Source organism: Flavobacterium sandaracinum (assembly GCF_004349135.1).
Classification (GTDB): Bacteria; Bacteroidota; Bacteroidia; order Flavobacteriales; family Flavobacteriaceae; genus Flavobacterium; species Flavobacterium sandaracinum.
Map to the genome: position 1 here is coordinate 1 of NZ_SMFN01000017.1, position 57,671 is coordinate 57,671.

The following is a 57,671-nucleotide window of genomic DNA, read 5'->3' on the forward strand; positions in this document are numbered from 1 at the left end:
CTGACAAACCCCTATACCAGTAGAAATATCACTCAAAGTATAGCATTTATTGAGCTGTCCGAAAGTTAAAGCTACGAACTGGTCATAAGTCTTGTATTTGCTACATCCTTTGTCACTTTGATGTTTTTTAATACACGATTCCAAAATCCAGCGAGGAACTAAATCTAATATTTGCCCAAGTAAAGGTTTATTGTTATTTTTGTTTCGTCTGAAGAGTCCCATAAAATTATTTTATTTTTCGCAAAACAAAAATAAGGGATTCTCAGACAATTTTAATTTCCGACTTTCGGATAGCAGTGTTTTCTCATTTAAAAAACTACTTTTTTAGTACTTTGTTATTTACTACGGACAAACAAACATAAAAAAGAATTAATAAAGGAATTCCCAAGTATTGAAAGAAAACTAACAACAAAAGGGACACCAGTAAAAAGGCAAATTGAAGTGCATTTTCTTTGAAACTAAATTTCTTGATTTTCAAAGAAAACAAAGGGATTTCAGCATTCAACATGTAAGCACTTAATAGGGAAAGCACCAACAAAAACCATGGATTCGTCAATAGCTCCACTATAATTATGGAGTCGGTATATTTTAAAACTAAAGGCAGACTTAAAATAAACAGCGCATTAGCCGGCGTAGGCAAGCCAATAAAAGAATCAGTTTGACGGGTATCAATATTAAAATTAGCGAGACGGTAGCAAGAGCCCAGCGCAATTATAAATCCCAAATAAGGAAAAAACTGCAAATGACCCGCCGCTGCAGTCGATGCGTGGCTAATCATCATTTGGAACATCACTAAACCTGGAACTACTCCACTGGTTACCATATCAGCTAAAGAATCCAATTGCAATCCTAACGGACTGGAAACGTGGAATAATCGAGCAAAAAAACCATCAAAAAAGTCCAAAAATATACCCAGACAAACGAAATAAAAAGCCATCTCAAAGTCTTCGTTAAAAGCAAACACCAAGGCGATACAGCCACAAAAAAGATTAAGCAAAGTAATTATATTCGGGATATGCTTTTTAATATTCATCATAAAGTAGTTTAGGGAACCAAAGTTGGCAAATTTAATATAATAAGTAGCGCGAAAGAACGTTTTTTAGTGGAGATTTTAACCAAAACGCACGACACAACCCTTTACAGGGAATAAAAAAACAAAAAAAGCCCTTTTCAAAAAAGATAAAAAGTAAGTGAAGCCCCTTGATTTTACAGAGCAAGCCCACCTTATTTTAAATCCTAGTCGTCAGGAAAGTTGGGTTTTAAAAAGTTTTATACCTGCTTTACGTCATCGCAATTCTTTTTTTTGAAATGAAAAGACTCACGGAGTAAAGGACAATAAATCCAGTCATTAAGAGGAGTATGCGCTTATAAAAAGTGTTTTCAACCCCTTTATTTGATGATTGTTAATCCATTGTCGATTTATTTGGTAAAAGGAATAAATAACCTCAGTAAAAAATTATATTTTTGATGAAAATTAAACAGCCTTTCCACTTGTAAAATGATACCCTTGAAAAAAAGTTTACTCTTAGCGCTACTTTTGGTCAGTGCGGTAACGTACAGTCAAGCCGTCAGGAAATACTCGAATGAGTTTATGAACATTGGCGTTGATGCCGCTGCATTGGGTATGTCCAATACCGTTGTGGCCGCTACCAATGATGTCAATTCTGGCTATTGGAATCCCGCTGGCCTCATCCAACTGGAAGACCATCAGGTCGCTGTGATGCACGCTAATTATTTTGCTAACATTGCCCAATATGATTATTTGGCTTATGCCAGCCCAATTGATGATCGCAGTGCATGGGGAATTTCGTTAATTCGGTTTGGGGTAGATGACATTTTAAATACCACCGAATTAATAGACAGTCAAGGCAATATCGATTACAATCGCATTAGTCTTTTTTCGACCGCTGATTATGGCTTTACTTTTTCTTATGCGCGAAAACTCCCTGTTCCTGGATTTCAATATGGCGTCAATGCCAAAGTGATTCGGCGGATTATTGGAAACTTCGCTAATTCTTGGGGCTTTGGTTTTGATTTTGGACTGCAATTCGAAAAAAACAATTGGCAATTTGGTTTGATGCTTCGCGATATCACCACAACGTACAATGTGTGGAATATAGATGAAGACGAATATGGGAAAATTGCGAATGCCATTCCCGGAGAAAATCAGGAATTACCAGAAAGTACGGAGATTACGGCTCCAAAAGCGCAATTAGGAATCGCTAAGAAATTCATCATTCGGTACGATTATAGCATTTTGGCTGCAGCCAATATGAACATGCGTTTTACTAGAACTAATGATGTTATTGCTAGTGATTTTGTTAGTATTGATCCAGCTTTGGGATTCGAATTTGGTTACACTGATTTGGTTTTCGTTCGAGCGGGCGTTGGAAATTTCCAAAACATACAGCAATTAGACAGCACTCAAAAGGTAGGTTTCCAACCCAATATTGGTTTGGGTTTTAAATACAAAGGCATCCAAATAGATTATGCTTTGACCGATTTGGGCAATCAAAGTGCGGCTTTGTATTCTAATATCTTTTCCGTAAAAGTTGATTTGGGAATGTTTAGAAACTAATTTACAAGCACCTTTGGAAGTAAAAACCGCTGCTGAATCTTCTCCTATTTACAGTACCTTGATTTGAACCCTTTGCGATACCATCGGCTTCCTGTATAACTTGAAAACTTTGTCTGTGTATTTTCTTTCTTTGAGTATCTTTGCATAAAAAACACACCGGTAGAATAGTGGTCATTTTATTTCATACGGATAACCACCAACTTTTACCCTTTTAACTGCCAACGAATGAACGCTTCTTTATTAAAAAAAATTATACTAGTAGTACTCCTTTTTTTCAGTATCAATTATAGTTTCGGACAAAACACCCAATTGTCAAAAAACGCAAAAGTCAGTGTCATTACCTGTGGAACCGGCAACGAATCGTACTCTCTTTTTGGACATACTGCAATTCGAGTTCAGGATACGACCAGTTCCGTTGATGTAGTTTATAATTATGGTGCTTTTGACTTCAACACCCCTAATTTTGTGATGAAATTCATAAAAGGAGACTTGCAGTATTTTGCCGTAGCGGATTCCTATCCTGATTTCATCAATCAGTATCAATATGAACAAAGATCCGTTTATGAACAGGAACTCAACATTGCGACGCCATTAAAACAAAAACTATTTGACAATTTAAACACCTCTTTAGCTTCGGGAGAGAGTCACTACACCTACAAATTTATTGACAAAAACTGTACTTCGATGGTCGTTGCCATCATCAATAAAACACTTGGAACTGCAGCTATTGTAAAAAATGCAGATACTGACCTTACCTATAGAACCATATTGTATCCCTATTTTTACGGACATTTTTATGAAAAATTAGGAACCAGTATCATCTTTGGCACAAAAGTAGATCAATTGGGAACGCAGCTCTTCTTGCCTTTTGAACTGCTAAAAAGTCTAAAAAAAGCTTCTTTTGAGAACCAACCGTTAGCCCAAGAAAGTAAAACGATTATCGAATTTAAAAATGAAGCTCCCTTTTCTTGGTGGAACAATCCCTACACGTACATCTTACTGCTTTTGTTCATTATTTTCCTAAATAAGAAAAGCGTCGCCTTGTTCTACCTCAGCTTTATAGCAGTAATAGGGCTTTTCTTCACTTTTGTAGGGTTCTATTCGTCCCATCTCGAATTGGGATACAACTACAATATCTTATTGTTTAACCCTACTCTATTGGGTCTTCTTTATTTTTATTGGACAAAAAATAAAAAAGGAATCTATCAATTAGCTTTATTTAATTTGCTCTCGTTAGTAGTCTATTTCTTTTTGATCATTAATAAGGCCCATCTGATTTTGGTTTTACCCTTGGTCGTTACAAGCGGTATACTTTTAGTCAGACTGGCGATTCAAAATAAAAAACGCATTCCCATTGTAATTTAAGAACACCTTCTTATAATTTGCTTTTTGCTTAATTGTGGTTGTTTTTTTAAACACTAATGGGTTCCTTTTTAAGTTGAACCAAGGGTCTGCAAGTGGATAGATTGAGAGGATAGACTACAATTTTAAGAAGTTGGATTCTGATCCATCAGTACAATTTGTATCTGATTCACCGATTAGCACTGATTTTGTAAGCTATAAACTGGAGGCATTTTTTATAGCAAGTAAAGCGAGAGCTACGAAAAGTACTTAGTTATAAACGCTATGGAAGACTGGTCCATACTGTTTTGCTATTTTCTCCGAAAGACATCTGCTAGAAATTGTTTCAGATTGTATACTACACCCGATCCATTTAATTTACACCTTAAATCAAGATAACCCTGAGGCAAAAAGAAGTACTTTATGGTGCTGCAATTCTTATTGTCCCCTATAAAATAAAACCGTGGTTATGGTTTTAAAAGCAATATTTAAATCCAAATAAATACTACGGTGCTTGATATAATACAGGTCGTATTGTAGCTTAATCAGACTATCGTTGATTGTTTCTCCATACGAGTAATTGACTTGTGCCCAACCAGTAAGTCCTGGTTTAATAATGTGTCGCGTTTCATAAAAAGGCATTATTTCAGCAATTTCTTTTACAAAAAAGGGGCGTTCTGGACGCGGTCCTATGACTGCCATATCGCCTTTTAATATATTAATGAATTGAGGAAACTCATCTATTCGGGTTTTACGTAAAAACCGTCCAAAAACAGTCACTCTGGAATCATTAGTAACGGTAAAAACAGCTCCGTTCCTTTCGGCATTTTTCACCATCGTACGAAATTTCAAGATTTCAAAAACAACTCCATCTTTACCAACGCGTTGCTGTGTATAAAATAAACGCCCTCTATTTCCTATGGCATTGCCCACCAAAATAAGCGGAAACAGGAACAGGCCTATCACCAGACCTGCCAGTGAAACGGTAATCTCAAAAAGCCGTGCAGTAAGCAAGTACAATTTATTTTGATTGCTTCTGCTAAAAGGAAAAAAACGATAAAAATCCCGAGACATATACTGTACGGGGATGCGCTGGGTCATACTCTCATAGACTTGTGTATATTCCCGAATGATATTTCCCGACTCTAGCAAATGCAATAATTGTTGGTATAAATCAGGTGTAATTCCCTCTGTTTTCTGTGAGGCAATCACAATTTCAGAAATCCCATTTTCTTTTACAAAAGAAAACAAATCCTCTCGTTTGATGTGTTGTACATAATGATATTCTTCGATATCTTCTTCACTGTCATCGGTATTGACAAAGCCAATTATCTTGTAATGGGGATCGATATTTTCCAATCCTAAAATTAACTCCTGCACTTGTTCCTGATCACAAATTAATATGGCTTTTTGAAAAAATCGATGCGATGCCAAAAAGGTAACATACAGCATGCGCCACGTAAATAAAGCCAAAAAGATAACGATAAAAAACAATAGGATTTGAAGACGGTTGGAAGGCAATTGTGGCGAAAAAAACGGTGTTAACAAATACACTAAAACGGTTGTAGAAACAGTAATAAGGGTACTTTTTAATACTTGAAATTGGTTGCTGGCCACTTGAAGATTGTACATTTCGAAAATAGTACCAAATATATTAATGTAGATCGCCAAAACGATAGTCCAGTAATAATTAGTGGCAGAAATCGCAAAATAGTCAAACGCAAATACATTTCCGGTTACATATAAAGCCGTCAAAACGAACAGAACATCAAAAAGTCGAAGAATCATCTTTCGCTCTGATATTTCAAAATGCATTTTGTCAACTGAAAACATGGCAGGTCTTTACTAATAAGGGTGCAATTTAATGTTTTTGTCCCGAAGAAAATTTAAGATATGTTAAATTTTTTAACAAATTTTGCATTTTAGTGCTGTAATTTCATTCTGTTCGCGAATGACCAATGAAATACCTTTCAAACAAGCTATTTATTTTACAGTAGGCTTGTATTTACTGCTGAATTTGAAGATTACGGCTTGACTGTAAAAACAATATTAGGTGTCTTTTTTTTGGCCCCAGCCCTAAAGGGAGAAAAAAGAGAGACTACTTTCTTTGTTACACGGTTTGTAGGATTGGAAAATAGCCTTGAGTATCTTTTTTTTTGCCCCGGCCCTAAAGGGAGAAAAAAGAGAGACTACTTTCTTTGTAACACGGTTTGAGGATTGGAAAATAGCAACTTTCTTTTTTTTTGCCCCAGCCCTAAAGGGAGAAAAAAGAAGGAATACTTTCTTTGTAACACGGTTTGTAGATTGGAAAATAGCTTTGGGTGTCTTTTTTTTTGGCCCCGGCCCTAAAGGGAGAAAAAAGAGAGACTACTTTCTTTGTAACACGGGTTGAGGATTGGAAAATAGCAACTTTCTTTCTTTTTTTTTGCCCCAGCCCTAAAGGGAGAAAAAAGAAGGAATACTTTCTTTGTTACACGGGTTGAGGATTGGAAAATAGCAACTTTCTTTCTTTTTTTTTGCCCCAGCCCTAAAGGGAGAAAAAAGAGAGACTACTTTCTTTGTAACACGGTTTGAGGATTGGAAAATAGCAACTTTCTTTCTTTTTTTTGGCCCCAGACCTAAAGGGAGAAAAAAGAACAAATTCTTTCTTTGTTACACGGGTTGAGGATTGGAAAATAGCCTTGAGTATCTTTTTTTTGGCCCCAGCCCTAAAGGGAGAAAAAAGAGAGACTACTTTCTTTGTAACAGGTTTTGAGGATTGGAAAATGGCAACTTTCTTTTTTTGGCCTCAGCCCTAAAGGGAGAAAAAAGAAAGGAGCAGAATTTCATTTCGAGACGAACTTAATATGTGATTGCGTTTCAATTGTGGATCATATGAAACTTAAATACTAGTCTGCTTTTAATTCATGGCCTTTTTTCTAACTGGAAATCCCAACTGCACATTTAGTAATGATAGCGAGTAAACGAAAGCGGGAGCTGCGGTACGCATGGCAGCGTGATTGATCGTTAAAAACCAAAAGGCCACAAAACACAAGAGAAACATGTTGAATTTATTTTCTAAATACAGCACCAAGGGCGTAAAAAACAAAATCAGTAACGCTACTATTCCTAATGAGCCGTGTTCCGCAAGCATGCGGGTAATTTCATCATGAGACAATACTTTGATTCCCGTTTCATCCTCTCGAACTTCGGCACCTTTGCCGACTCCAACACCAAAAATAGGATTCTTCAAGAAGGTGTTAATCTCATTTTGGGCTACATCTTCCCGTCCGGTAAATTGGCTTTGTTTGACTCTTCCAGCAGCATCTTGATTTGAGTATCTTTTATTGATCAGACCTCCGGTTTGAAATGAAGTGTAGGTCCAAGTAGCCATCAAAGCAAATACGACGAGTGTAATAATGTAATTCAATTTTACCCTTCCTCCAAAATTAGATTTGAAATACAAAAACACGACCAACAATACAATCATTAAAAATCCAGTAATCATACCCCCTCTGGAAAAAGTCAACATCCCGCGATAGGTGATATTTAAGGCAATGATGAGATTGATTATAATTTGGAATTTTGATTTTGAGTCTAAGATTACTCTGGAAAAAAAGATAAACATCCCTAAACCTAAAATGGTTGCCACCTGATTGGGACCATAGCCCCCAGAGGTCTGGAAATTAGATTCTGTACCCGTAATCACCTCCTGCACATTTGGCGTATAGAAAGTTAAATACACCATACAGGTAATAATTGGTAATCCCATACTGAGCAAAATCCTATTTATCTCTTCTAAGGCAATTTTGCGCCGAAACGTGTACAGCGAAGCTAATCCGAGACAAACGGGGCCTGATATATTAAACGCGATTGCTTTCCGAATGTCCGTATCAAAATTCAACACAAAGACGCTGATCACCACACTAGGAACGAGCAACAATAAAAAGATCCAATAGGGCACTGCTCCTTTAGAGAAACCGCTGTAATACATCCCTATTAAAATAAAGACCATCACCCCATATTTAGAAATCTCATATAAAGGATTTCCTCCCGTCATTCTCAAAAAAACTTCACTTCCTACGACATAAGCAGCTGCAATCAGTGCTTCATTATTTCTATTTTGTTTTTTGATGATGTAATAAACTCCAAAAATAAAAATGGAGTATCCATAAATTTTTGCTGTAAAAGGCAGTAAAAAGCCCAATGCACCAATAAACAAATGGAAAAGAATTAAATAGAGATAGGATTGATCCTCTTTTTTCATTTACAACAATTTTGCAACCAATTTATATACTGTTTCACGACAGCCTCTTTTGAATTATTTTTAACAACCGCCTCGTGGAGCGCCACACCAAAATTACTCCGTAGCCTCTCGTTTTGGATCAATTTCACTATGGAGTCATAAAACAATTGAGACTGTTGTGCCCCAACAAGAAATCCATTTATTTCGTTTTCAACCAAAGACGCTATTTCTCCTACATTAGTTACTACCACCGGTTTCTTGTACCATCCGTATTCCAACAGCGAAACGGGCAACCCTTCCGATTGAGAGGTCAGAATTCCAATAGCCGCTTGCTCTAAAATATTTCCGATATCTGGTTTGGTGCCGTAAAGAAACACATTTTTTTCTAAATCAAAAGCACTAATTAAAGCCTTAATTTTTTGAGAATAGGCATCTTCAAAATCTTTACCAACCAAATGAAACGTCCACTCAGGATGAGAACCTTTTAGCTTTTTGGCCACTTCCAATACTAAAAAATGATCTTTCTGTACTCTTAAATTGGCTAAAGAGACAATCTGCTTTCCTGCTTTTCCTTTCAAAACAGTTTGTGCGACGATACTTTTCTCAGTAGCTGGAAAATTTGGAAGAAAAAGGACATTTCTAGCCCGTAATTTTTGTTCGCTCCACTCTTTAAGATTTTGGTTTACCGCTATTATTCCATTAAAAAAAGGAATTGTTAGTCTTAATGCACGGATGGGTCTATTAGCTAAAAACTCACTATCTCCATAGTGATCGTGCCAAATTAATTGCACCGAAGGACAGGTTACTTTCAATAAAAATCCCAAAAAAAAAGAAGTACTATGCGCGTGAACAATTGTAATTTTATTTTTCTTTACATAGCTTCTCAATCTCATTAAGGCCCCAAAATCTAGCGATCGTTTTTTATTTAAAAATAAATACGAAACTTGCGACTCAATCTGATTTAGAAGAGGCCCTTCCTTTCGGGTTACTACCAAGCCTGAAAAGTCAATTTGTTGCGCCAAGGCATTAGCGTAGTGAAGCGCCATACGCTCCGCGCCACCTGCCTCCAAAGAATCGATAATTTGAATAATACGCATGTATTCTTGCCGTTTTTTAATTAAACTAGTTGTTATTTTACAACAAAAGGTTTTTAAAGCAAAACTAAACCTTCCTTGCTAAACTAAATGCCGTACGTTAAAAATTGTATCGAAAACTTTATAACGAAAAGAACTTCTCGATACATTTTTGGCTTGATGAGTTTTTGTTCAGGTTAGAGAATTCTATGAAAAGCCAAAAACACTTCCCGAAACAAGTTTGGGATAAACGGAAGAGACGTGGAGAAACAGAATAACAAGCAATACTAAGCTCGATTTGTTAAACTAAAACGTCTGTTACGCACGTCTGTTCGAGTGGTTTTTAAAGCTAAGCTAGACTTTATTTGTTAAATTGAATGGACTGCTTTAAAAATTGTACCGAGAACTTTTATAACAAAAAGAACTTCTCGATACATTTTTGACTTGACAATTTTGAGGTTAGTATGAAAAGCCCATTACAAGCCAAAAACACTTCCCGAAACAAGTTCGAGATAAACAAAAGAGATGTGGAGAAACAGAATAACAAGCAATACTAAGCTCGATTTGTTAAACTAAAACGTCTGTTACGCACGTCTGTTCGAGTGGTTTTTAAAGCTAAGCTAGACTTTATTTGTTAAATTGAATGGACTGCTTTAAAAATTGTATCGAGAACTTTTATAATAAAAAGAACTTCTCGATACATTTTTGACTTGACGGGTTTAAGGTTAGTATGAAAAGCCCTTTACAAGCCAAAAACACTTCCCGAAACAAGTTCGGGATAAACGAAGAGACGTGTATAGTGATGATGACAGAAGTATGTACGGAAACTCTATAACCAAAAGAATTTCTCGATACATTTTTGGCTTGACGAGTCTGAGGTTATTATGCAAAATTCATTACAAGCCAAAAACACTTCCCGAAACAAGTTCGGGATAAACGGAAGAGACAGGTATGGTCATGGTGTCGGAAATCTTTGCGAGAACTTTAGGAATCCAGCAGCAGTTTTTTAATTTCTGCTTCAAATACATCCATGGTGTAGCCTCTGGACCATGCTGCTCCACTTTTCTGTTTGTGATCAAAAAGAGGTTGATCTTTCAAAAGGCTTTCGATTGCTGCACTATCCTTTTCCAGGTTCATGTCCAACAAGAGTCCCCGGTTTCCATAATCCAACATGAAAGGAACACACGATACCTTAGTCGCAATGGGAACGCAACCCCAAAACATGCCCTCGGCAATCACTTTGGGCCAACCTTCGCTCTGGGAAGGCAAAATCACAAAATGACTGTCTTGATACGCTTTTTGAATGGTGTGTTTGGTTTGATTTCCTTTCAGTACAATACAATCTTCTAACTTGTTTTGAGTACAATAATCCTCTAATTGTTGTCGTTCTTTTCCTTCGCCAAATAGCGTTAATCGAACTTGATGTCCTTTTTGAAGCAACCTTTCTACTAGTTGAATGGCATACAACGGATTCTTTCCTGCCACTAAAGCTCCCACAAAAACAAAATGAATCGGGTCTTTTAAGTTTCTGTTGGCAATAGGAACTTTGTCTGATTCAGTGTAGGTAGCGGTAAAAAAAGGTTTTATGTTTTTAGTGCTTCTCTCCCACTCTCCATATACTAAAACCTGCATATTTCGGGTCAAAAATGTATTACTCAAGATCCATTGTTGCAATTTGTAGGTCCTTGGCTGTTTTGATTTTGGATCCCAATTACCAGCATATTTGGCTGTTTTGGGTTTATTGGGGAAAAAAATTTGAACAATACATCCCAACAAACCTATATTTCCAGGGCAGCGCAAATGAATGTGATCTGCAGCGCGCATGGCTTTGTAGATTTGCCAACTTATGGTAGGGATTTTTAAAATGGTTTTTAATAGCCCACTGACACTAAGCAGGTCAAAAGAAGCAACGGGTATAAATTTAATATCTGGCGTGTGGTACGCACTATCCACTGCTGTTTTCTCCGACTTTACTATGGGTGCCACAACAATCAACTGTGTAACCTGCTTTGCCCAAATGTTCATTTCGCGCACATAAGGTGCATAGGCATAATAATGTGTTCCCTTTGCAATATGGGGAACATGAGTAATAATTGCAAATGTCATTTTAACTTTTAGTTTAAAGAGGCAATTTAGCCTTCTTGGGGTCCCTTTTGTATCCTTGTGATAAAACGGTTCGTACTCCTAAAACAAATATAGTACTAAATGATACCATCGTCAACAACATCTGAAGCTGATGTTGCTATTCATTCCCCTTTTTGCGCAACCAATTTCAAGAAGCTTGTTTTATTTCAAATTTAGACAAAACAGCTGTCACTTCATGAAGGTCAAAACCATAGTACACGCAATACTCCTTTATGGTCACTTTTTGACATGGTTTTTTGTCTAACTCTTTTTTAAGATTTTGAATTTCCTTACGAGCATAACTCTCACTTTTCCCAGTAAGGATCACGATGTCGCTTGGATAAATAACAATTCTATACATAGGGTGTGCTGGTTAGACGCTGTTGCATTGTTTATAAATACAAATTTAACAAACACTATCGTACCATAAGAACTAACTTATTAACAAAAAACAAGATACAAATTTCCAATTAACTACTAAACAACCCTTTCCTACTAAGTGAAATGTCAAAAAGTAGTTCAAACGACTATAAACGAACCTAAATCAACATGATAAAAAAGTAAAAAATTAATTACATTTGTTAATAACTATTTAATTAAAACTTTCAATTTGTAAGTTTTACTCTTCAAAACACTGTTTTTTAATACTACTACGCTGAAGATTTGCCATTTATCCCTGGTTGTACCAGTTCTGCTTTGTTCATTACAGGACCTAAAACTACTTATTTACGATCGTGTAATGTACACCATAACCTGTTGACGGGGTTCAATGGAGTTGTCTCTCCCTTTCATTGTTTCCATATAACACTGTAATTGCTGGTATCGGCTATCTATACCATGCTAGGGAAACTAACTTTAGCTCTTCTTTGGCATGACAACCAAATTGCGGATAGCCTCTTTAGTATCAATACAATTGCTCCTCTTCCTCTTGCTATTTTCATTGCGGAATGTTGCGGGTATCTACGGGGTAGGTATGGGGCATCCTCACTGCAGCTAAAAAGTACCTCTAACGCCTCTTCGATTTCCTCGCTTTTGTTTTTTTAATGGAGAACTACGATGTGGTAGAAAACGGTTAAAACGGTATTTATGCCCTATTTAGCTTCTTTTTGATACGTATGTGCGGTTGTGCTTATTGCCGTATCATTTGCTACTTTCTTACTCTTTCTACAAAAACAACACAATAGTCCAAAAACGGTCGAAACGATACCAACTCCTTGTACACCAAGTGAAAGCATTCTACATTTGACTATTATTAATCCCAAAAACAAATAATCATGGGCAAATTAGCAGGAATTATCAAAATTGAAGGCACGTTAGATGGGCTAACGTTTTACAAAAGTCAAGATGGCTATATGGTGAGAACCAAAGGAGGCGTCAGTAAAAAAAGAATCATGACTGATCCGGCTTTTGCAAGAACGCGAGAAAATTTAAGCGAGTTTGCGTTGAACGCCAAATCAGGAAAACTGATCCGCGATGCCACGGGAGTACTACTGAACAAGGCGAAAGACCCCAAACTATCCAGTCGCATGCTGCAGCTGATGAATACGATTAAAAATTCTGACACCGTATCGGCCAGAGGCAAGCGAAACGTTGCCTTAGGACTTGCCAGCGAGGAGGGAAAACAACTATTGAAAGGGCTTGATTTTAATATCAAAGCGCCCTTAGCCTCTGTATTACAAACTCTTTTTACGGTAGCCACAGACACGGGAACCATTGCCATTACTGATTTTATTCCTCAAGAACAATTAAGCACACCCAACAACGCCACACACGTTAGTTTCCGCAGTGCTTTTATTAATTTGGATTTTGCAACGGGCATATTTGACAAAAGCTACAGTCCAATTTCTAATGTTCTCCTTGATCAAAACCTGATTACGGTCACCTTGACCCCAGAGCAGGTTCCGGCGGGATCAGGGATACAGTTGTATTTGTTGCTCATTGAATTTTATCAAGAAGTCAATGGAATCCAATATTCATTAAAAAGCGGCAACTACAATGCCTTGAATTTGGTTGAAATCCTTTAAAAAAGAAACCTCTTGCCAGCTAGAAACCTCGTTGTATTGCGAGGTTTTCTGTTTTTGTTTCTTGTGCCTTTACTAAACCAGAACATCAGGTGCTTTAATGGATTTTATGGTAGTGTTTTGAATTAAATTATCTTTTACTTTCTTACTTCTATACTTATTACGAGCAATTATGTGCTATTAGTTATCCTTAATACTGCTTTAAAACCCATTGGGTGCCATTATTCAAAACGTCAGTTTAGTTTATCCCGAACTTGTCAAGTAAAGTGTTTTTTGTAAAGTAAAACGAAATAAAACTTCTCGATATGCTCCGATACTTAAAGTTACGTGTAGCGAGAACCGATTTATATACAATTTTCTTTTTCCTCAGTTTTATAGAAATGCTCGATACATTTTTTTCCCGAAGCTTTGGAGAAAATTCTCGAGCTGTCGAAAAAACAACCATCAAAAAATAATTATATCCAGCGGTTTAAAATAATTGAACCTTTAGGAACATAGAAAAAAAGAACCGGATAACCCATTTCTTCGGTTGACATACCTTTGCCTTTCTTTATAAAAGTAAAATGCCTTTCAAAATTTTAAAATCTATTTGATTAAACAGCTTGAATTACACCCAACGGGTTACTTTATAAAATAATTTCAGCAAAATTTTTACAATACATATCCATACTAAAAGTATTCAAAAAAGTACTTCTTGCTGCAATGCTCATTTGTTGGTATGAATTAAAATTATCTTCTACTTTTGCAAATAAAGAAACCATTTCGTCAATAGTCGCGTCAAACTTAAAACATTCTACACCATCATTTAAATAGTGAGTCAATCCAGTGGTATTTGAAATTAGTAAGGGAGTTTGATTCATCATTGCTTCCAGACCAACTGTAGGTAAATTATCAAATTTTGAAGGAATTATCGCAAAATGACTATTAATTAAATAAGCATCAATTTGATCATAATTAAGTCCTCCAAAATAATGAACTCCCATATTGCTTTTAACCAGTTCTTTAATTTTAATTTCTTGACTTCCAGTCCCAGCAATATTTAAAATGATTTTCGAATACTTAACTTTCTCCTTATATCTCAAATAAGCCTCAATTAAATCAAGCACTCCTTTCGATTGATCTAATCTGCCTAAATAAGAGATGAGAATAGATTCTTCTGTACTAATTATTTTGTTTTTAAATCGGTCGATCATAGGGTTCAACAGAACAAATCCCTTATTTAGGCCATAAAATGATTTTAAATCTGCTTTAGCCAATTCCGAAGGGCAGATTATGACATCGCACAATAGTTTATAAAATATCTTTTTTCTAATAAATAGTACTTTTTGTTTGATTGACGTTTTTTTCTGGTCCGCCATAAGCTGTGCGCTCAGCGTGTGATAATATTCATAAGTCTTAACTTTGCCTAAAGACAAAAATTTAGAGACAGAAACAGTGATGTTACTGCCGACAAAATGTCCAATTATGATGTCTGGTTTGTAGTGTAAGTGTATTTTAGCGTACCAAAAAAAATCACGCAAAGAAGTCGGCCTTTTTTTTGTTGGCCAAGAACAAATAGTGATTTTACCTTGCTTTTTTATTACGGACATTTTGTCTGCAAAATAGGGATCATGAGAGATAAAAACAACTTCATTTCCTAAGTTGGCAAGATGCTGTGCCAAATGATAACTCATAGCAGAAAACGAGATTTCACTGTAATTGTGGGCTATAAGTATTGTTTTCATTGTTGTTATTTGTGGCTAACTAACCTTTTTTTGTGGCTACTAAATAAAGAGTGGAACCATTGTATCTTCTTAAAAGAGATTTCAAAAAATTCAAATAGAATCGTTTTCTTTTCATTTCGACGTATGGAAATTTCTTAACAACCACCATACAATTCTTAAACTGATTCATTTCAAAAATAGCGCTACTGTTTTCTTTAGTAAAAAAGTTTAAGTGCAACACTATTTATCTTGATAATTCGCATGTTACAACGTCCTTAGTTCCGTTTTACATTTAGTAGTTTCACTGTATTTTCAACAACCTTGCATTCTTTATATTGCGTCATATCAATCCGATTAGGTTCTTATTTGTATCAAAATCTATTTCTTGTATCCCTGTTTACGCTCTAGATGTTCGTTACAGAATAAAAGATTGCTACTTCATTTCACTTTTGGCTTAGAAACCCACAAACTCCACCAACCTACCGTTCTTCCCATGGCCTCCGAAAAGGCTTCCATTCGTTTACTGGTTGTAAAGGTATTGCTAAATCGAATCACTGTCAAAAGTATCGTAATCGCATGCCATTTTAGCTGATGTTCTAAGGTTGGCTGTGGGTTTTTCGTTCGCCACACATACCATCCGTTTCGTACTACCATCTTCCCGTATTGGTATTTGTTGGGCCTGCCAGAGGCATCGTGATAATGATACAATTGTAAGTTAGTATTGATTACGTTTTTACCAAACGCTAAGGCTCTGATGCTAAAATCAGCATCTTCATACAAACCATAGCCTTCAAAATGAGTGGAAAATCGAATTGAATCAAAGACACTTTTATGAAAGGCGAATGACATTCCCACCAACAAATCAACTTCATGTGTTTTTCCGTTCGAAGGAAATCCACACGTTTTACCATGGGAATAATTTGGCATTTTTCCTGGACCTAAATTGGATTGCAAACCGAGATAATTGCGAAATACATTGCGTTGGCCTTCTTTATAAACATATCCTTCCCATTGAAAATAACGGTACTTGTCGTATTTTATATGTGGGTTACTGACACTCCAACCATTTTCATTTAAAGCGATTCCGCCCACTCCAGTAACCGCAGGGTCATTAGTAAACGTTTTTACCAACTCTTGAAAATAATTAGGCGTTAATTCGGTATCGTCATCCAAAAAAGCAACAATTTCACTCGTTCTATTCACTTTAGTTATTCCATAATTCCTTTGTTTGGTAAGCCCTCTATGCGATTCAGGAACCAGATAATAATGAAGATTATTAAACTTATTTTTATTTAAAAGCTGCTGGGTCGCAGCTGTAGTTGACCCATCAATAATTAAAATCTCCGCTGGATGTACTGTTTGTTCCGTGACCGACTTTAGTAATCTTAATAAAGGTTCGGGACGCATGTAAGTACAAACTATTAACGATACTTTCATATTTTATTGATGTCTAGTTCCTAAATTAATTAATTTTCTAGCATAAAAAAGAGATTTCTTAAATTGTCTATTTTTATAGGGAATGCGTAGTAAACGATACAACATTCCCAATCTAGAGCCGCTAAACAAGTAATACGTAAAGTGTTTGTATTTGTATTCTATAAGCTGTTTTGGGGTGTAATGCTTCAGAATACCATACATTACAGTTGGACTAGGAACTGGCTTTACACCTCGTACCGGTGTATCTAGTTCCCAAGGTTGTTTTTTTCTTTTCTTTCCAATTATTTTTGCCTGATTTCCCCAAAACCGATACCCCCCTGTAGGCGGCTTTAAATGCAAATTAGTAGAAAAAGGATTAAACAACACCGTAACTCCAATTTTAGAAAGTGACATACCAAAATCACTGTCCTCGCCATATCCTCCATCAAAATTGACATCATTTCCAATTAACTGTTCGACGTATTCTCTTTTTACACAAGAATTCGCATTGCTAAATGAAGGAGTACAACCGACTATTTTTCCATAGAGATCTGAATTTTCTAATTTTCGTTTTAAATCGTCTAAATCTTGTGTGTGAACTTCTGCACGAATATCTAATCCATTGCAGGCTCCCACATCATACGTCTGCAACAATCGAATGTGATTTTCTATAAAATCTGCTGGTATGCGAATATCATCATCTCCAAAAACGATATAATCGCCAGAGCATAGCGCTATTGCCTCATTTCTAGCTTTACAACTGCCTTTAGATTGTTGCCAAATTACTGTCAAGTCAAAAGGATATTTATTTTGCTGATACAGTGCTTCGTCTCTTTGATCCTTTGGAGTAGCATCAACTACAATCACTTGTTCCGGTTTGTAAATTTGAGTGGCAAGATCCTTTAATAATTGCAAAGTATATTCTTGCCGAAACATCGTAGGAATGATGTAACTTACAGAAGGGTTTCCTTGTACTTCATTTAATTTACGGGGAGGAAAGATGGAAGCCTCTTTTCGTTTTTTAAAATTGCCTTTAATTTTAAAAAACGTCTTCCATTCTGAGATTTTCCAAATGCCTAATCTAAAAATCATAAAAACAGCATGACTTATTTTATAATTTTTTCTAAAAAAAAGGTGGCGATCCGTTTGCGAAATAAAAACAATTTCTTTTTTTGCTTCTGAAAACAGATTATTCACATACATTGGGACAACACCTAAAAAACGGATGCATCGAAAACCATAATCCAACCCCTGCATTTGAAGATTATCATAGTCCACATCAAACCCTTTTGTAATCTCCCATACTGATTTTCGAACGGCAAAAGCATTGGGATTAACCCTCCAACTCACACATTGATCTAAGCCGTCAAAATCATTTAAATACCAAAAAAACACAGCCGTTTGATAAACTAATTCAGGAAAAGCATTTTTATAACCTTGCTCAAAAGAACTGTGCCAAATATCACCCGCTCCTTGGGACAAAACCTCTAATTGTCTAAAATCTGGATTTCCCGCATACAAAAGGATTTCCCCTGCTGCAGTAGTATATTCTTTTAATTGTAAATTGTCCATTTCTATCGATACCTTAACCGTGTATTATTATATGACTTGTATTACTCAATCTACTGATTACTACTTTTACTGTTGTAGCATTGTATGTTTGGCTAATTATAGCAAACTGCTTTTTCTAAGACACTAAAAAAATCTATTTATTATAAAAAGATTGATAAAACAGTAAACTCTGTTGTGCCACTTTTTGGATACTGAATTTTTCGCTAACTTTTAGTTTTGCCGCTAATCCGAATTCTTTTTGTAAATCATCGTCTTCCATCAACTTAATAATTTTAGCCGCATAAAGAGCATGATCTTTTGGATGTACTAAAAATCCATTGACTCCATCATCAATCACTTCTGCCGCCCATCCAATATTTGAGGCGACAATTGCTTTTTCCATCGCCATCGCTTCAATCCAAGAAACTGGTAAGGCTTCCGCAAAAGTAGGAAATACACAAACCGTCGCTGTACTAATTTGATTTTTTATTTCAGAATATGGCACAGCACCTAAATAAGTCACATTCAGCAATGCAGCTGGAGAAAACAACTCCTGCATCATTTTCCAAGTGGAAGGATTTCCCGAAATAATATCTGGAACATCTTTACCCACCAAAATTAACGCGGCATTCGAACTTTTTCGAACAACTTCATTAAATATAAAGGGCAGCTCTAGCAACCCTTTCTTTCGGATTAGACTCCCAAAATAGAGTATGTTCCCCGGTCCCCGACTCCCAGCAGGGGGATCTAGAGTAGTAGTGTCGGTAGTATGATCAGTTCCTCCACTATGAAATACATCCGTGTTGATTCCATTAGGGATAATGGTGAATTTTTTGTTTAAACCAAAAACTTCCTTAGTCAAATCAGCGGTAAACTGACTGACTGAAAGCAAGGCATCTGCTTTTTGAAGGGCTCGTTTTTCGTGAAATTTGTTCCTCCACTTTACGGGACGCTGGTCTAAATGACAAAAATAAGTATCTGAGCCGTTCAACCGAATCACAATTGGGCATTTTTTTGGCGTAATAAAAGAGGTAATTCCGGTCCAATCCGATGCTTCTACCAAATCAATTTCTTTGTTTTGGTATAACGAATTAATAATGCGTTCCAGTTTTTTGCGGGTCAAATACCAGGACAGCCCTTTTAATTTTATGTTTTTTATCTGCTGCACAACAATACCATTATCGTCAAACAGGCGTTCCTCTTTTTGACCATAGACCAAAACACGAACGGAACACCCTTCTTGGATTAATCCCATTGCGAGGTTTTTGATGCTCGTACCAATGCCACCCGAACTACCCGTGTTGCCGTGAGGGTATTCAGGAGTCAGAAAGGCTATTTTCCTGATCCCTGGCCCCTCTCCTAAAGTAGAGGGGAGCCAAGCTGAAACATTTTTATCTTTCTTCATGGTGTTATATTGTTGGCATGTTGTCTCTTCATTATTTTATTTTTCTGTGAATCTATTCCCCTTCTATTGGCTGCTTTTCCTTTGGAGCGGTTTGGTTAGTGGAAAAAAATCCTTGATAATTGTCGCTGTAAACAGTCGTGCTCCTGCATCATTCATGTGTCCGCAAGAGGAGAAGTAGTGGTCGCCTTGCACTGCATTTTCATAATTGTGAATTTCAGGATAAATCTTGTTTGCCTTTTCAAAATAATCCAATCCCTTTGTATTGCTGCACATCGGCGTCATCACGGCAATCAAATTGATATTATTGTTCGCGCAAATTTGCTTGATTTCTTCATAGTATTTATTATGAATGGGCTTTAACGCTCTAATGTCATTTTTCATGTTTCCTTTTTTATTCCCCAATGCATAAAAACCTCCATTTTTTAGCGTGTTCGTTGGCTCACTCTTGATACTATTATACATTTCTCGAAAACCTATGGAAGCATCAAATTTCACATAGCGATAAAAAGGAATACAATACAATTGCCAAAAATCATTCTCCCCAGCGAAATGATTTTTCACAACTGTTGATTGATGTAAATACGGTAAAAACTTAGCAGCCACTGCATCAGATCGTTCTTCATTGGAGAGATTTAAATCGGTTTCAATTATTATATTTTTGATTGTATAGTTTCGCTCTACCATCAATTTCAATAACAAAGAAGCCTCAAATAAATGTCCGCCACTCATGCCATAATTAAACGTTTTCAATCCTTCTTCTTGAAATAATTGCGTCACAAAATGATTATTCGCTCTAGAAGATCCTAAAATGACCACATCGTAATTTCTTGGTTTCGAGTTGTAAACATAATCAATTTTCCCTCGATTGGAGGCTTGCAAATAAACAGTCGTATACATAAAATCCAATACTACTAACAGTAAAAACAGTAGCACGAGGGTTTTGACCGTAAAAATTAAAAACTGCTTCATTGTTGTTTTATTCTGGATTATTATGCTACTATTTACATGTATAGTATTTGATACCTCGATATTTTGTAATTTTTATAGACGAATACTCTCTTTCATAATTAAACTACTCGTTTTGTCACGTCGAGCGCAGTCGAGACGCTTTTTTGTCCTCATGAATCTCGACTATAGCTTGTCCTGAGCGCAGACGAAGGACTCGATTTGACAGCTCGACTATAGCTTGTCCTGAGCGGAGTCGAAGAACTCGATTTGATAATTAAACTACTCGTTTTGTCACGTCGAGCGCAGTCGAGACGCCTTTTTGTCCTAATGAATCTCGACTGCGCTCGATTTGACAACTCGATTTGACAACTCAACTATAACTATCCTTAAGCGGAGCCGAAGGACTCGATTTGTCAATTAAACTACTCGTTTTGTCACGTCGAGCGCAGTCGAGACGCCTTTTTGTCCTAATGAATCTCGACTGCGCTCGATTTGACAACTCGACTATAGCTATCCTTGAGCGTAGACGAAGGACTCAAATTGAAATCGTACCCATTCCTGTCACGTCGACAATTGATACTGACCGAAATCAAAATACATTCGAAAAGGCTCAGTTGTATTAATCTTGAACTTTTCTCATATCGAAAACTCAACTCCCCTACTTTCTTTTTCCTTCCCCATCCCTAAAGGGTGGGAAAAAGAAAGACGACACACTAGTATTCAAAAGCACCTATATTTTCGGCTCCCTTTAGGGTCGGCGCAAAACGGAAATGCAACTCCCTAAAACTGAAAATAAATAAACTCCTTATAATCGGAATACGTTCCCAAGGTAACAATTGCAGCAAGGCACAACCCCAATTTCAACCAGGAATACTTCCCAGAAATGGGTTCAATGTGCGTTCTACTGTTCCATTCCACTACTACGAAAACAGCCACCATTACGAGTAATTCATAATTATACCTCTCGTTTTCCATATATTGGGAGACAAATCGACCGTCAGAAAACATCCTTTTTATGTAGTCAAAAGCCTCTTCGATTGTTTTTGCCCTAAAAAATATCCAAGCGAGGCACGTTAATGCAAAAGTGCTGAGGATATTCAAAAATACGCGAACTGAAGCAAAATCCCAGTATAATGAAACCGTTTCCATATTAGACCGATTCTTTTTTAACAGCAATAACGGCAAAAAATACAAAGCGTTAATAAAACCCCAAGCAATAAAAGTCCAATTGGCGCCATGCCAAAATCCACTCACTAAAAAAATGATAAACGTATTGCGTACTTTCATCGCGGTACCGCCACTGCTCCCGCCCAATGGGATGTATAAATAGTCCCGAAACCAAGACGATAGCGAAATGTGCCAACGACGCCAAAACTCAGCAATATCCCTAGAGAAATAAGGGTAGTTAAAATTGCGAAGTAAATCAATCCCAAACAGTTTGGACATTCCCAATGCCATATCCGAATAACCGGAGAAATCCCCGTAAATCTGAAAAGCAAAATAAACGGCTCCTAGCATTAGGGACAAGGAGTTCATCGATTCATAATTATCAAAAATCGCGTTAGCATAGGTAGCGCAAGTATCTGCAATGACTACTTTCTTGACTAAGCCCCAAACAAACTGAAAAACGCCTTCTTTAGCTTTTTGAAAGTCAAAGCTGCGTTTCACTTTCACCTGTGGCAATAAATGCGTCGCTCTCTCTATAGGACCCGCCACCAGCAGCGGAAAGTAACTGACGAACAGGGAGTAATCTACAAAGTTATATTCGGCTTTAATTCTTTTTAAATAAATGTCAATGACATACGATAACCCGTGAAAAGTGTAAAAAGAAATTCCCACCGGCAAAATCACGTTCAGCAATAAAGGACTGGTTTGCAATCCAAAACCGTTCAATAATTGCGAAAAAGAATCGGCAAAAAAATTATAATATTTAAAGATTCCCAAGAAACCCAGATTCACACTGATACTCAACCAAAACCAAAATTTCCGCCCCAGTTCGGTCTTGGCCTTTTCTATCCTAATACCGGTATAATAATCTAAAAAAGTGGAGAAAACCAGCAAGAATAAAAAACGCCAATCCCAACAAGAATAAAAATAATAGCTCGCCACTATGAGTACTGCATTTTGAGTGCTTTTGGTTTTATTAAAAACAAACCAATACAGCAGAAATACAATAGGCAGGAAAATGGCAAAAGCAAAGGAATTGAAAAACATCTTATCTTATTGTTGAGCTTTAGTAAATTATTTTTAAGTGATTTTCTACCATTTTTTCTAAAGATAAATCATTCACCTTTTTATTATTAGCAGAAAAGTCATTAATTTGATACTCTTGTGCCACAATTTTTTGTAAAATAAGTGTCAGTTCACCCGTTTTAGCAACTTCAAATAAAAAGCCATTTTTATTTTCTTCAACTAATCCCAAAACATTACCCTGATCTCTTGTAGTAATCACGGGTAAGCCACTTAATAAACTTTCAATAACAGAAAAGCAGAATGTCTCGCCATGAGAAGGGTGTATTAAAAAATCATAATTACAATAAATTTCATTCAGATTAGATACACTTCCCTTAAAACTAAAAACAGCCGTAAGCGAAAATTGAATAATCATTTTTTTTAATTCTTCTTCAAAGTAACCTTCTCCATAAATATCAATTTTAAGATTTGTTTTAAATTGTTCCTTCAGGTTATCAACTGCAACAATTAAATCTTGAATTCCTTTATCTTTTCGCAGGTGTGAAGCAACTATAAAATTATTTGTAACATCATAATTAGATTTTTTTTTGAATTTATCTATTTCAAGTCCATTAAAAATAACAATAGATTTTTTATTAATTTGTTTGCCAAACTCCTTTACCAGCTGATTTTTTGAATAATTCGAAACCCCGACGAACAAATCAATAGAGCGTGAAAACAGCATTCCTTTCACTTTTTTTTCTAGTCTCTTTTTTAAAGGATATCCCAAAATGGGTCTTGGGTTATGATCTACAACTATAATTTTAGCCGACGTTAGCTGTTTAATTTTATAAAAAAAAGGAGTACATAATTCGATAAAATGGGTAATGATATGCGTATATACTACCGGTTTGCTTTTGTACGTTTCTAGAAAAAAAATTTCTATATTTTGTCCGTTACTCTCCAAAATAGTCAATTTAGAATAGTCCCCATGCTGCGAGCAATTTGGGAAAAACCAATCTATCGCAATACCGTTTTGCTTGGCTGCTGCATCAAATCGCCAGAAGAAATGATCCATTCCTCCTACACGCTCTGGCAACAATTCATAATTGCAAAGGACCGCTATTCTTTTTTCGCTCAAGACCATTGTAACAAAGTTTCAGCAATTCGCTTCCCAGTTCCGTCTAACGGTTTTGAAACTTGCATTTCTAAGAGTTCTTTTCTATTGGCTTCATCCAAAATGGGGTTTTGGAGGTACTCATTTACACAAGTCAAAAGTTCTTTCTCGTTCTTAGCTATTTTTGTAGCGTTACTATTGACCACATGGATCAGATGTTCATACTTCAAAAAACGTTGATCATCGTATAGACCGTTTTCACTAGTTCCAAAAACAGTATTAATCACCGGTTTCCCAAATTGCATAAAATCTAAACTCATCGTAGACAACATATTGATATTCAAATCGGAATAATTTAATATCCCTCTCAAATCTTTTACGTCTTCAACTGTCGGAACCCGTTGTGACCATTCCTCCTGATGTCCTTTGCGGGACAAATGCCATTTGGGAAAATTCCATTTGACGAAAGGAAATTTTTCGGCTACCAAAGCAAATCGAATCGGATCTTCTGCAGGAGAAGTTCGAACCAATAAAGTAACATCTGGTATCTTTTTTTCTAAAATGGCACTTGCAATGGTTTCAATATACAGTTCATCATTTTTACTAGTAGAACTATCGCCACAGCTAAAACAAATTATTTTTTTTAACGGGTCTAACTCAAATTTCAAGAGAAATTCTTCTTTGTTAACGTAGTATCTATCTAATACATAAGGCTCAAATTGTGGTGTTCCCACCACTTCAATATTTTTGGCTTGCACTTTTTTATAAAAGTGCAACAACTCTTTTTTCATCAAATCACTCCACACTAAAAAATAATCAAATTCAGCCGCCATTCTGCCTTTGGAGGCCAGATTGTCCCAACTAAAAATAAAAGAAACTGTTTTTAATTTCATTTTTTGGGCTTGATACGCCAAAGGAGCGATAAACGGTGGACGTTGGTGCGTGAAAAACAACAAATCAAATTGTTCTTCATGAAGCAGCTTTTTGTATGCTTTAGTAACATTATAATTTTTAAAAGTAAACTGCTGCCAATTGCTGTATCCTTGTATACAATTTTCAGAATAAAATAGCGCCGTCAGTTTGAAGATAAACCGAGTAGCAATTCCTCGCGGGTTTTTTGCGACCGTTCTATTAGCATTGTAATTATCTACTATCCCAAAATTATTGTTCTGATGTAATTTTAAATGCGCTACTTCTTTTGCTTTTCTAAAAAACCAAGTGGGGAATTTTTCTATAAAAACCGGTAACTCAATAATTCTTGATTTTATAATGTGATCCGCATAGATTTCAGCTGGCAAACAAGATAAAATAACGACCTCATCAAATGTCTTTTCTGCCTCTATCAAAAAATCACTCAATATATAATTTCTAAAACCTACACCATCTGTAATTACTATGCCTAATTTTTTCATCGCTATTTCTTTATAATCATCTTAATATTCATTTTTATAAACATTTTTACTGTTGAAAAGAAATAAATGAAAACTAATCTTAAACCATAAATCTTATTAAATGAAAATTGAAATCCTTCAATATTTATAATTTCCAAATCTTGAAATGAACGCCAATTACTTTTTTTATGAAAAGCAAATATTGTATTTTTTTTTGCGAAGTTATTATTCTTATTTAAATAAAAATTCAAAAAGGAACCAAGATCATTAAAAGCTTCAAAATTATCTTTATGCAGATACCATTGCAAATATTTAATTTTATCATTACTTAATCCAACAATTTGTTCGTTTTGTGTCTCAATAAGATTAATTGAATACAATATCCTAAATGCAGGTATGAAAATTTTATAATCCCAATTGATAAATATTTCAAATTCTTTTGATATCAGTTGCTCTATTGCTTCATGGTATGGCTTATCTGTATAAATAATATTTTGATTTTTGCAGTCATACTCTTTTAAAAAAAATTGTAGTTTTTTTTTTTTGTTGGATCTCAATAAAATAGTCACTACAAAATATTCTGAAATATAATTTAAACAAATTTTTAAAAATTTTTTATTGATTGTTAAATTATCATCAAGATTTATAATAAATACAACATTTTTTAGTTCCAATTTTGATTGTTTGTAAGAATGAACTAACCATCGTTCAGGAAAAAAATCAGTTTCATCAAATTTCATTCCTAGTTGTCCGATAAAATTTCGTTCAGGACGAATAACTCTAGAATTAGTTTTTTCACCTAGCCAAGCCACCCACCAAGAAAACGTTGAATTACTTATAATAAAATCATCACACATTGAACCCAAACACAATTGTTCAATATCATTAAGATCTGTAGCAAAAAATGCATTTTTTAAAAAGTCAAAATGAAATTTACAATATTCTAAATCATCAGAAATAAAAATAATATTTCTATCCTGCCAATCTTTAAAAAAATAAATTAAGGCGCTATAATAGTATTTTAAAGTCGGCTGATAAAAATCTGGATTATTTGTAAAATCTCCTCTTCTTATAGAAATTAAAATTACTTTCTTCTCGAAAATTACTTTATACTTTTTATATATTTTTTGTTTGAAGTCATATTCAAAATTAAAATATATTTTTGTTAAATGATTAGAAAAATATTTTTCTGACTGTAACCAGCCATCAATATTATAGTCCTCATTTTCAATTTCCCAATCATGGTATGAAAATTTTTTTTCAACCAATCTATTTTTAATATTTGAAACTAACAATGGTAATTTTTCATCAAAATAACATTCATATTTCCAATATGGAAATGCAAAATCATGTTTGTGTTTACATGCCAATCCAATAACAGAAGATATCTGAAATAATTGGTTTCCTAAATTACCTTTTGATCCTAATTTTAAAAATGTAAGCATTGGTTTAATTGTCTAAACTTTTTTTGATAATTTATCTCTTACTACAGTATTTGCTTTCATAATTGCAACATGAATCAATAAATTATTTTCACATTGCTCAAAAACTAAATCACGGAACAATATAAATATTGGAATAGCTTTTGTCTTCAAGGTGCAGCTGCCATTTTTTAAGTGACTGTTCTTTTCGAATTATTCCTTAGTTAAATATTTTTCTATAAAAACTGATAACTTAATAATTCTTGATTTTCTAATGTGATCCACATATATTTCAGATGGCAAACAAGATAAAATAGCGACCTCATCAAATATCTTTTCTGCCTATATCAAAAAATCACTTTATATATAATTTCTAAAACCTACACCATCTGTAATTACTATGCCTAATTTTTTCATTATTTTAAAAACTTATAATGCAACTGTATTAATCCACTGCCAAAGATAAAAACTATTATCTTGATTTCCGTCACAATAATCCTTCCATATCGCTTGTACTTGTTTTTCATCAATACCCTCTAAAGCTGAAAAAACGGCTATCTTCTTGGTAAAATAAGGTGCTAATTCTTTTGCAATCCATTCCCTCTGCGGGGTTTGCAAGGCTCTTTTTGGAGCTAAAGCAATCGTGTCTCCTAACTGCTTTTTGACTAAATCACGCAGTAGCCATTTCGTTTGTCCGTTTTGAATTTTTACACTTTCACTTTGAGCAAAAGCCAATTCTACCAAGCGATAATCTAAAAAAGGCTCTCGCAGCTCAATACTGTGCATCATACTAATCCGGTCATTAAAACGCAAAGCTCTGGGGATTTTAGTGTAAAACAAATCTCGGTATTGGAGGTTTTGTAAATCAGTTTCGAAAGGACGATCGTATACTTCTTTTTGAGCCCAATCGCTATACCTTTCTAGCAACACTTCGGGACGTACTGGGCTCGAATTCAATCCCTGAATCAGACTATTACTTTGGTTGTGGTAATAATCATAACCCGCCCAAGCTTCGTCCATACCTTGTCCATCTAAGATCACTTTGATCCCTTTTTTATTAGCAGCTGCAAATAATAAACTATAGGCTAACGTCGGGAAACCGCCAAAAGGTTCGTCTTGAAACCAACTTACCGTCTCTATTAATTGTGAAATTTCTTTGTAGTCCAAAAGTACTTTGTGCAATGGATACTTCGTGGTTTTCATTAACGCTTCCACCCAAGGTAATTCATCGTATTTTTCGTTATCCGAATAAAAGGTAAACGCTTCTATGGGTTCTTGTGAAGGCAAGTGCTGATGCACTAAATTGATCAATGTAGAAGAATCCAATCCTCCACTCACATTCATTCCCAAAGGTACATCGGCTCTAAACCGCAACTGTATCGCATCCTTTAGCAAGGCTTCATATTCTATTTTCAATTCCGCTACTGGCAAAGGTGCTCTGTTTTTAATCCGGTTGGGGAAATCATACCATTTTTGCAACTTTATATTTTCCTGATTCTGATTTTCCGTATACCGCCATTCAAAAAAATGACCTGCCGGAATTTGATTAATATGCTCCCAAAAAGTTTCAGTAGGCATGCCATAGGTACCATATACAAAATAATTGGCCCACACTTTTTTGTGTTTTACTTTTGGAATTCCTGCCGCAAATAATGTTTTTATTTCGCTGCTAAAATACAACTGATTGTTATACATGGTGTAATAGAAGGGTTTAACACCAAAACGGTCCCGTACCGCTACTACTATTTGGTCTAGACTATCCCAAATTGCAAAACTAAACATCCCATTAAGCTTGTCTAAAGCAGGCATTCCCCATTGCATGTATGCAGCAAGCAAAACTTCGGTATCGGATTGAGTTCGAAAATTATAGAACGCCTTCAGTTGCTCTTTTAACTCCGTATAATTATAAATCTCCCCATTGAACACAATAGTATAACGGCCACAAGTACTGACCATCGGCTGGTTGGCTGTTTCCGATAAATCAATAATACTTAAACGGTTGTGTCCTAAAACAACATAAGGATTATCCCATACCGTCATAGCATCAGGCCCACGATGCTTTTGTGCTTCAAGCATTTTGTACATCGTGATGCGATTATTCGGCTTATTCCCTATAATTCCAGCTATGCCACACATTAGATTAGCCTTAAAATTGTTGGTAATTTTTGCACTGCGTTATCCCAATCGGTCATTGTATCTATATTCACATACAGATCGGGATTACTTTCTATATAACTGGTCGAACTACCATAAAACGAACCGTTTTTTATTGTTTCAATTGTAGTTAAATAAATCGATCCATCTCTAAAAAAAGCTTGTGGTAATTCTTGTCTGCGCTTGATGATTTCTTTTTCACCGGTAGCAATTGTCAAACAGCCGTTTTCATCCGCCTCAAAAACCCAATGCGGATTGTATTCCAGAGGGACTTGAAGAACACTAACTAAGGAGTCTACTTTTTTTTCTTTAAAAGCAGCAATGGCTTTATCTATAAATCCCTTTTCTCGAAAAGGAGCAGTAGGTTGTAACAAACAAACCGCATCAAAAAATTTGCCTTTTGCTTCCAAAAAAGCGACGGCATGTTGTACCACCGAAATACTAGAAGCGGTATCATCTGATAATTTTTCGGGACGTAAAAAAGGAACTTCAACTCCATAATCTAAAGCGACCGCTGCAATATTTGAATCATCTGTAGAAACTAGTATTGTAGATAACAATGTACTTTCTAAGGCTTGTTCAATCGTATAACCAATTAAGGGCTTGTCACCCAATATTTTTATATTCTTTCCAGAAACCCCCTTAGAACCTCCTCTAGCTGGAATTATCGCAAGGATTTTCATATAATCATTCTTAATTTATATTTTAAGGAGGTTGCTATTTTCTCTAAAAACCAACTTGTTTTATTTCTAAAGTTTGGGTTTAAGCGAAAAAGAGTATATCCTCCAACAAAATGATTACTACTTACATCATAATAGGGAGAATGCTTACTGTTTTTATTCAACGAAATGGAGCGATTTATTAAACATTTTGGAAATGTTTTTCTTAAAAATTCACGTTGATTTTCTCTATCCCCTTCAACAAAAATCAAGGTGTTGTCGTGCGCTATTTTTTTTAGAAAATTAGCATCATCAAACAATCCATCAATAATTATAAAATCAAATTTATTTTCGCCATTAAAATTCAAATAACTTGAAATTGCATTATAATTAATGCTTTCTATTGATTGACCTAAATTTTCAGCTAATACGCTGTTACAAAATTCATTTTCTTCAGTTCCATAGTAAGTGATTCGTTTATTTAAAGTACTTAATAAATAAGGTATTGTTCCTATTCCAATTCCAAATTCAAAAACAGAATGAATATTGTTTTGTTTTACAATTTTTTCAATTGCCATTAAAGCGTACTCAGAAGCAATATGTTGTGCACCCTCTTTTTTTGAAAATAATTGAAATACTTCTTTATGCATAGATAATAGATTAATAAGATATGGTTTTGTGAAATTGCAACGGAAGCGTCGCTAATAAATGGGCTATGGCATTTCCTGACTTTCCGCCTCCATAGACTGAGGAAACAGGTGCTTTTCCGTTTTGCAATATAGTTGCTACCGCAGCTATAATTTCAGTTTTGTTATAAGAAACATCCATTACGTTCTCTCCTCTATCGCGCCGATTTTGTCTGGTTCCAATATTAATTACAGGAACGCCCAAGTACGCGCATTCTCGAATCCCCACACTTGAATTACCAATTAATCCAATTGCATTATGGAGTAACACTAGAAAATCATCGCCTTCCATATTCTTGAAAAAATGTACGTTTTCGAGCTTATTTTTTTCTCTAAAGCTACGAATTCCAGTGGATGTTCCATCTGCACCGGCATCCACATTCGGCCAAAACCATAACGTAGGCAAGTTCAATTCGCTTACCGCTAAAAGTGTTTCTTCGATGTGTTTACGGGAATCCTGGTATTCTGTAGTAACAGGATGTTGCATTACCACGAAGTAACCTTGGGACAAATCGGGTGCCGCTCCTACACCTCCATACTTTTGATAGGGATTAAAGTTTAATGTCTTAACTTTTAAAATTGCTGAAGCGATATCTATCGAAGGACAACCGGTATTGAATACAAAATCAGGATTTTCACCCAATTTTAGCACACGTTCTTTCGCATTCTCTGAAGCCACAAAATGGTAATCTGCTAATTTTGTTATGGAGTGTCGCACTTTTTCGTCAATATTCCCAGTGACTTCACCTCCTTGTATGTGTGCCAATGGAATATTCATATACGAGGCCGAAATTGCTGTAGCCATTGTTTCAAATCGATCAGCTACTGTGACAACAATATCAGGTTTTAAGTTATCAAAAACCGTCGAAAGTTCCAGAATTCCAATTCCGGTCGTCTTTGCAGCAGCCGTGAGATTTTCACCCTCCAAGACATTAAAGACTTTGGCCGCAATGATAAATCCATCTTTCTCGATATAATTTACCGCCGCACCATAGCGTTCTAATAAGGCTGAGGCAGCAACAACCAATTGCAATTCTAAATAGGGATGTTCTTGTATTGCTTGTAACACCGTTTTCACACGGCTATAAGAGGGTCTCGCAGTAATGACTACTGCTATTTTTCTTTTTGGCATTTTAGCGTTTTATTCTTGGGTTTAAAAGTAAACAAAAAGGAACGCTAAAAAAAATATTTAAAGTACTTCAATAAAATTACGTTGACAATTACAAACCAGTACCAACAAGGAAAACTACTGTCCGTCTGAACTAGTGGAATAGTAATCCTGCTCATTCAAAAAATCCCATTGCTTCAAATCCCGATTCAATACCATCCCAATTACTTCTTGAAAACGGGATGCCTCAAGTCCATAGCCTTTCGGTTTTTTTGCTTCTAAATCATCGAAAGTGAGGATGTGATTTTTAGGCAAATTTTTATTTACTGCTAATGATTTTTCAAAGATTTGCTTGATTCCTGCGAACTCCGTATTGTTGTTTTTATTTATAGGATTTGCTAAAGCAGTAGCTATAGTATGAACCGAAACCACAAAATCTTTTGTTTCTTGAATGGTTAAAGACGCTTTAACATCGGGTCCAAAAAGCTGTCGATCAAAAACAACATGGAATTCTAAAATTTCTGCTCCCATTGCAGTTGCGGCAATACAAGTCTCCATTCTTGCAGAATGATCGGAAAAACCAACTGGAACATTATACCGGTCCTTTAATTCTTGAATCACATTTAATCCGTATTGTTCAGGCAATGTAGGATATGCTGTAGTACATTGCAATATAGAAAATTCGACTTTCCTTTCTCTTAGAAATGCAACAGTCTTATCTAGTTCTTCAAATGAACTCATTCCTGATGACAAGATAACTGGCTTTCCTGTTAGTGCAATCTTTTCTAAAATCAAGAAATTATTTACTTCGCCTGAACCTATTTTATACTGTTTTACACCGATATCCTCCAGCCAATCTACTGCCAAATTACTAAACGGTGAACAGATAAAATCAAGTTCTAGCGTATCGCAATGTTGCTTGATGCCTTTCCATTGTTCCAAAGAAAACCCCATCCTTTTCCAATAGTCAAAACGAGTTTCATCTTCAACCGAGAATTTCACCCGGAATGGTTCGTGCTCACTACTTTCGGCTTCTGCAATATGCATTTGAAACTTTACGGCATCCACACCCGTTAGTGCAATAGCATCGATATAAGAATATAAAATACCCAAACTTCCCTCGTGAGCTTGACCGATTTCTGCAATGATATAAGGGGATAGTATTTTTAATGACATATTTCAAGGTTTTATAAAGTAGTAACAAAAATACTTTTTTTACAGCAAACACAAGTTATTCTTATTTGCAAAACTCTTTTAGTAAAGTGAATAATATGTGAAAATAGTATCTTAAATTTAATTTTTGTTTTCAGGCTGCCAGTATATCTTTGCATCCGGCAATTTATTGTAAGCAATATATTCTTCTTTAGATAGGCGATTACTATTTTTAATAATTTTTGGAATGGCTGATATCAAATCCCACAAACCTAATGTAATAGCCTGAAATACTTTTAAATCACCTTTAAATATTTTTAATTTTAACTGCATCCAGATACTATACCCCATTTTCTTGGGAATCATTGAAAGTGGATAAAATAAAAAGTACAAATACCAACCCGAACGCAATGAACGTCGGAGTCGCAGTATGTAATCTGCGTTATTTTTTCTAGCCTTCACATCAACCCGGTGTTGAACTAAAACTTCTGGTAAATAATGAATTTCTATGTTTTTTTTAAATAGCTCATAAGAAGCAAATTCTTCCTCTCCATAAAACACAAACCAACTCGGATAATTTGGGATAGTCTGCCAAGCTTTCATTCGCCAAACATGACCGCAACCCACAAATCCCTGAACTCGGGCTGAGACATCGTTAGTGAATATCGTTTGAGGCTCAATTAAACCCCAATAAATGCGAAAAGCCAATACCCCACAATTACTATTAACGGCGAAATGGTTTAAAATTAAAGGCAAAGCATTATCTGTAATAAAATGAGCATCATCATCTAATGATATTGCAAAATCTGTTTTAGTTTGATTTAACATCTGATTACGACAGTGAATCAATCCTTTAGAAACCTGATTCCTTAATAAAGTTATATTTGGATAATTATCTTTTACAAATTTACTTGTATCATCTGTTGAGCCATCATCAAATATGACACAGGAAACATCTTGAAGTAAGTAACTGATTTTACTTAAGGTAAAAGCCAAGTCAGAAAGCCGATTTTTAGTGGTAATAAGAAGAGTAAAAGTCATTTTCATTACTTCTGTTTTATAATTATTGTATTAGTTACCACCATCTTTTGCATACAGAATAGTTTCCAAAAGTACTTTAAAATTTTCAGTTGAGAAATAATCTCCAAATGGATTCAAGGGTTCATCAAAATTTAATCTGTTTACAATAAGATTCTCTAATTTCTTTTTGATTTCATTTTTATCTGCATAACTAGCAATATACTGCTCCTCTTTAATTATCAAACGTATTTCACTACGCTCGGGTGCCACAACAAATACGGGTTTACCTATTGAAGCCAAAAAAGGTGCTTTGCCTACCAAGGTGTTGCTATAAAGAGGTCCGTTTTCTAAAATGATATTTATATCAGCTTCATGGATTTGTTCATAACAGGAGTTAGAAAAATTTATCGTATCTAAAATAATAATATTTTTATTTTTTGAATATTTCTCTCTAAGTCTTGCATTCTGCTGCCCATTTAGCCTTGCTACAAACTCTGTATTCTCTTTATAGATTGAATTACATTCTACTAACTCTTGATAAGCGTCAAAAACAACATCCATATTTCTACCAAACATAATTGCCCCGTGATAAGAAATTAATAATTTCCTATTTTTTTTGAGAACTTTACTTAAAACTGTCAAATCAAAAACATGCGCGTCGTATTGATGAGGCAAATGGTAGAATTTTTTTCTGGAACCATATAAATACTGCATATCTTCGGCCATTAATCGAGCCGAACTCATGCAAGTTTTGGCCTGAGAAATCACAGCGTGCATTTTTTTTAATTTAAAAAGCTCTAGAATAGTTAATGGACTTTGGGTTCCTGCATACCAAAACAAGGGATAAGGGTCGTGAAAATTGACAATGGCTTTTTGTAAAATGGGTAAATCTTTGGTAGCCAAAATTACTTCGTGGTCAATACCCGCGCTTCGTATAAAGATATGATCGTATTTCTTGTAATCAATCTTTGCAATAATATTTGCATATACTCTATGAACATGCTCAACTACTAAAGAAGTATGAAATAATCTCCAATATATTTTGTTGAACCATTTAATAAAATAAGGTGTTTCAAGCTTTACTATGTGCGTTATAATTTCATTTACAGGCAATAAATATAAGTTATCCTCGCTAGGCGATTGTTTAATATAAACCACATCGATAACAGCGTCTGGGTAAGATTTTCTTAATTTGGCAATAAATGATCTTGAAACAATTCCTTCGCTTGTACCTGATGTTCTAAGATCTTGCGCTATAACTAGTAAATTCATTTCGTATTCATTTTTTTAGTTCAAGATTTCCTATTTTATTTTTTACTACTTTTTTCAGCCAATGTATTTTCAACCTGAAAGGCAAAATAGCATAAAAAACCCGCCATTTTACTTTTTCAAACTTAGGAAGATCTAAGACATATAAAATACCATCAAAGAGATTATACTCTTCGTAGTCTATAGCTGTTGCAATAAAATAGCGCTTAAGTGAATATGTTAGTAATTGTTTTTGTTTTAGATTTTGAACCACTAAGATAATGGCATCGACATAAGATGCCCTTCGTATGGGATTATTACTGTAAAACTCCCCAGTATTAGATCGCAAGTGTTTTCTGCCATAGAATAAACATTTATCAATCGAAATGCCATGATAACCTGCTGATACTATTCGAGAATACAATTCCCATTCTTCAGCGTACATCAAAGTTTCTACAAATCGATGCTTTTTAAAGCAAATTTTCTTCCACATTACTGCACAGGAATTAAACTGCAATTCGTTGTTCAACATCTGTAGAATATCTTTATCGTTTATATAGAAATGGGTATAGTCTTTTGATAAATCAAAATCATAATGAAATCCCTCAAAAAATACATTTCTAACGTATCTACAAAAATAAATATCATTATTATTTGATAACTCTGATACGCATATCTGTAAATTTTGAGGATGCGGAATATCGTCATCATCAAAGAAAATTATAAAATCTCCTTTTGCTATATCTAAACCATAGTTTCTAGATCCTGGTAACCCCTTTAAGTAATCATTTGTTCTTAAATAAAATTTAAAACGATTATCTTTTTCAATAAAAGACTCAACAACCTCTTTAGTATTATCTGTTCCTCCATCATCAATAATCAAGCATTCCCAATCCAAAAAAGTTTGTTTTTGAATGGACAAAAGCGATTCTACTATGAAATTCGCTCTATTATAAGTTGCCATAATAATGGTTACGGTCGGATAAGTCATCTTTAAAACTTTTAATTTACGCCGTCATTGGCATCACTAATACTTTTGATATCCATTAACCACGTTGCAAGTACTTTTAGTTCTAATTCACAAACTATTCCTTCTTTCAATAATGCGTTATAAGCATTATAAAGATTCGTTTCAATACTTTCTGATTTTGAAATGGAATTGGTAACTAATTTCACTACGTTATCACAATATTCATACATTGGAATCTCAGAAATAAAATCTTTCATATAATCGTGTGGATTCCTTTTTTGAACAACAGTTGCATTAACAAAACCCAATTGATATCCGTACAACCACATTATAGGTTGAGCCACTAATCCTCTTAAAATATCGGTAAACCTAAAGGTAACATAGGTTGGCAAATACATTAAAACAAACAACTCTTTTCGAATGATTGTATTTTGGGTGTTAAACGGACTAATTATACTTTGACCACAGACAACAGGCTCACGCTCTTCAAAATAACAAGCTTTGTCATTTGTTAACCGATAAATTGCATCTACATCTGGATCTTCATCTGCTAAACCTTGCCAAATTCCAACTTTACACTCTTTTATTTCTATCTTTTTTTCAAGTTCAAATTGAGTATTAATCAGTTTTAAAGGCAAGCCTCGTGGCCAAATTTTTTGTTTAGTATAAAGTTGGTATATATTCACAAATCCTTCTCCTTTGGTAATACAATCGTATTTACCTTCAAATTTGGGAAAACGCCAATTAATTTTTGGAATATTATCGTCATCCGTATCAATAATATAATTGGCACCGTTTTGCATCGCTTTTAAATAGCCCAACATTTTTCTACAATAATGATTATAAGGCAAAACTGTAGCTAGTTTAAAATGTAACTTTTCTTGTTGCAAAACCGAAATATAATCGACATTTTTACAATTCCAATCTTCTGGCGACTTTCTGTCTCCTACAACAATTAGCCGATAATCTTTCATTTTTGAAAAGGCAACAACCGCCTCTGTTGGATCAAAAATTGATGTGATTACAATATATTTTATCATAATTCTGTTTTCCATTTGGATAATTTAATGGGGTGAAGATAAAGATGGTTTTCAGGAAAATCATTTAAAAGCAAATTTAATTTTCCGTCATATTTATCTAATATTTTATGCTGTTCTTTTGTCCAGAGTGCTTCGCCTTGCAATTTTAAATCTTTTTCAGTAACAATTTCGCTAGCTGACAATACCATTGAGGTTGGCACAGCAACCTCAACAAATAATCTTGTCGAAGCAAAGACACCACAGTAATGACTGAATTGCTTTATTGATTCAGCACTGATAACAAAAATATCGGAGTATGCGCCAACAAGAGGATAGGATAAATGGTATTCTCTGTTTTTATTTTTAAATTGCCTTCTTTTCCATAAAAAATAGCAAAGAACTTTTTTAATTTTAAATAGCTCAGGAAATTCTGGTTTATTAAATATTTGGAGATAATTTAAAGGTTTAATTTCTAATCCAAATTTCGCAAATAATTGTAATGCAGCATCGCAATCAGGAAGTTGGTTTTTTGCCTCAACGCCAGGGCAATTAATGTTCCAGGAAAAGGCATCACCGATTCGTGGCCAAAAATCTTTACGTTTGTGTAAACTAATGATTTCTGGGATGAACGAGGCTGAAGTATTTAATTTTAGATATTTTGAATAATTATTTTCATTTATCACAGGGTTTAAAATCAAATCATCAGCAATGAAAAAATAATGTTTGTATTCATCTCTGAAATAGCTTTTAAATCCCTGCGAAACATATCCTTGAAAATAATAAGAGCATTCATATACTGGGATTACATTGTTTTTTTCTCCATTATAAAATGGAACTAAATGATAGATGTTCCTAAATCTATCTTTATAAATTTGCTCTAAAATTTCAATATTTTTATTATACTGATGATTATAGATAATAATTAGAACTACTTCACTCATTTTCTCTAGTTATATTTCCAATTAACTTAGTCAGATAAAAAATATTATTTTTTATTATTTTTTATCAGTTAAGCGATTATTTTACTTAAATAAAATTACTTCTTTCATGATAAGCAATAATTAACATTATTTTAAATTATATCGATTAAATAAATATTTAATCAATCGAAAAGGTTTTAATATCAATGACCCAACCTTAAAATCTATTTTGTTTTCGATTTTCACATTATTCTTTTTTTCCAATGATATTGTAGTTAAAAAATATTCTATCATTTTTTCATAATTATTTAAATACAATTCTTTATGCTTTGAATAAAGATATTTTTTTATGGCAACATCATGATTTGCATATGCGTCTAAACGCATCGAAAAAGTATGTTGACGATAGAAAAATAAACTTTCAGGTATTACATGAACCTGCCAACCACTATTACAAACTCGTATGTAAAATTCCCAATCTTCATAACCTGTTTTCATATTTTCATCATAACCTCCAACTTCTACCCAGCACTTTCTTCGAAATAATGACGTTCCGTTACATGCATTCTGAAATAAAAAATCATCAATTGTTTTACCATTTGGCTTTATAATTGCAATTTCCTTATCGTCTTTAAATCGTTTAACCCAACTACTAACGACACCTATTTTGGAATTATTATCAAGAACTTTTAATGCTTTTTCAATAAATGTTTTTTCATATTTATCATCGGCGTCAAGTGTTAAAATATACTCACTATTTGCATTTTTAATTCCAAAATTTCTTGCGCTAGACAAACCACCATTTTCTTGATACAGATAATGAATTCTTGAATCTTTACCACACCATTTTTCTGCAATTATTTTAGTGTTATCAGGACTTCCATCGTCAACAATAAAGCATTCCCAGTTGTCATGAGTTTGCTTCACGATAGATTGAATTGCTTCACTTAAAAAGTTAGCTTGATTATAACAGGGTATTACAACTGAAACTTTATTCAAGATATTTTAGCTTTTTAACTTATTTATTGTCATTGAAAACCCTTTTTTTAGATAATCGAAATCAAAGTATCTTACACAATAATAAGATATAAATAACCACTCATAAATCAATAAAGAACGATACCTTCGAATCTCTTTACCGTATTTTTTTATTATTTCAATTCTTTGATAATCCCGATAATATTTGAATTTTCTAGAAATTAAAAATTTGTAAAATTCAATTTCTGAAGCATTTTTCTTTAATAAATTATCTCTTTTTCCTGTTATACTAAAAGATGAAACTCTTACGTAAACTATACTTTCATTAATGGTATAAATGGGTCTCTTGTCAGAAAAATCTATCCAAGCTCTATCATCACTGTTCCATGCTAAAGGATAGTTATGGAAACCATATTTTAAATAGCTTTGCTTTGAAAAAATATGTTCTGATAATGAACTACGCGATTCTTTGCTGAATTTTCTGTAAAAAGAATCGGTAGCCGTTTCCCAAATTGGATGTTTGTACAGATCAGAAACTGTATTTAGATTTTCATAAATTAATTTACTTGTATACCGAACCAAATTTGATTTTGAATTAAAATCATTAAAATTATTATAAAAACTTGCCACTACATTAGAATCAAGATAATCATCATCACCCAATATCATTAACCACTCTTCATCAATAGAAAGTGATACACATCGTTCCCATTGTTGAACTAAAGAAATACCCCCTAAATTATCTTTAAAACGATGATAATCAAATTCAAACTTCCCGTTATATTTTTCTAATAAATCATTTGGATTTTCAGGACTGGCATCATCACCAATATAGACTTTAAAACGTTTATCCGTTTGGATTGCAAGCGACTTTAAAGTTTCTTCAAAGAAGGTGAGTTTATAATATGGGACTACGATGGCAAGCATTTTAATTAATCTATTAAATTCTTATAAACGTCAAGTCTTCTACTTCCCAATAGATCTTGTGAGAAATTCTTTTCATAAAACTCATATCCATTATCAACCAAATTAATGACATACTCTGATTTAGTATTTTTTAATAAATCAATTTTGTCAATAAATGACTGTATTTCATCAGCTATCAAAATATTTATTTCATCAGTCAAACCGATACCTTCTGCTCCTAAAGATGTTGAAACCATAGGGACTTTAGACTGTAATCCTAAAATAATCTTTGTTCGAATTCCATTGCCTACTCGTATAGGTACTATCATAACTGCATTTTCAATTATTGGATTTAAATTTTCTACATATCCTAGATAAACTACCTCTCCAATGTCTGAAATAATTTTTGCTTTTTCGCTCCAATATCCAATAATATATAATGGTAGTTGGTGTTTTTTATAAATTTCCGGGTAAATTTCAGTGATAAACCATTGTAAACCCTCACAATTAGGAGAATGATTACTACCTCCTAGAAAAAATAACTTTTCTAATTTTACAAATGGTTTTAATTTGTTATTTTCTTCAATTGTAGTAAATGGTGAAACCGTAATGTTTTTTACTCCAATATCTTGTAATCTAATAGCATCATAATCACTAAAAACTACTACTGAATCGTATAATGACAAAAACGTGGTTTCCACAATCCTATTCAATCCTATTATATAATTTTTAAAGCTTTCTGATTGTGAGGAATAGTCACTTGCAGAAAGCAATCGTAATGTTCGAGATTCATGTGACACAAAAACTTTTTTTACATTTATAGGAAAAATAGTTACCAAATCGATCATTTCATAAAACTCAGTTTGAATAATGTCCCACTTATTCAATTTTAACAAATTAGCTATTTCATTAATATAAACGGGCTCTTTACTGTTCAATAAATTAAAGGTATCACTTTTAAATGAATCAATATTTTTTAGCTTGAGTTTACCCCTTTTTTCCTTTCGTTTTTTATATAAAAAATACAAACCTAACTCCAATCGAGAAAATAACGATTGTTTAGCTTTAGATTTAAGTACGGGAATTTGATTAATTATGATAAAATTGATTTGTGGTAATTTAATTTTTAATTCTTCAACAAAGGACAAATCTTGATTTGATCGAACTACACAACAATAATCTATAGCTAGCTTATTTTGTAAGTAACTCAAAATAGAAAATTGTGCAACATTACCACCATGACTCAATGGGTAAGGTATTGTAGATGAGAGAATTAATAATTTCATAATAATCTTAAATTATATTAATATAGTGATTTACAAAAATGAATTTATTAATTAAAATTCTTTTTATAAATTCAATTTCTTTATTTTGTGCGTCAATAATTTCAGAGCATCATACAAAATTACCTTGTTTATAAGTAGATAGTATGATGAATACTTTTGCGTGTTTCACATTTGTCATCTCTTTTATTTGCATTATTTTTTTAGAATATCTTTTATTTTTTTCTTAGAAAACAAAACAATATAGCTTCTAAAAAAAACAGATACTAATTTCATTCCCATTTTCGATTTTTCGATTTCCTGTAACATTATAAATCGATTGGTATTTAAAATTTTAAGGCTTTTTTTTCGATCTTCATATTCCTCTAGAAAACCTCCAAAATGTTCTTTTAATACTTGGTTCCTTTCTATTGAATTATCATTAATCCAACTTATTCCATCTATATAAAATACTGTCAAAGTTTTATCAACTTTTAAGTAACTACAATTGTGCTTAAATAAAGCCAAAATAAAAAACTTCCAATCAGATACTATTTTTAATTTTTCATCATACAAACCCAAATTATTAAATAATTGCTTGTTTATAAAAGTAGATTGATGAGGGATCGTTCTATAGAGCATTTGTGAAAATTGGATAGTAGACGGACAAGAAAATAAATTAGAATTGTTTTCTCTAACATTTATTATATCAAAACACACTAAATCGTGATTTCTCAAATACTGATGATTATGTTCCAAAACAGTATCACTAAAAAAATGATCCCCACTATTCAAAAATAACAAATACTCACCATTAGCCACTCGAATCCCCTTATTCATCGCATTATAAATACCAGAATCCTTGTCGCTAACCCAATAATCAAAATACTTGCTTTGACTTTCAATATAAGCTGCGCTACCATCAGTGGAACCACCATCAATAACAATATACTCAAACTCTTGCCAGGTTTGATTTAAAACACTCTCGACGGTTCTTTTCAGTCCCTCGAGATTGTTGTAGTTGATCGTTATAATAGAGAGTTTTGGCATTATTAAATTTTACAAGATTTTTTATAAACATCTAAACATTGATTCGCAGCAATTTCCCAACTAAATTTTTTTGCTTGTTCAATTCCTTTTATCGAAAATTCCTGACGATAAGATTCATTGTTAATTAATTTTTCTATTTTGCTGTATAGATCTTTGTGGCTATTTAATTCAAAATAAACGCCAGCATCGCCAGCCACTTCTGGAAAAGAACTATGTTTTGCTAAAACAACTGGACAACCACAAATCATTGATTCTACAACTGGCAAACCAAACCCCTCATACAAAGAAGGAAAAACAAAACATTTAGCATTAGTATAAAAAAATACCAACTCGTCATCTTCAAAATTTTTTTGAATGATCTTATCTTTTAAACCTAACTCAGCGATAAATTCATATTCATCTTTTTTAAAAACACCAGCGCCAGCACAAATTAGATACAAATCAGAATCCTTTTTTAAAAGCTCTGTAATTGACTCAACGAAAAAACGGAAGTTTTTATAATTATCCCGATTTCCAACAAAAAGGATATATTTCTTTGGCAAGCAAACATCAACCTGATGGTTTGGTTTTAAAGAACATCCGTGATAAACTACATCTATTTTCGATTTATCGATATGAGGATATATTTTTAAAATATCTTTTTTAGTGTTTTCTGAAACAGCAATTATCCGAGTTGCTTTTTCCATTAATAAAAGCTTATTTCGTACAACCATCTCATCATTCATAAAATACTCTGGAAAAAGCTCATGAATCATGTCATATACTGTTAGAACAAAAGGTTTTGATCCGATGTTTTTGAGAAAATAGGTGTCATAATATGTTGGCACAAATAAATCATAATCTTGTTTATTTAATATAAAAGCCAAATATTTATTTTTATAATCTTCTAATTTTACCTTGTTAGATAGCCTGAATTTATTAAGAATCTTGATAAGTAAAAAGTATATTTTTTGTCTATTTGAATATAATATACTTTCATTAAAATAAATATTAGTTGAGTTGTTTAATGGAACTCTAATACTAATATTTTTTCTATTTGAAAGTACAGAAAACACTTCTGTAAAATACCTTGAAATCCCTCCAAAACGCTGTGAATTAAAGATCTGTGGATCCAAAAGTATTTTCATTATTTTTTATATAAATTTAACAATGATTCATTTACAAATTGTAATTCTTCATTAGGAAAAGCCAAAATATCTAAATAATAAATAGTTGAATGCGAATTATAAATTTGTGATCTTTTAACATAATCATCAATCTCAAAAATATCCTTAATGGATTGTGTTATCTTGATTGGTGTTCCAAAATTATCTAAAAGACAAAAATTATTGTATCCATTTTCAAATAACCCTTCAATGGATAACTTGTATTTATCAATTATCAGTTCTCTATTTTTATCATGAACACCAATATTGTTTAAATAAGTTTGCATTTCAAAAAAAACAAATCTTGGTTTTTTCTTCAAATAATTTACATATTCTAAAAAGGAATTTATAACATCCCAATCAAAACCATCTGTATCAATTTTAAGTATGTCAAATTTAATTTTTTTTTCTAATGGAATTAAATTCATTAATTCTGAAAAAGAAATTGAATTTATTTCGCCTATTTCATTTGAATTATTTGAAATCGAACCCGTAGATAATGTATTGCTTTTTTCAATAGTATATTTTCCTTTATTGGTCGTGACAAATTTTTTTACTCCTAAAAATCTATCTTTCAAATTATTTAGCTTAATATTCTCTTCACATTCGCTAAAAAAACCATCATCTGGCTCTACTCCTACTATAAATGACTTATTGTTTTTAGAAAAAACGGCAATACTTGTATCCCCTATATTAGCTCCGACATCTATAATAAGACCATCAAAACTACTACATAAAACAGGCAAAAAACGATCATACAGTGGAAAGGACTTTTGGTATTGATCTAACATATGATTGCCTTTAAGAATAATTTTAAGATCACCAAAAAAACTTTCTCTCTCGATTAACCCCTCTGGTTTCTTTTCTTTTCTTGCAAATATATTTTTTATTATTTTGTTTAATTTCATCAGAATCTATTAGTCATTTTCATAGTATTTAAATAAATTTATGATATATTTTACATTTAATTACTTCAAAATTAAAAAAGTAAATAAATCAATTTAATTTTTTCCAATCGCAATTAACATAAACACATCCAAAATCTGTTCCAGCGTATTTATACAGATCAGAACCTGTTTCAATAATTTCAAAAGATAAACAATCGTCTAGACAATCTATCAAAACAACATTGGGTACATGTAAAGCAAATGTTAAATTAAACTGATTTGGCACTAAAAATTTTTCTGGTAAATTAACTTCAAATTTATGCATGCCTGCCTGATTTATTTTTTCGGATAATTTTATTTCAGAAGTAAAAATGACTCTTTCATTTCTGTCTACCAATCTAAACCCCAAATATGCATTAAGATATTGTTCCGCTACTTGTAATTTTACATTAATACCTATGGCTTCATCAAATCCAAACTCAGTTCTTATTTCATCGTTTTTATCAACAATAGCAAGACTCACAATTCCTGATTCTTGTACAGCTTCATTTACATAATGCCCTCTGTATCCCTCATATTGGTTAGACTGTAAATAATAATCAATTGCTTTATTGGTATTTCCTTCAAAAACAATGGTACCATTTTCCATCATGATCGTTTTGGTACACAATTGTTTAATTGCTGCCATATTATGACTCACAAACAAAACCGTTCTACCTCCCTCACGTGAAATATCCTGCATCTTCCCAATCGCTTTTTTCTGGAACTCCGCATCACCAACTGCCAAAACCTCATCGATAATCAAAATTTCCGGCTCTAAAAAAGCCGCTACTGCAAAAGCCAGACGAACTGTCATACCGGAACTATATCGTTTTACTGGGGTGTCAATATAGCGCTCACAACCAGAAAAATCAATAATTTCATCCAACTTGGCTGTAATTTCTTTTTTAGTCATTCCTAAAATAGCACCATTCAAGTATACATTTTCTCGGCCTGTCATTTCGCCGTTAAAACCCGTTCCCACTTCAAGCAAAGAAGCCACTCGACCCCCAAACTTAATGCTTCCTGTAGTAGGTGCCGTAACGCGGGATAGGATTTTAAGCAAAGTCGATTTTCCTGCTCCATTTTTACCTATGATTCCAAGAACTTCGCCACGCTCTACCTCAAAATTAATATCTTTTAGTGCCCATACATAATCGCTTGATCCTTTAGTACTGCGATCATTGACATCGCCAATTTTTAGATAAGGATCTTCTTTACCTCGGATCTGATGCCACCAACGGTTTACGTCATGACTCAACGTACCTGTACCTACTTGGCCCAGTCGGTATTGCTTAGAGATGTTTTCGGCTTTAAGAATTATGTTGTCCTCCCCCCGGCCCCCTCCAAAGGAGGGGGTGTCAGATCCTGATAAAAATGTTTTGTTACTCATTCCTGTCTTGATTACTCAATATTTTTTTTAATTTCGAGTAGGTCTTCACTCCTTCTGCGAAGTAGTTAAGACCTACTCGACTATTTTTTTATTCTGTTTCGTGAAAAATAGTACGAATTTCGCAACCAATTTTCTACTCAACAACTCCAATTATCTATAACCTGCCCATCGCTTTACTACTTAATCCCAATAACTTTTGAAATACAGGCAATAAAACTTTAGATTTTAGGTCTAAATCGACTCCCACTCCTTCGGAGGGGGCTGGGGGGAGGATTTTACACCGTATCTATAAAACTCTTCTCAATCTTGTTTACTAAATATTTATTTTCAATTTCGTAAAGGTCTTAACTTCTTCTCCGAAGAAGTTAAGACCTCACTGAAATTTTTTTCTATAATCCTACTCTAACTAAGTTCCTCTCAAGGAGTGGAAGACGAGACCCCATGGGAATGACAATGTTATTTTAAGTCTCTCTTTTAATACTTAGACTAAACTGAATATGTTTAATTTTTATTTGTCATACAGTACTGAAAGAGTTGAAGTCAAGCGAGAGAAAAATCAACTTACCTTTATTACTGCTCATTCATTTTATAAGTTTCAAGTATCTACGACAATAAAAATTGTTCTAAATCTATTGTATTTATACCCTGGTACGTATTCCCAGAAAAAAAATCAAAGGTAATCACCGTTTTAGAATAATTATCGTTTATGTTTACCAAGTTTCCAAATTCTCGTTCCAGCGTTTTAGTATCATTAATTGTCAAAGTAACTTGGAAATATTTTTTTTCTCCATCTTTTTCAGCAATAAAATCAATTTCTGATAGGTTCAACTTCCCAACAGTCACTTTAAACCCCTTAAACAACAAATGATTAAATACTGCATTTTCTAATATTTTCCCTCTATCTTCTATTCTATAACCCCAAATACCGTTTCGTATTCCTAAATTTTCAAAATAATATTTATCGCCAATCTCAAAAATCCTTTTACCAATCATATCGTATCGGGCCACTTTATGTACCAAAAAAGCATTGACCAAGTATTGGATATAAGTCTGCACTTGATTTGGAGCCATATTAACCCGTTGTGATTTCAGGAAATCACTTATCTTTTTCGCAGAAAAAACACTACCAGTATGACCAGCCAAAAACAAAACCAATTGCTCTAAAAAAGGAACATTTCGCACCGCATATCTATTGATAATATCCCGGTAAACAATAGTAGCATAAATATTTTTTAAATATTCAAATACGATACCATCTTCTAAAGGCAAATGTTTTAAATACGGAAGACCCCCATATTTTAAATACTTTTCTAAACTATCAGGACTCGTTTCTAAAACATGAAAATCTAAAAACTCTGAATACGAAAGGCTATACACGACGATCTCTATGTACCTCCCGCTCAAATGTCCCGCAATATCTCCCGACAACAAATTGGCATTACTGCCTGTACAATACAAATCTAAATCTTCGCGAAGCAACAAAGAACGCAAAGCAGCTTCAAAATCTTGAATATCCTGAATCTCATCTATAAATACATACGTCTTTCCCGTTACCGATTTTTGTTTCATCACATACGCATGCAAATCTTCGGCAGTTTTAATAAAAGAAAAAGCCAAATCTTCTTTGTTGATGTACAACAAATGCTTTTCAGGGTCTTCTTGTAGCAATTGCATCAACTGAAAAAGCAAATAACTCTTGCCCACACGGCGCTGTCCTGTAAAAACCTTTATGATGTTTTGTCCCATAAAAGGCTTCACCCTATCTATGTAGTGTGCTCTATTATGAATATTTTGAGGGATATTGAAAGAAATCATTACCGATACGTTTATACTTTAGTGTAAAAATACATTTTATTATCGACACGCCTATAGCTTTTGATAAAATGATGTATTACTGTCGATACGTTTATACTTTATTTTTACAAATAAATGCTGCATTTCTCCTGGTTAACTCAGAAACCCATTAAGATATTGCCAATCCTTAGCCATTAAAAATAGACATAATTGGCTCTGAAATTTTTATTTTTTGCTTTTCACAAATGCGTCAAAATTAAATTCGTTCACCTTTACATTCAAGATTTGCTATTTTAGCTACGTGATTTACAAAAATTTATCTTTGTAAATTCTTTCAATCCCTTCTAGCAATTCTATGGAATGTGTCCACGGCTTCGCGTGCTGATTCACAATGTAGTGACAACAGATACTACTTTATTTTTTTGTTCGCTAGTACCATCTACCATGACAAAAACTTCACATCGACTTCCTCTCCTTTGGAGAGGCCGAGGGAGAATCCTACACGGTATCTATAAAACTCTTCTCCGTTTTGTTAAAAATTAATATCCCTACCAAAAGTAAAGTGATTGTCACTACTGCTGTGTACCCCAATCCTAAAACAGAAACTTGCCCTATATTCAATAACATATATCGTGTCGTCTCTATAATGTATGCCAATGGGTTGTATTGCACCAACCAGGCATAATTTGGGATTTTCTCTTTGATTAAAGCCAAAGGGTACATTACTGCAGACCCGTACATCAGCAACTGTACGCCAAACGTTATTAAATAACTAAAATCTCTATATTTAGTAACCAAAGACGAAATGAACATCCCCAATCCTAGTCCTAGAACCCCCATTAAAACGATGAGCAAAGGAAAAAAAACAGCCAAAGGATTTAAGCTCACTGCTGCACCTTGCGCATAGTAATACAGGTAAAAAATAATAAAAATAAAGAATTGGATACCAAATTTAATCAAATTGGAGATCACTATGGAAATCGGCACAATAATTCGTGGAAAATACACTTTGCCAAAAATTCCGGCGTTGGCCCCAAACGTATTCGAAGTTCCTGTCAGGCAGGCGGTGAAATAATTCCAAACCGTGATTCCCGCTAAGTTGAATAAAAAAGGAGGAACCGTTCCTGTGCTGATCCCCGCTAAATTATTAAAAATAATAGTAAAAGTAATCGAAGTAAATAAGGGTTGGATCAGGTACCACAGTGGTCCCAATACCGTTTGTTTGTATACCGTGACCACATCTCTTTTTACAAAAAGAAGCAGCAAATCCCGGTATTGCCAGACTTCCTTAAGGTTGAGTGAGAAAAATTTATTTTTGGGTGTTATTTCAAACAGCCACGTGGTATTGGTTTGTTCTGAATGGTTCATTGGTTCATGCTACTATACTACTGTTCCTTGCCTGCACCTCAACTCAGTCGAGACGAATTCCGTTTTGTTGGTTAAAGGCAGTCGTTACGAGGCAAATATATATCATTTGGACCAAGTATCCCATTAAAAACGAAGGGTTAGCGTATTTCTTTTTTGCCATTTCCTTTTGGGGAGCGGAAAATAGTACAATTGCATTCCACCAACTTGCATAGCGCAAAAAAACAGCTACAACAATACACTCTTGCAGTTGTTTAGGAGGGAAGCATTGGGCTCGCATTCTAGAAGCGTGCTAGCTAAACCCTTTTCTTTAGTGCTTTGTGAAGTCTAGCACATCGGATAGCAATCCGGGTTTTGTTGTGTTTTAGTGTGGGATTGAGATCCAATTCTACTTGTGGGAGTGGCTTGGAAAACTGCAAGTTATGGTGCTACGGCGTTTATTCCTAAAAGCGCTACAGTCAGGATGTCCCTTATACAAGGAGTCAAAACTGTTGCTGCACTGGAAAAACGTCCCTAACTCTTATTAAAAAATACTGTTAAAGCAAATTAGAGGGAAGCGATAAAGGGCTTGTGTACATTGCTGCAAAAAAAAACCTTCTGTGACGCATCACAGAAGGTTTTCAATAGTATTATAAGTACTAATTAATGTCCAGGATTTTGAACCGCTAATTTATTATACAACAATTCATTTAATGGTATAGGCCATAAATACTGCGTATCAGTCGTATTCACTGATGGCGCAAGTCCTTTAGCAGGGAAGTTTTGTTTTAATCTCATGATATCAGGAGAACTAAACCCTTCGCCTAATAACTCAATTCTTCTTTCAATTGCAATTTGGTCCAATAATGCTTGAACATTCGCAAAAGACGCACTGGTGAAAACTGTAGTAGCATCTGATCTTCCTCGAACTGCATTTAACAATTGGATGGCTCTTGCATCCAAAGAATTTGAACTTCTAGCTAATGCTTCTGAAAGATTCAAAAGTACTTCTGAGTAGCGAATAACAGGAACAAAATCAGGATCACTTTGACTTTTAGTCCATTTGTGTAACCATGTTTTACCTAAAAGCACCACATTAAAATTTCTTCTAGAATCCGAAGTTTTCCAGTCCGTGTTAGCTGTAATACTTGTTGGAGCTAATGAGTATTCACTACCACCAACAGATGACGCATTGTAATAATGAACTAAACCATTTTGCGTTCCTTGAAGGTCATTAGGACCATAAGGAAATGAAAACACATTTTCAACAGTAACTGCAGCTGATGCAAATGCAGCTTGAATAGTAGGCGTCATAGCATTCGGCACACCACTAGTAGCAGTGAAAGGAGCTGAAATTGAAACAATTTTATTCGCTTCTGTTACCACTTCAGGGTATTTACCCATGCTCAAATACACTCTTGTTTTTAATGCAATAGCGGTATTTCTATGTGCTCTGGTCGTGTTGTTGAAAGCAGTTGTATTGGTCAAAGGAAGATTCGCTTCCGCAAAATTTAAATCGTCAATAACTTGCTTGTACACATCGGCTACAGAAGAGCGAACTAAATCATTATTACCACCACTAGTTTCAGCAACTAAACGCAAAGGAACTCCAAGCGATGCGCCGTTATCTTGCGTATATGGTTTAGCATACAAGGTCAATAGCGAATAATAAGAAAGCGCTCTTAGGAATCTTGCTTCGGCAGTAAAAGTAGTTTTTAGTTCAGGCGTTATAGGGGACGTTTCTAAACCTCCTATAACCACATTGCATCTGTTAATGGCTATGTAAGCTGCTGACCACAAGTTCTGCACCTCATTAGTACTAGATTGAACACCAAAGTTCCAAGTGAATAAATTGGTAACCCCATTGTTACGCTCATTATTGAATTCAGGTCCACGTACGTCTTGGTAATTTAAAAAGCGGCCTCCATAGAAGTTCCCCACTTTAACACCACTGTACATTCCCAGAACCAACTGTCCTACTCTTTGAGGTGTAGCAAATGCGGTTGCATCACTAATCCTGGTTTGATTTACTGGATTTAAGGCATCCGTATCACTACAGGAAACAATAACCAGCGCGGCAATCAACATTAAATATAAATTTTTCATACTTTTTTTTTAAAATTATAAACCTAAGTTAAAACCCATTGAAATTGTTCTAGCCATTGGAGCAGAGTTTCTGTCTACACTTGGCGAACCATTTGCATTTCCATTACTTGATATTTCTGGATCAAATCCAGAATAGTTAGTAAATGTAAATACATTTTGAGCACTTACATAAAATCTAAAACTGGTCAATTTCAATTTATCTAATAGACTTTGTGGCAAACTGTAACCAAATGCAATATTTCTCACTTTCATAAAATCTCCTTTTTCTAAATTATCAGAAATCGGCATAGAAGAACCGTTAGAAACATTATCACCAAAAACAATTCTTGGAATTGCCGTTATGTCACCAGGATTTTGCCAGCGCGTTAGCACTTCAGCAGAATTGTTCCATACTCTTTGATCACGCAAACCTGCTTGAGTTCCATTGTATACATAATTTCCACCAGAGAAATATAGCGAAAAATTCAAACTAAATCCTTTGTATGTAAAAGTATTATCCAATCCACCAAAATAAGTTGGCAAAGCTGGTCCCATCACTTTAGCATCTAAAGCTTGATTCGCAGCACGTGTTACCGTACCGTCACTAACTTTTGTCCATCTAGAAGCGGTAACAGGATTAGAATGATCATACTGAACAGCTGTTCCATCTCCATGGAAAAAAATTCTTCTTCCATTAGCTGGATTAACACCACCCGTTTGAACAATATAGAAATTTCCAATAGATTCACCTACTCTAATTATATTAGTGTTTTCTAGTTGAGTTGCCACGATAATATCAGAATTATTAGCATCTAATGACGTAACCACGTTCTTTTGAGTAGTAACGTTAACGCTTGCGTTCCATCTGAAATTGCCTTTGTCTACAATTTTGGCATTTAACGTAACTTCATACCCTGTATTTCTCATACTTCCAACATTGGCTAAAATTGAATTTCCAGGAATACCAGCAGAAGCTGATTGTGGTACGCTCAAAATTAATCCATCGATATCATTTTTATAATACCCTAACTCTCCTGTAAGGCGGTCGTTAAACAAACCAAAATTTATACCGAAATCCGTTTTGTTACTCGTTTCCCAAGTTAGGTTCTGATTTCCTGCTCTGTTAAAAAACAAGGAACCACTTGTACCATTTACCCCTGCATCATAAAAACTGCTTGCTGCAAAATCATTAAGTCCTTGGTTATTACCCACTACTCCATAACTTGCACGCAACCTAAATTGGTTAACAATATCAGAACTAACTATATTTCTAAAGAAATTCTCTTCTGTTAGTGCCCATCCTAGAGAACCTCCCCAGAAGTTACCCCATTTATTATCAGGAGCAAAAGCTGAAAAACCATCTCTTCTGGCATTAATCGATGCAAAATATTTTTTGTTATAATCGTAGTTTACACGTCCAAAATAAGATTCTAAATAATTTTCAGTCAGTAAATTACCAGAAGCTACTATTGCGCTAAAATTACCTTGGTACTCGTTAAAGAAAGGATCAGAAACACCCCTTCTTGAAGCTCCCCAAGATTCTATTTTAGTATATTGTCTCTCTGATCCCAATAGGGCACTTAAATCATGTTTGTCTGATAGTCTTACATTGTAATCTAAAATATTCTGAATTGACTTTCTAGAGTAGCGGTTCATCGTATTGGTAGCTGATCCAGAGAACTGCTGACCGTCACCATTTAAAGGTCCTAAGAAATCAATATTTTCAACCAAAAGGTTATCAATACCGTATAAAGATTTAAAATTAAGCCCTTTAGCCAGTTTAACTCCAATGTAAAAATTAGAAATAAAATGATCATTTTTAGATAAAAAAGTATTGGTATCCAATATGTACTGTGGATTTACCCATTGCAGCGGTGAAAGGTTGTTTCCTTGACCGATTTGAGTAGGAGCTAAATTATAAGTCCCATCATTATTAAAAGGCCCAACGTTTGGCGCTTGAGCAAAAGCCAATCTTGCTGCACCAGAGGAGGCAAAATTACTTCCAGCTGTTGACCCTGTACTTAGTCCGTTATTTCTTGAATTGGTATAATTAAAGGTTCCCCCTAAAGTCAACCACTTATTTACTTTTTGATCCAAAGTAAAACGACCGGTTTGTCTTCTAAAGGAGTTATTTACAAACATCCCTTCTTGCTCTAGTTGTCCTGCAGAAAGAAAGTATTTTGTATTCTCATTTCCACCAGAAATACTAAGGCTGTGGTTTGTTGCAGCACCTGTTCTGTAGATAATATCGTTCCAATTGGTATCAACCAAGTTACCATTAGCATCGGTCATCGTATAAAAACCTCTAGTAGTACCATTTGCTGGTGTACCTGCATTCCTTAACCCTTCATTTTTAATATCCGTAAATTGCTGTGCATTTAATAGTGGTATTAAATTAAAAGGACTTGTAAAACTCAACGAAGAATCAAAATTCACAGAAAACTTGCCTGCTTTCCCTTTCTTAGTCGTTATCAAAATTACACCCGCAGCAGCACGAGAACCATAAATCGCTGCAGAAGAAGCATCTTTCAATACCTCAATACTTTCAATATCAGCTTGATTAATGTTTGCTAAAGGATTATTAACCGCATTACTTTGGTTTAAGTTATCTCCGTTCCAAGAAGGAACACCGTCAATCACAATTAAAGGATAGGAACTTAAATTAATCGAGTTCACCCCTCTAATTCTAATTACTGCTTGATTTCCCAAAACACCATTAGGTTGCGATACATTTACACCAGATGCCGCTCCTGAAAGCGCTTGGTCAAAACTTTGAACTGGAATGTCTTTAATTCGACTCCCATCAATTTTGGCAATAGCACCGTTGACGTCTCTTCTCTTTTGAGTACCATAACCAACAACTACTACTTCTTCCAGTACACTGCCATCTTGTAATTTAAAATTAACCGTATTAGACGTTCCAACTTTAACCGCAACGTCTTGCATTCCTACAAAAGAAGCCACTAATACATCACCCACTTTTGCTTTAATGGAGTACTTTCCATCAAAATCAGTCTGAACTCCGTTTTTACTCCCTTTAACAACTACGTTGGCTCCTGGAATTGGCCCAGAGGCATCTGAAACAACTCCCGAAACAGTGGTCTCTTGTGCAAAAGAAAACTGCATAGATATCGCTAATAGTAGCGAAAAAACCCATTTGAATTTTAATCTCATATTAAATTAGTTAAATTAGTTAGGGTGCAAAAATGATAATAAATTGTTAAAAAAACTAATATTTTCGAAAATTAACAAATTATTATTCACTAACGTTTTTATTAAAAAAATCATATTACCTCCTATATATCGAGATTTAACCTGCGCCTTTTGCTACTAATTCATCATAAATGGCTATTTTTGTCAAAATTATTTTTTAATGCTACTCCCTTTTTTTTTAACACCAAATTTAGAAACTGGCACCGATGAAGCCGGTCGGGGTTGCCTGGCTGGCCCTGTTACAGCCGCCGCCGTTATCTTGCCTTCTGCTTTTGAAAATCACCTGTTAAACGACAGTAAAAAACTATCCGAAAAAGTTAGAGAAAAATTACGCCCCATTATTGAGCAACAAAGTATTTCGTATGCGGTAATACACCTCGAACCGTTGGAAATAGACCAAATCAATATTTTGAATGCGTCTATAAAAGCAATGCAACAGTCCATTTTGAAGCTGGACCCAAAACCCAATTATATTATTGTGGATGGCAACAGTTCGATTGCCTTAACTCCATCCCTTTTTACAGGCGAAGTCCTAGTCAAAAATACGGTGAAACGATTTTCTGAAAAGGATTGCAATACATTTAACGACATTCCTTTTAGCTGCATTGTTAAAGGAGACTCTAAATTTATGAGTATTGCCGCAGCTTCTGTTTTAGCAAAAACGTACCGCGATGAATATATGAATCGGATTCATGAGGAATTCCCCATGTACAATTGGAAACAGAATAAAGGCTATCCTACCAAAGAACATCGGGAAGCGATTAAGAAATATGGCGTCACAAAATACCATCGGTTGTCGTTTCGGTTGACTCTGTAACTTTCATAAGGGCAATTTACACATTACAGATCCGAAAGGAATTGATTTGGTTTAGTCCACTACTGTTCTATGTGGTCGAAATTGATTTTTGATTTTTGATTAACGATTTTTGATTGCAGCGGTGGGCTTAGATGTGGAAACGAGAATGGATTGCAGATTTTTGATTAACGATTTTTGATTGCAGAGGGGGGTTTAGATGTGGAAACGGGAATTGGTTTTTTGATTTTAGATTGTTGATTAACAATTTTTGATTGCAGAGGGGGGTTTAGATGTGGAAACGAGAATTGGTTTTTTGATTGTTGATTGTTGATTAACGATTTTTGATTGCAGAGGAGGGTTTGGATGTGGAAACGGGAATTGGTTTTTGATTGCAGATTGTTGATTAACGATTTTTGATTGCAGAGGGGGGTTTAGATGTGGAAACGAGAATTGGTTTTTTGATTTTAGATTGTTGATTAACGATTTTTGATTGCAGAGGTGGGTTTGGATGTGGAAACGGGAATGGATTGCAGATTTTTGATTAACGATTTTTGATTGCAGATTTAGGTTTTGATATGGAAACGAGAATTGGTTTTTTGATTGCAGATTTTGGATTAACGATTTTTGATTGCAGAGGGGTGGTTGGATGTGGAAACGAGAATTGGTTTTTTGATTGTAGATTGTTGATTAACGATTTTTGATTGCAGAGGGGGGTTGGATGTGGAAACGAGAATTGGTTTTTTGATTTTAGATTGTTGATTAACGATTTTTGATTGCAGAGGGGGGTTTGGATGTGGAAACGAGAATTGATTGTTGATTGTAGATTTAACGGATTTACACGGAGTTATCCCATCACTCTACTTCACTTTTTCTTTAGTCGATGTGAATCTGTAAATCACTGGCAACTCACAGTATTGGTATCGGTTACGAGTAGTTCTATATTTTAATCAAGCTATTTAGCAATGCGATTTGGATTTACTATGGCAAGGGATTTTGCTACTGAAACTCGCAAACAAATAACCTCGTGAAATGCGTTAGTATTTTTGCTTTGACCTCTTCTTCATCTACTTTTTCAACACCAAGTTCCACGTTTAATGAGGTAACGGCTTTACCGCGAATGCCACAAGGAATGATATTGTCAAAATACCCCAAATCGGCATTTACGTTTAGTGCGAATCCATGCATGGTCACCCAACGGGAAGCACGTACACCCAGCGCACAAATTTTTCGGGCAAAAGGGGTTCCAACACCCAGCCATACTCCTGTTTCTCCGGCACTCCTACCCGATTGTATTCCGTATTCAGCCAACGTAAGTATAATGGCTTCCTCTAGAAAACGCAGGTATTTATGAATATCCGTAAAAAAATTCTCTAAGTCCAAAATAGGATAGCCCACAACTTGTCCCGGTCCGTGATACGTAATATCGCCGCCACGATTGATTTTGTAAAATGTCGCTCCTTTGGCTTCGAGTTGTTTTTCAGACAACAGTAAATTGGATAAATCACCGCTTTTCCCTAGCGTGTACACATGCGGATGCTCGACAAAAAGGAAGTAATTTGGCGTTGGTAATTCGAGTTCCTCTCTGCGATTGCGAATTTTTAAGTCGACGATTCCTTTAAACAATTCTTCTTGGTATTCCCAAGTCGCTTTGTACTCTTTATTTCCTAAATCTTGAAGTTGGATGGTTGTATTCATTTCTTTAAAGAGGCAAAGGTTAAGAGCGACAAAGGTACAAAGTTTTTAAGAGAACTTAATGACTTGAAAAGCTTCGAATGAATTACTCTAAAACTACCTCCAGATTTGTAGTCTCCGGATTTATTAGACAATCGGTTATAAGAAATTGTAATTCCAGTGTTTTTTTGTCCTCGCTTATTTTTGCATTTGGATTGGAAACTGATTTTATTTTTCGAGGAAAATGATACTTCAAAATAAAATTTTGCGCGACTTTAAATTTAGAGAAGCGTATTTTTAACCTTTCCATTTCTTCTTGTTGTTTTTTTAACTCTACTGCATCGGTAATTTTGACCATTCTTTTAAATGTACTGCCGTCAAAAGTAAAACTGACACTGTAATAATGTTCTTCGGCAACGAGCGCATAATTATTTTCGATGTCGTCCGCGTATTCTTCGGTTTTGTATAAATCCGCTACATCGGCTATTGTGCTGAAATTTTGACTGATTGTGGTGCGAAATTCTTTTTCGAAAGAGCTTTTCTTACTGTGTACTTTTACCGCATTGAACTTTTCGAAAATGGCTTTTTCAAATGCCGGCAATCTGGAAAACGTTTCGGAATGTTTCGCAATTAGATCTTTAAAAACATACGTTGTATCGCGAAAAATTTCCTCTTTGGAATAGTCTTCTCCCATCAGTTGCATGTAACTTTGCTCTTCCCGAAGTTTACTGATTTCAATTTTACCGGAACCGTCTTGGTTTAAATGGATGGTTTCTGTGACTTGACAACTTGTTAAAAACAAAACTAAAAGCAGTAAGAGGTAAATTTTATTTTTCAATTTTTATGATTTTGAATCGTTATTTTTCACAAATGTAACTTAATAACTACAATTAATAGCCCAGATTAAAGTGAAAATCCTTTTTATTTTTTCTTTAAAAATAAAAAGATTGCAACGGAAAGCTGGAAATAGCTCCAAAAAACCTTTAGCACTTTGCTACTTTGGTACTTATACAGTATCTTTGCGCTCTTAAAATCAGCACAAAATGGCATTATCCGAACAAGAAATATTACGTAGAGAAGCACTTACCCAATTACGCGATTTAGGCATTGAGCCTTATCCTGCAGCCGAATTTATTACTACCGCCTATTCTAGCGAAATCCTGGCTGATTTCGACAAGTACGAAGGGAAGGAAGTGGTTTTAGCCGGTCGTTTGATGGGAAAACGCATCATGGGGAAAGCTTCCTTTGCCGAATTGAAAGATGCGGAAGGACGCATTCAAGTGTATGTTTCGAGAGATGATATTTCGACTGATGAAGAGAAAACGATGTACAACGTAGTTTTCAAAAAACTATTGGATATTGGCGATTTTATTGGGGTTCGCGGAACGGTTTTTAAAACTCAAGTAGGCGAAATCTCCGTTCATGTGTATGGATTGACGGTTTTGGCGAAAGCCTTGAAACCACTTCCTGTAGTAAAAACGGATGCGGACGGAAAAACGCACGATGCGTTTGCTGATCCAGAGCAAAGATACCGCCGTCGTTATGTGGATTTAACGGTGAACGACCATGTGAAAGAAACATTTATTAAGAGAACCAAATTGTTTAATGCAATGCGTACGTTCTTTAATGACAAAGGCTATCTTGAAGTGGAAACACCTGTTTTACAACCGATTCCCGGTGGTGCTG

At 34.5% G+C, this 57,671-nt stretch carries 45 protein-coding genes (1 of these 45 running past the window's edge); 5 read left to right on the forward strand and 40 right to left on the reverse strand.

From position 1 onward, the window contains the following. Both E0F91_RS13095 and E0F91_RS13100 read right to left on the reverse strand, forming a co-directional pair. On the reverse strand, positions 1-222 hold a 222-nt coding region (locus E0F91_RS13095; protein WP_132066912.1), incomplete at its 3' end, for a DUF4372 domain-containing protein. Between the two features lie 94 nt (positions 223-316). Then, the gene (locus E0F91_RS13100; protein ID WP_132066981.1) at positions 317-1,033 is read right to left on the reverse strand and encodes a CDP-alcohol phosphatidyltransferase family protein; all 717 of its coding nucleotides are present in this window, start codon (positions 1,031-1,033) and stop codon (positions 317-319) included. 474 nt (positions 1,034-1,507) lie between these two features. Between E0F91_RS13100 and E0F91_RS13105 the strand changes: the two genes are divergently transcribed. Both E0F91_RS13105 and E0F91_RS13110 read left to right on the forward strand, forming a co-directional pair. Beyond that, positions 1,508-2,578, forward strand: coding sequence for a putative type IX sorting system protein PorV2 (locus E0F91_RS13105; RefSeq protein WP_481797692.1), 1,071 nt, complete (start codon positions 1,508-1,510; stop codon positions 2,576-2,578). Between the two features lie 225 nt (positions 2,579-2,803). Next, positions 2,804-3,943 carry a lipoprotein N-acyltransferase Lnb domain-containing protein gene (locus tag E0F91_RS13110; protein WP_132066913.1) on the forward strand — a complete coding sequence of 380 codons (1,140 nt, stop codon included), beginning with the start codon at positions 2,804-2,806 and terminating at the stop codon, positions 3,941-3,943. 414 nt (positions 3,944-4,357) lie between these two features. Here E0F91_RS13110 and E0F91_RS13115 read toward each other — a convergent pair whose 3' ends face one another. The 6 genes from E0F91_RS13115 to E0F91_RS17770 form a co-directional block, all read right to left on the reverse strand. Then, complete coding sequence (locus E0F91_RS13115) at positions 4,358-5,752, reverse strand: sugar transferase (protein WP_132066914.1); 1,395 nt, start codon at positions 5,750-5,752, stop codon at positions 4,358-4,360. A 1,066-nt stretch (positions 5,753-6,818) separates the two neighbouring features. Then, entirely contained in the window at positions 6,819-8,165 is a 1,347-nt protein-coding gene (locus E0F91_RS13120) for an O-antigen ligase family protein (RefSeq protein ID WP_132066915.1), read from the reverse strand. Further along, complete coding sequence (locus E0F91_RS13125; protein WP_132066916.1) at positions 8,162-9,241, reverse strand: glycosyltransferase family 4 protein; 1,080 nt, start codon at positions 9,239-9,241, stop codon at positions 8,162-8,164. Before E0F91_RS13125 ends, E0F91_RS13120 begins: the two co-directional genes overlap by 4 nt. A 960-nt stretch (positions 9,242-10,201) precedes the next feature. Continuing rightward, positions 10,202-11,323 carry a glycosyltransferase family 4 protein gene (locus E0F91_RS13130; RefSeq protein WP_132066917.1) on the reverse strand — a complete coding sequence of 374 codons (1,122 nt, stop codon included), beginning with the start codon at positions 11,321-11,323 and terminating at the stop codon, positions 10,202-10,204. Between the two features lie 166 nt (positions 11,324-11,489). Then, positions 11,490-11,702: a hypothetical protein gene (locus E0F91_RS13135; RefSeq protein WP_132066918.1), complete on the reverse strand. Its 213-nt coding sequence runs from the start codon at positions 11,700-11,702 to the stop codon at positions 11,490-11,492. 730 nt (positions 11,703-12,432) lie between these two features. Then, positions 12,433-12,576: a hypothetical protein gene (locus E0F91_RS17770; RefSeq protein WP_165930134.1), complete on the reverse strand. Its 144-nt coding sequence runs from the start codon at positions 12,574-12,576 to the stop codon at positions 12,433-12,435. Positions 12,577-12,615: 39 nt separating this feature from the next. Between E0F91_RS17770 and E0F91_RS13140 the strand changes: the two genes are divergently transcribed. Next, positions 12,616-13,365, forward strand: a complete 750-nt coding sequence (locus E0F91_RS13140) for a hypothetical protein (RefSeq protein WP_132066919.1) — start codon at positions 12,616-12,618, stop codon at positions 13,363-13,365. 623 nt (positions 13,366-13,988) lie between these two features. Here the strand turns inward: E0F91_RS13140 and E0F91_RS13145 are convergent. From E0F91_RS13145 to E0F91_RS13295, 30 genes are all read right to left on the reverse strand, one after another. After that, complete coding sequence (locus tag E0F91_RS13145) at positions 13,989-15,086, reverse strand: glycosyltransferase family 4 protein (protein ID WP_132066920.1); 1,098 nt, start codon at positions 15,084-15,086, stop codon at positions 13,989-13,991. 417 nt (positions 15,087-15,503) lie between these two features. Beyond that, positions 15,504-16,502, reverse strand: a complete 999-nt coding sequence (locus tag E0F91_RS13150) for a glycosyltransferase family 2 protein (protein WP_132066921.1) — start codon at positions 16,500-16,502, stop codon at positions 15,504-15,506. Positions 16,503-16,505: 3 nt separating this feature from the next. Further along, positions 16,506-18,053 carry a glycosyltransferase family 2 protein gene (locus E0F91_RS13155; RefSeq protein ID WP_132066922.1) on the reverse strand — a complete coding sequence of 516 codons (1,548 nt, stop codon included), beginning with the start codon at positions 18,051-18,053 and terminating at the stop codon, positions 16,506-16,508. Between the two features lie 133 nt (positions 18,054-18,186). Beyond that, positions 18,187-19,437 carry a glycosyltransferase family 4 protein gene (locus E0F91_RS13160; protein WP_132066923.1) on the reverse strand — a complete coding sequence of 417 codons (1,251 nt, stop codon included), beginning with the start codon at positions 19,435-19,437 and terminating at the stop codon, positions 18,187-18,189. A 63-nt stretch (positions 19,438-19,500) separates the two neighbouring features. Then, complete coding sequence (locus E0F91_RS13165) at positions 19,501-20,406, reverse strand: hypothetical protein (protein WP_132066924.1); 906 nt, start codon at positions 20,404-20,406, stop codon at positions 19,501-19,503. Positions 20,407-21,165: 759 nt separating this feature from the next. Beyond that, complete coding sequence (locus tag E0F91_RS13170; protein ID WP_132066925.1) at positions 21,166-22,599, reverse strand: MBOAT family O-acyltransferase; 1,434 nt, start codon at positions 22,597-22,599, stop codon at positions 21,166-21,168. Positions 22,600-22,618: 19 nt separating this feature from the next. Beyond that, complete coding sequence (locus tag E0F91_RS13175) at positions 22,619-23,698, reverse strand: glycosyltransferase family 4 protein (RefSeq protein WP_243698905.1); 1,080 nt, start codon at positions 23,696-23,698, stop codon at positions 22,619-22,621. Beyond that, the gene (locus E0F91_RS13180; protein ID WP_132066926.1) at positions 23,695-25,086 is read right to left on the reverse strand and encodes a glycosyltransferase family protein; all 1,392 of its coding nucleotides are present in this window, start codon (positions 25,084-25,086) and stop codon (positions 23,695-23,697) included. Before E0F91_RS13180 ends, E0F91_RS13175 begins: the two co-directional genes overlap by 4 nt. A 2-nt stretch (positions 25,087-25,088) precedes the next feature. Further along, positions 25,089-26,510, reverse strand: coding sequence for an alpha-1,2-fucosyltransferase (locus E0F91_RS13185; RefSeq protein WP_132066927.1), 1,422 nt, complete (start codon positions 26,508-26,510; stop codon positions 25,089-25,091). 405 nt (positions 26,511-26,915) lie between these two features. Further along, positions 26,916-28,622, reverse strand: coding sequence for an asparagine synthase (glutamine-hydrolyzing) (gene asnB, locus E0F91_RS13195; RefSeq protein WP_132066928.1), 1,707 nt, complete (start codon positions 28,620-28,622; stop codon positions 26,916-26,918). Beyond that, positions 28,622-29,323, reverse strand: a complete 702-nt coding sequence (locus E0F91_RS13200; protein WP_132066929.1) for an acylneuraminate cytidylyltransferase family protein — start codon at positions 29,321-29,323, stop codon at positions 28,622-28,624. The genes asnB and E0F91_RS13200 overlap by 1 nt, the downstream gene beginning before the upstream one ends. Beyond that, positions 29,320-29,949 (reverse strand): hypothetical protein, encoded by a 630-nt coding sequence (locus tag E0F91_RS13205; protein WP_132066930.1) that lies wholly within the window; start codon positions 29,947-29,949, stop codon positions 29,320-29,322. The genes E0F91_RS13200 and E0F91_RS13205 overlap by 4 nt, the downstream gene beginning before the upstream one ends. A 10-nt stretch (positions 29,950-29,959) precedes the next feature. Then, positions 29,960-31,117 carry a UDP-N-acetylglucosamine 2-epimerase gene (gene neuC, locus E0F91_RS13210; protein WP_132066931.1) on the reverse strand — a complete coding sequence of 386 codons (1,158 nt, stop codon included), beginning with the start codon at positions 31,115-31,117 and terminating at the stop codon, positions 29,960-29,962. Between the two features lie 114 nt (positions 31,118-31,231). Next, entirely contained in the window at positions 31,232-32,269 is a 1,038-nt protein-coding gene (locus E0F91_RS13215; protein WP_132066932.1) for an N-acetylneuraminate synthase family protein, read from the reverse strand. Positions 32,270-32,386: 117 nt separating this feature from the next. Continuing rightward, a complete protein-coding gene (locus E0F91_RS13220; protein WP_132066933.1) occupies positions 32,387-33,292 on the reverse strand; it encodes a glycosyltransferase family 2 protein in 906 nt (301 codons plus the stop codon). A gap of 24 nt (positions 33,293-33,316) precedes the next feature. Continuing rightward, positions 33,317-34,537 carry a glycosyltransferase family protein gene (locus tag E0F91_RS13225; RefSeq protein WP_132066934.1) on the reverse strand — a complete coding sequence of 407 codons (1,221 nt, stop codon included), beginning with the start codon at positions 34,535-34,537 and terminating at the stop codon, positions 33,317-33,319. A gap of 7 nt (positions 34,538-34,544) precedes the next feature. Beyond that, a complete protein-coding gene (locus E0F91_RS13230) occupies positions 34,545-35,504 on the reverse strand; it encodes a glycosyltransferase family 2 protein (protein WP_132066935.1) in 960 nt (319 codons plus the stop codon). 11 nt (positions 35,505-35,515) lie between these two features. Beyond that, positions 35,516-36,538, reverse strand: a complete 1,023-nt coding sequence (locus tag E0F91_RS13235) for an STELLO glycosyltransferase family protein (protein WP_132066936.1) — start codon at positions 36,536-36,538, stop codon at positions 35,516-35,518. Next, complete coding sequence (locus E0F91_RS13240; RefSeq protein WP_132066937.1) at positions 36,520-37,443, reverse strand: hypothetical protein; 924 nt, start codon at positions 37,441-37,443, stop codon at positions 36,520-36,522. The genes E0F91_RS13235 and E0F91_RS13240 overlap by 19 nt, the downstream gene beginning before the upstream one ends. Before the next feature lie 126 nt (positions 37,444-37,569). Beyond that, positions 37,570-38,421, reverse strand: a complete 852-nt coding sequence (locus tag E0F91_RS13245; protein ID WP_165930135.1) for a glycosyltransferase family 2 protein — start codon at positions 38,419-38,421, stop codon at positions 37,570-37,572. A 6-nt stretch (positions 38,422-38,427) separates the two neighbouring features. Further along, a complete protein-coding gene (locus tag E0F91_RS13250) occupies positions 38,428-39,327 on the reverse strand; it encodes a glycosyltransferase family 2 protein (RefSeq protein WP_132066939.1) in 900 nt (299 codons plus the stop codon). A gap of 5 nt (positions 39,328-39,332) precedes the next feature. Further along, the gene (locus E0F91_RS13255) at positions 39,333-40,592 is read right to left on the reverse strand and encodes a glycosyltransferase (RefSeq protein ID WP_132066940.1); all 1,260 of its coding nucleotides are present in this window, start codon (positions 40,590-40,592) and stop codon (positions 39,333-39,335) included. 192 nt (positions 40,593-40,784) lie between these two features. Further along, on the reverse strand, positions 40,785-41,618 hold the full coding sequence (locus E0F91_RS13260; RefSeq protein ID WP_132066941.1) for a glycosyltransferase family 2 protein: 834 nt from the start codon (positions 41,616-41,618) through the stop codon (positions 40,785-40,787). A gap of 2 nt (positions 41,619-41,620) precedes the next feature. After that, a complete protein-coding gene (locus E0F91_RS13265) occupies positions 41,621-42,745 on the reverse strand; it encodes a glycosyltransferase family 4 protein (protein WP_132066942.1) in 1,125 nt (374 codons plus the stop codon). Continuing rightward, entirely contained in the window at positions 42,745-43,671 is a 927-nt protein-coding gene (locus E0F91_RS13270; protein WP_132066943.1) for an FkbM family methyltransferase, read from the reverse strand. Before E0F91_RS13270 ends, E0F91_RS13265 begins: the two co-directional genes overlap by 1 nt. A gap of 88 nt (positions 43,672-43,759) precedes the next feature. After that, the gene (locus E0F91_RS13275; RefSeq protein WP_132066944.1) at positions 43,760-45,082 is read right to left on the reverse strand and encodes an ABC transporter ATP-binding protein; all 1,323 of its coding nucleotides are present in this window, start codon (positions 45,080-45,082) and stop codon (positions 43,760-43,762) included. Positions 45,083-45,685: 603 nt separating this feature from the next. Then, positions 45,686-46,897 carry an ATP-binding protein gene (locus E0F91_RS13280; RefSeq protein ID WP_132066945.1) on the reverse strand — a complete coding sequence of 404 codons (1,212 nt, stop codon included), beginning with the start codon at positions 46,895-46,897 and terminating at the stop codon, positions 45,686-45,688. Positions 46,898-47,374: 477 nt separating this feature from the next. Continuing rightward, positions 47,375-48,244 carry an ABC transporter permease gene (locus E0F91_RS13285; RefSeq protein WP_132066946.1) on the reverse strand — a complete coding sequence of 290 codons (870 nt, stop codon included), beginning with the start codon at positions 48,242-48,244 and terminating at the stop codon, positions 47,375-47,377. 639 nt (positions 48,245-48,883) lie between these two features. Then, positions 48,884-50,326: a RagB/SusD family nutrient uptake outer membrane protein gene (locus E0F91_RS13290; RefSeq protein WP_132066947.1), complete on the reverse strand. Its 1,443-nt coding sequence runs from the start codon at positions 50,324-50,326 to the stop codon at positions 48,884-48,886. A 15-nt stretch (positions 50,327-50,341) separates the two neighbouring features. Further along, positions 50,342-53,479: a SusC/RagA family TonB-linked outer membrane protein gene (locus E0F91_RS13295; protein WP_132066948.1), complete on the reverse strand. Its 3,138-nt coding sequence runs from the start codon at positions 53,477-53,479 to the stop codon at positions 50,342-50,344. 199 nt (positions 53,480-53,678) lie between these two features. On the opposite strand from E0F91_RS13295, the gene E0F91_RS13300 reads away from it, so the two are divergent. Then, positions 53,679-54,335: a ribonuclease HII gene (locus tag E0F91_RS13300; protein ID WP_132066949.1), complete on the forward strand. Its 657-nt coding sequence runs from the start codon at positions 53,679-53,681 to the stop codon at positions 54,333-54,335. A gap of 975 nt (positions 54,336-55,310) precedes the next feature. Here E0F91_RS13300 and lipB read toward each other — a convergent pair. Further along, positions 55,311-56,009 (reverse strand): lipoyl(octanoyl) transferase LipB, encoded by a 699-nt coding sequence (gene lipB / locus E0F91_RS13305; protein ID WP_132066950.1) that lies wholly within the window; start codon positions 56,007-56,009, stop codon positions 55,311-55,313. An 82-nt stretch (positions 56,010-56,091) separates the two neighbouring features. Beyond that, positions 56,092-56,823: a hypothetical protein gene (locus E0F91_RS13310; RefSeq protein WP_243698906.1), complete on the reverse strand. Its 732-nt coding sequence runs from the start codon at positions 56,821-56,823 to the stop codon at positions 56,092-56,094. Positions 56,824-57,028: 205 nt separating this feature from the next. Here E0F91_RS13310 and lysS point away from each other — a divergent pair, with 205 nt between their 5' ends. Beyond that, on the forward strand, positions 57,029-57,671 hold the 5' end (the start) of the coding sequence (lysS, locus tag E0F91_RS13315; RefSeq protein WP_132066951.1) for a lysine--tRNA ligase. 1,067 nt of this gene lie beyond the right edge of the window; 643 of the gene's 1,710 nt are visible here — the first part of the coding sequence; its start codon is at positions 57,029-57,031; its stop codon lies off the right edge, out of view.

Bases quoted from the DNA above. Each gene is read 5' to 3' on its own strand.
- E0F91_RS13100 (WP_132066981.1), bottom strand. From the start codon at position 1,033: ATGAATATTAAAAAGCATATCCCGAATATAATTACTTTGCTTAATCTT.
- E0F91_RS13110 (WP_132066913.1), top strand. From the start codon at position 2,804: ATGAACGCTTCTTTATTAAAAAAAATTATACTAGTAGTACTCCTTTTT.
- E0F91_RS13115 (WP_132066914.1), bottom strand. From the start codon at position 5,752: ATGTTTTCAGTTGACAAAATGCATTTTGAAATATCAGAGCGAAAGATG.
- E0F91_RS13120 (WP_132066915.1), bottom strand. From the start codon at position 8,165: ATGAAAAAAGAGGATCAATCCTATCTCTATTTAATTCTTTTCCATTTG.
- E0F91_RS13125 (WP_132066916.1), bottom strand. From the start codon at position 9,241: ATGCGTATTATTCAAATTATCGATTCTTTGGAGGCAGGTGGCGCGGAG.
- E0F91_RS13130 (WP_132066917.1), bottom strand. From the start codon at position 11,323: ATGACATTTGCAATTATTACTCATGTTCCCCATATTGCAAAGGGAACA.
- E0F91_RS13135 (WP_132066918.1), bottom strand. From the start codon at position 11,702: ATGTATAGAATTGTTATTTATCCAAGCGACATCGTGATCCTTACTGGG.
- E0F91_RS17770 (WP_165930134.1), bottom strand. From the start codon at position 12,576: ATGCTTTCACTTGGTGTACAAGGAGTTGGTATCGTTTCGACCGTTTTT.
- E0F91_RS13140 (WP_132066919.1), top strand. From the start codon at position 12,616: ATGGGCAAATTAGCAGGAATTATCAAAATTGAAGGCACGTTAGATGGG.
- E0F91_RS13145 (WP_132066920.1), bottom strand. From the start codon at position 15,086: ATGAAAACAATACTTATAGCCCACAATTACAGTGAAATCTCGTTTTCT.
- E0F91_RS13150 (WP_132066921.1), bottom strand. From the start codon at position 16,502: ATGAAAGTATCGTTAATAGTTTGTACTTACATGCGTCCCGAACCTTTA.
- E0F91_RS13155 (WP_132066922.1), bottom strand. From the start codon at position 18,053: ATGGACAATTTACAATTAAAAGAATATACTACTGCAGCAGGGGAAATC.
- E0F91_RS13160 (WP_132066923.1), bottom strand. From the start codon at position 19,437: ATGAAGAAAGATAAAAATGTTTCAGCTTGGCTCCCCTCTACTTTAGGA.
- E0F91_RS13165 (WP_132066924.1), bottom strand. From the start codon at position 20,406: ATGAAGCAGTTTTTAATTTTTACGGTCAAAACCCTCGTGCTACTGTTT.
- E0F91_RS13170 (WP_132066925.1), bottom strand. From the start codon at position 22,599: ATGTTTTTCAATTCCTTTGCTTTTGCCATTTTCCTGCCTATTGTATTT.
- E0F91_RS13180 (WP_132066926.1), bottom strand. From the start codon at position 25,086: ATGAAAAAATTAGGCATAGTAATTACAGATGGTGTAGGTTTTAGAAAT.
- E0F91_RS13185 (WP_132066927.1), bottom strand. From the start codon at position 26,510: ATGCTTACATTTTTAAAATTAGGATCAAAAGGTAATTTAGGAAACCAA.
- asnB (WP_132066928.1), bottom strand. From the start codon at position 28,622: ATGTGTGGCATAGCTGGAATTATAGGGAATAAGCCGAATAATCGCATC.
- E0F91_RS13200 (WP_132066929.1), bottom strand. From the start codon at position 29,323: ATGAAAATCCTTGCGATAATTCCAGCTAGAGGAGGTTCTAAGGGGGTT.
- E0F91_RS13205 (WP_132066930.1), bottom strand. From the start codon at position 29,949: ATGCATAAAGAAGTATTTCAATTATTTTCAAAAAAAGAGGGTGCACAA.
- neuC (WP_132066931.1), bottom strand. From the start codon at position 31,117: ATGCCAAAAAGAAAAATAGCAGTAGTCATTACTGCGAGACCCTCTTAT.
- E0F91_RS13215 (WP_132066932.1), bottom strand. From the start codon at position 32,269: ATGTCATTAAAAATACTATCCCCTTATATCATTGCAGAAATCGGTCAA.
- E0F91_RS13220 (WP_132066933.1), bottom strand. From the start codon at position 33,292: ATGAAAATGACTTTTACTCTTCTTATTACCACTAAAAATCGGCTTTCT.
- E0F91_RS13225 (WP_132066934.1), bottom strand. From the start codon at position 34,537: ATGAATTTACTAGTTATAGCGCAAGATCTTAGAACATCAGGTACAAGC.
- E0F91_RS13230 (WP_132066935.1), bottom strand. From the start codon at position 35,504: ATGACTTATCCGACCGTAACCATTATTATGGCAACTTATAATAGAGCG.
- E0F91_RS13235 (WP_132066936.1), bottom strand. From the start codon at position 36,538: ATGGAAAACAGAATTATGATAAAATATATTGTAATCACATCAATTTTT.
- E0F91_RS13240 (WP_132066937.1), bottom strand. From the start codon at position 37,443: ATGAGTGAAGTAGTTCTAATTATTATCTATAATCATCAGTATAATAAA.
- E0F91_RS13250 (WP_132066939.1), bottom strand. From the start codon at position 39,327: ATGCTTGCCATCGTAGTCCCATATTATAAACTCACCTTCTTTGAAGAA.
- E0F91_RS13255 (WP_132066940.1), bottom strand. From the start codon at position 40,592: ATGAAATTATTAATTCTCTCATCTACAATACCTTACCCATTGAGTCAT.
- E0F91_RS13260 (WP_132066941.1), bottom strand. From the start codon at position 41,618: ATGCCAAAACTCTCTATTATAACGATCAACTACAACAATCTCGAGGGA.
- E0F91_RS13265 (WP_132066942.1), bottom strand. From the start codon at position 42,745: ATGAAAATACTTTTGGATCCACAGATCTTTAATTCACAGCGTTTTGGA.
- E0F91_RS13270 (WP_132066943.1), bottom strand. From the start codon at position 43,671: ATGAAATTAAACAAAATAATAAAAAATATATTTGCAAGAAAAGAAAAG.
- E0F91_RS13275 (WP_132066944.1), bottom strand. From the start codon at position 45,082: ATGAGTAACAAAACATTTTTATCAGGATCTGACACCCCCTCCTTTGGA.
- E0F91_RS13280 (WP_132066945.1), bottom strand. From the start codon at position 46,897: ATGATTTCTTTCAATATCCCTCAAAATATTCATAATAGAGCACACTAC.
- E0F91_RS13285 (WP_132066946.1), bottom strand. From the start codon at position 48,244: ATGAACCATTCAGAACAAACCAATACCACGTGGCTGTTTGAAATAACA.
- E0F91_RS13290 (WP_132066947.1), bottom strand. From the start codon at position 50,326: ATGAAAAATTTATATTTAATGTTGATTGCCGCGCTGGTTATTGTTTCC.
- E0F91_RS13295 (WP_132066948.1), bottom strand. From the start codon at position 53,479: ATGAGATTAAAATTCAAATGGGTTTTTTCGCTACTATTAGCGATATCT.
- E0F91_RS13300 (WP_132066949.1), top strand. From the start codon at position 53,679: ATGCTACTCCCTTTTTTTTTAACACCAAATTTAGAAACTGGCACCGAT.
- lipB (WP_132066950.1), bottom strand. From the start codon at position 56,009: ATGAATACAACCATCCAACTTCAAGATTTAGGAAATAAAGAGTACAAA.